The organism is Chryseobacterium metallicongregator (assembly GCF_031324065.1).
Classification (GTDB): Bacteria; Bacteroidota; Bacteroidia; order Flavobacteriales; family Weeksellaceae; genus Chryseobacterium; species Chryseobacterium metallicongregator.
In genome coordinates, this window is record NZ_JAVIXS010000001.1 from 1 (window position 1) to 57,671 (window position 57,671).

A 57,671-nucleotide genomic window follows, 5' to 3' on the forward strand; every position below is an offset into this window, starting at 1 on the left:
ACACTTACCATAAATGGTGCGGCAACCAGTCACCCTAAAAGCCAGGTTCTCAATTCATCAATTACCTTCCTTAATCCAGCTATAACAGGAGGTACAACTTCACTAGGATCCACAACAGCTTTAGCATTAACTTTTTCTTATAAAGATCCTTATAAAATAGTTACAGGGACTCCTCTGGAAAGCTATGCCAACCCAACAGCAACAACCGTAACAACCAACTCCGGAGCACCTTGGAAATATTTTATCATTAACCCGGAACTTAGTGATGATGCAGGATATGGCGCCTGGTATTATGCTGCAAATCAATTAAAACTGGAAACCTATTGGAAAGGATTAGTATGTGAAACAGGAACAAGAAATATCAGTTTAATTCCAGCCTGCACCACCATAACTAATGCAAATAATATAGGTTATCCTACTTATACTCCCGGACAACTGGATGTCTACACTCCTACATACACTACCTGGTCAGGCAAAACAGCTTATGTTGGTTTTAGAAACCAATTCGATGGCTACAACATTAACGGTTATTTCAAACTGATTGCTGGGGCCAATGGTTCAGGTTATTCTGTAACTGAATTTGGATATAATACACAACCATATGGCAGTATTACAACGCCTTGTGCATTACCATTATCCATTGCAGACATTGATACAACAAACTCAGAAACATCCATCTATCCAAATCCGGCTTCTGATGTATTGAATATTAAAACAAAAGGAAAAATTAAATCAATTTCTGTTTACGATATGTTTGGAAGAAAAATGAATGCTAAAATTATTGGTGATAAGGTGGATGTTAAACACTTCCTAAGCGGAACTTATTTAATTGATATTGAAACCACTTTAGGAAAATCTTCCCAAAAATTCATTAAAAAATAGAATCAAACTCAAAGCAGTTACAGACTGGTTTAAAACATTTTAAATAACAAAACACTTTTCTCAGAAATATGAATAATAGTTTAGTATTCATATGCAGTTAATTGGGCTTCATGGTAAGCCCAATTTTTTATCCTATTTATGAGCAGTTCTCCATTTATTTATGTAATTTTATTCTTTGATAAAAATATTCAGTGCATTATAAAAACGACACCATCACCATCCGCGAATTTACTCCCGAAGAATTCCCTTTATTTTCTGGTCTTTTTGAAAATGAAAATGTTACCCGGTATCTGCCTTACAAAACTCCGGAAGAGTATAAAGAAATGTTTGATAAGGCATTATCTGATTACACAGAAGGAAGCTTCAGCAGATGGGGAATATTTAATACCCAAAATCAGGATTTTGTAGGAATGTGCCTCGCAAGAGTCTTCCTTGACAATCCGGAACAACTAGAAATCGGCTATACCTTAGGAGAAGAGTATTGGGGTAAAGGACTTGCAACTGAGGTTTGTAAAGCTCTTGTTGATTATTGTTCTTCACTGAATCATCAGAAAGATATTGTGGCTGTAACCGATCTTGATAATATAGGATCTCAAAAAGTACTTTTAAAAAGTGGCTTCAGCAGAATTGAAAATCTGGTACGAGAGGATAGAGAACTGGCTTACTTTATATTGAAGAAAGGGTAAACTTATTGAGTATCTTTTTTCCACAGATTTCACAGATTTACACAGATGCTTGTGCATATTTTTAGACTAAAATAATCTCAGGCAATAAAAAATATTTGATTTTTTTAAGCTTAATAGAACTTCCCGAAAGTTTATCTCTTACTTAAAATCAACTTAAGTGTTTTTAAAATCTTTTGTGACTAAGTACAAAGTCTTCAGCTATAAAAACATTTCATTTATCAGATATTTATCATAACTTGCAGAAATTATGATGTCGAAACGTTGCAAATATGCGCTTAAAGCAATGGTCAGATTAGCAAGGAATTATAACCAGGGCTTTCTGCCAACTTCCATTATTGCACAGGACGAAAACATTCCCAAAAAATTTCTGGAACAAATTCTTCTCGAACTCAAAAGAGCAAAACTTGTCAACAGTAAACAAGGTAAAGTAGGAGGGTATTACCTTCTGAAATCACCCGATGAGGTCTCATTAGCAGACATTTACCGTATTTTCGATGGTCCCATTGCGCTTACACCTTGTGTATCTTTAAACTTTTACGAAGCATGTGATGACTGTGTAGATGAAGCTGTCTGCTATCTGAGAAAAGAATTAATGATCGTTCGTGAAAAGACCAGAACAAGCATGATGGAAGCCACTCTTACTAAGTTTATTACCAAGGGATAAAATTTTTTTTATTTAAATTCTACTATTTTGATAGGAGTTATAGAATTTTATATATATTTGCAAGACTTAAATCTCAATTCAAAATGAATAACAGTCTGGAAAATGAATTCGAAAAACTTGTGAAAGAGGCTAATGAAGCATCTTTTCAAACCAATGTATTGCAAATACTGACTGAAAGATTCCCGGGTAAAGTGATCTTTTCAACCAGTTTCAGTTACGAGGATCAGGTCATCACTCATCTGATTAAAGATTTAAATATTGAAATATTTACCCTGGATACGGGAAGACTTTTTGAACAGACTTATGAAACCTGGACTTCCACCAAGGCTTTCTTTAAAAAGAAGATCAAAGCCTATTATCCGGATACGGGAGAACTCAGAGAATTTGTCACAGAAAATGGCCCTGATTCATTCTATCAATCTGTAGAGAAAAGGAAAGCATGCTGTAGCATCCGAAAAGTTCACCCACTAAGAAAAGCACTAGAAGGCTATGAAGTATGGATCACCGGTCTGAGAGCGGAACATTCTCCCAACAGGCAAAATATGCCCCAATTAGAATGGGATCCGGATAATAAGATCATAAAATTTCATCCTATCCTTCACTGGACGACAGAACAGGTGACATCCTATGTAAAAGATCATCACTTACCCTACAATCACCTTCATAAAAAAGGATTTGTAAGCATAGGATGTGAGCCTTGTACCAGAGCGGTCAAAGAAGGAGAAGATTTCAGAGCAGGCCGTTGGTGGTGGGAAGATGCCAACAAAAAAGAATGCGGTCTGCATATTCATCAATAAAAAAAGAAAAAAATGTCAATACATCAGTTAAACTATTTAGATCAGTTAGAAGCCGAATCTATCTATATATTAAGAGAAGTAGCAGGTCAGTTTGAGCGTCCGGCTTTATTATTCAGTGGAGGAAAAGACAGTATTGTGCTGGCTCATCTGGCGAGAAAAGCTTTCTTCCATGGGAAAATCCCGTTTACATTTGTTCATGTAGACACCGGACACAACTTTCAGGAGGTATTGGATTTCCGTGATCAGCTGGTAAAAGAATTAGATGTTAATCTGGTCGTGAGGAAAGTGGAAGATACCATAAAAAGTAAAAAATTAACTGAGGCTAAAGGTAAATTCCCAAGCAGAAACTGGCTTCAAACCTATACGCTACTTGATACCATTGAAGAATTTGAATTTGATGCCTGCATCGGAGGAGCCAGAAGAGATGAAGAAAAAGCAAGAGCAAAAGAAAGAATCTTCTCCGTTCGTGATGAATTCGGACAGTGGGATCCTAAACTGCAACGTCCTGAACTTTGGAATATTTTTAACGGAAAAATCCACAAAGGAGAAAATGTAAGGGTTTTCCCTATAAGCAACTGGACAGAACTTGACATCTGGAATTATATCCGAAGAGAAAAAATTGCACTCCCTTCCATCTATTTCTCGCATGAAAGAGAAGTAATCGATTTCAATGGTCAATGGCTTGCCAATTCTTCACATGTTGTATTAGAACCGGAAGATATCATCACCACAAAAAAAATCCGTTACCGCACCGTAGGAGACATGACATGCACAGCAGCTGTAGAGTCTAATGCTGTAACAATAGATGCTGTCATAGAAGAAATTGTAGCCACCAGAATTTCAGAACGTGGCGAAACCAGAATTGACGACAGAGTAACAGAAGCCGCCATGGAAGACAGAAAAAAAGGAGGCTATTTCTAGATAAGCAATCAGCAATGAGTAATAAGTAATAGAATAGACAGCTTTTACTTCTTAACCACAGAATATTACTCATTACCAATTACTCATTATTTATAACAAAAATCGGATGGATATATTAAGATTTATAACAGCAGGAAGCGTAGATGACGGTAAAAGTACCCTTATCGGCAGACTGCTTTACGATAGCAAAAGTATTTTACAGGATCAATTGGAAGTCCTTGAAAAACATTCTAAAAATAAAAATGAAGACGGGGTAGACCTTGCTCTTCTAACCGACGGATTGCGTGCAGAAAGAGAACAGGGAATCACTATTGATGTTGCCTACCGTTATTTTTCAACGGCAAAAAGAAAATTTATCATTGCTGATGCTCCCGGGCATGTACAATATACCCGTAATATGATCACCGGAGCATCCAATTCTGATCTGATGGTCATCCTGATTGATGCACGAAAAGGTGTGATAGAACAGACCAGAAGACATTCCATCATCGCTTCTTTATTACAATTAAAAAAAGTAGCTGTAGCCATTAATAAAATGGATATGGTAGATTATTCCGAAGAAGTTTTTGAAAATATAAAATCAGAATATGCAAAAATTGCAGAAAATCTGGGATTAAATGACGTAAGCTATTTTCCGATCTCTGCATTAAAAGGAGATAATATTGTTTCAAAATCTTCCAGAACAGATTGGTATGAAGGAAATTCTCTTCTTGAGTATCTTGAAGAAGTAACGCTGCATGAACAAACAAATAATGGAAGCCGTTTCCAGGTTCAGTATGTGATTCGACCTCAAACGGAAGAATTACACGATTACAGAGGATATGCCGGACAAATATTAAGCGGAAAGTTCACAAAAGGTGACAAAATCAAAATTCTTCCTGCAGATCTGACCACTGAGATCACCAAAATTGAGATCAATGGCATTGAAAAAGAAGACGCTTTTGAAGGTCAGCCAGCCGTTATCCATTTGGCTCACGATGTAGATATCAGCAGAGGAGATATTTTTGCTACGGAAGAACATGTTCCTGCGGTTGAAAAAGACCTTGAAATTCTGTTATGCTGGCTTGATCAGAAACCTTTGCAGCCCGGGAATAAATACCTTCTGCAGCAGAACAGCAGACTTATTAAAGCCATTGTAAAAGAGATTGATTACAAAATCAATGTTAATACTCTTATCAGAGAACAGGCAGATGGTGAAATTAAACTCAATGAAATTGTGAAAGTTACCCTGCGAACGGCACAGCCTTTGGTCTATGACAGCTTTACCAATAATAAAACAACGGGCTCTGCCATTTTGGTAGATGAAACGTCTAATTCAACGGTAGCAGCCTGTATAATTCAATAGAAAAAATGGCAATTTCCGATCAATTAATTGAAAGAATTCATCAGACAAAGCAAAACAGCATTCATGGATTCTTTGATAAAATAAAGACCAAAAAATGGGTGAAGGATTTGTATGAAACACTTTTCCTGCCTCAGAATGACAATACTGAAGAACAGCTGAAAAGAAATTTTGAAGCCTTGCAGGAGACACTTTCTGACTTAATTAATACCGTTGCAGGAGATAAAGATCTTACTGAAAAACAAGTCAATCAATTTTTTGAAGCCTTGCCGACACTGTATGACCAGTTGGTTCTGGATGCAAAATCTATTCTGGAATTTGATCCGGCAGCAGATTCTCTGGAAGAGGTATATCTGGCATATCCAGGCTTTTTTGCCACCTATGTCTACCGTATTTCGCACCAGCTTTGGAGTCAGGAAGTGAAGATTCTACCACGTGTCATTTCAGAATATGCCCACAGTAAAACGGGAATTGATATTCATCCGGGAGCGACCATTGGAAAATCTTTCTTTATTGACCATGGAACAGGAATCGTGATTGGAGAAACAACCATTATAGGAAACAATGTCAAAATCTATCAGGGAGTAACCCTCGGAGCCTTGAATGTTTCCAAAGAAAAAGCCCATCAGAAAAGGCACCCCAATATTGAAGATGATGTGATCATCTATTCGGGAGCCACCATTCTGGGAGGTGAAACAACCATAGGCAGAGAAAGTATCATAGGAGGAAATGTCTGGGTAACCCAAGATGTTCCTGCCAACTCTCTGGTCTATCACAAAAGTGAAATAAAAATAAAGGATAATACTTCATTACCGGAATCATTAACCTTTGTGATTTAAAAAAACAAAAATAAAAAGTATATTGATATGAAGTTTCAGAACGCATTAGAAACGATTGGAAACACACCCGTCGTAAAAATTAATAAACTCTTCAGTTCAGATCATGAAATCTGGATCAAACTTGAAAAAAGCAACCCTGGCGGAAGCATTAAAGACAGAATTGGATTAGCAATGATTGAAGATGCAGAAACCAAAGGATTATTAAATAAAGACAGTGTCATTATAGAACCTACGAGCGGAAATACAGGAATAGGACTCGCTTTGGTAGCTGCTGTAAAAGGATACAAACTGATCCTTGTCATGCCGGAAAGCATGAGTATAGAACGCCGTAAAATTATGGAAGCGTATGGAGCAGAATTCGTACTTACCCCAAGAGAAAAAGGAATGAAAGGGGCTATTGAAAAAGCCAACGAGCTTGCTGAAGAAACCCCAAGTTCATGGATTCCAAGACAGTTTGACAATCCTGCCAATGTAAAAGTACACGTAGAAACCACCGCACAGGAAATTTTAAAAGATTTCCCGGATGGCCTGGATTACATCATTACAGGAGTAGGAACCGGAGGACACATCACCGGAATCGCAAAAACAGTAAAAGAAAAGTATCCTAACGTAAAAGTTATTGCTGTAGAGCCGGAATTATCCCCTGTATTAAGCGGAGGAAGCCCGGCGCCACACCCATTACAGGGATTAGGAGCAGGCTTTGTACCTTCCATCCTGGATATTACTCTTTTAGACGGAGTGATCACAGTAGGCAAGGAGGAAGCTTATGAATATGCCCTTAATGCCGCTAAACAAGAAGGCCTTTTTGTAGGAGTTTCCACAGGAGCTGCTTTAGCAGCCATCGCCAAACATTTACCGGAAATACAACCTAACGCTAAAATTCTTACCATTAATTACGATACCGGAGAAAGATATCTGTCCGTAGAAGGACTCTTCTAAATCCTTAAATAACACCTACTTCAATGAAAACAAATATAAAATCACCAAAGGTCTTCCTTATCGGTGCAGGGCCCGGCAACCCTGAACTGATCACTGTAAAAGCAGTAAAAGCAATCGCAGAAGCAGACGTCATCTTATGTGACCGCCTTGTAAGTCCGGAGATTCTGGAAACCTACGTCAATGAAAACACAGAAATCATCTATGTAGGGAAAGAATGCAGTAAAAATGCTTCCACACCACAGTCTCATATCAATACTTTGATGGTGGAATATGCCCTTCAGAACAAAACTATTGTCAGGCTTAAAGGAGGAGACGTTTCTATATTCTCTAATATTCTGGATGAATTGCAGGCTTTAAAGCAAAATCATATTCCTTACGAAATTATTCCGGGAATTACAGCCGCATTAGGAGCAGCCGCATTTGCAGGAATGCCTTTAACAGCAAGAGGATATTCTACATCAGTGCGTTTTCTGACGTATTATAAATCAGAAATTGTGAGTGAAGAATACTGGAAAGAGCTGGCTTTAACCAATGATACCCTTGTTTTCTATATGTCTAAAGGAAATCTTACCCCTCTTGTAGAAAAGCTGAAACAGCTTAAGATTTCTGGTGATAAAAAAATTGCAGTCATTGAACAGGCGACAACGCCTTTCCAAAAGGTGTACACTTCATCATTTGATGATTTTAATGAAAAATTCGGAGACAAAAACTTTGCTTCACCTTCATTGGTTGTTGTTGGTAAAATTGTTAACCTTCATGAAGAATTTTCATGGCTGGAAAATGCTGAGCAGGAAGGTCTTTATTTTAAATCAGTAGAAAACGGAAGTCTAATTCCTACCACTCAAAATTTCTTTGAATATGCTGTCTGAAACTAAATTAAACGTATTAAAACAAATCTCCGGAGACCTCTCCAGAGACGAAGCCATCTGGGCAAGCGGATATCTTGCAGGGATCGCCGGAGGATCATCACTGACCGCTGTACTGCCGCCTCAGGAAACCAATAATACTTCACAAAATGTTGTAAAGAAAATAACACTGGCTTACGGAACAGAAACCGGAAACAGTAAAAAATTAGCGACAGCTTTGGCTGGTATTGTGAAGAAAAAAGGACTTCAGGTAAAACTGGCTGACCTTTCTCAGTACAAACCCAAAGATCTGGCTAAAGAAGAGTTTTTCTTCGTAGTGATCAGCACTCAGGGAGAAGGCGAACCACCAGTGCTGGCCAAAAAGTTCTATGATTATATTTATGAAAATGAAATTAATCTTAGCGGACTTAAATTTGGAGTATTGGCTTTGGGAGACAGCAGTTATCCTCTGTTCTGCCAAACCGGGGAAGATGTAGATTCACGTTTTGAAATATTGGGTGCTCAGCGTATCATTCCATTAAAAAAATGTGATATTGATTACGAACAGGAAGCTTCCCATTGGATAGAACATGTATTTGAAACGGTTAATAAAAATGTTGGTCAAAGTGCAAAAAGCATTTCAGCTCCAAAGGTTTCCACCGGAAGAAAAAAATACCAGGGAAAAGTCTCAGCAATCATCAATCTGAATGATATTACTTCAGAAAAAGAAACGTATCACATCGAAATTGAAACAGAAGAATCACTGGCTTATCAACCTGGTGCAGCGTTAGGATTAATTCCTTTCAATCCAAAATCTGTAGTAGACGAAATTATTGCTCTGACAGGAATTGATCCTCAGAAACAGGTTGAAACAACAAAAATTACGGATTCTGTAGAAGAACTTTTGCACAAGCATCTTAACATCAGCTATCTGCTTAAATCCGTTGTTGCTCAATATGCGAAAATAACAGGATATTCCATTCCTGAAGTCAGATTAAGTCTTCTTGATTTGCTTAGAATTTATCCGGTAAAAAATGCAGATGAATTTGAGGAAATCATTCAGATATTAACCGCTCAGTCACCTCGTTTGTATTCAATCTCTTCCTCTGTGGAAGCGCATGGCGATACTGAAATTCATATTACTGTCGCTAAATCGGAGTTCTTTATTGACCATCAGAAACACAACGGATTATGCAGTGGTTTCCTGAGCGAATTCAAAGAAGGTGAAGACATTGAATTTTATATTCAGGATGCAGGACATTTCAAACTGCCGGAAGCTGATAAAGACATTATTATGATTGGTCCGGGAACAGGAATCGCTCCATTCAGATCTTTCCTTTGGGAGCGTGATGCCACAGGGGCAGAAGGAAGAAACTGGCTGTTTTTTGGGGACAGAAGCTTTGTATCAGACTTTCTTTATCAGGCTGAACTTCAGGATTTTCTTAAAACGGGCAGCCTGACGCATTTAGACCTTGCATTTTCGAGAGATACAGCTGAAAAAGTATATGTGCAGCACAGACTGGAACAAAAGGCTCAGGAAGTGTTTTATTGGTTGGAAGGAGGAGCATCGGTATATGTATGTGGAGCCAAGGAACCAATGGCTCGTGATGTAGAACAGACACTTCTCACAATCATTCAGAATGAAGGAAAAAGAAGCAAAGAAGATGCAGCCCTTTATCTGGAAGAAATGGAGCTTAGCGGCAGATATTCCAAAGATGTTTATTAAATGGGATAAAGAAGTACTCGTAAAAAATTAAAGGAAACAATTATGAATAATGATAAAGAAAACCTTTCACCGGTAGAAAGGATTAAAACCAGCAGTAACGGGCTCAGAGGATCTTTAAAAGAGAGCCTTGCTGATAATTTTACCGGAGCCATAAGGGAAGATGATCAAACTCTGATCAAATTTCATGGAATGTACCAACAGGACGACAGAGACCGAAGGGAAGAGCGTGTCTCTAAAAAACTGGAATGGCTATATTCTTATATGATCAGATTAAGACTTCCCGGTGGCTTTTTAACTCCGGAACAATGGATAGGACTGCATGAAACAGCAGAAGATCATTCTACGGGAACCATTAAAGTAACAACAAGACAAACCATTCAGCTGCATGGTATTTTAAAATCTCATTTAAGACCTACCATTCAGAGCTTCAATCTTCAGCATCTGGATTCTATTGCCGCTTGTGGAGACGTCAACAGAAATGTAACGTGTACAGCCAACCCCTCAGAATCACCTTTGCACAAGGAAGCTTATGAACTCGCTGGAAAAATCAGTGAGATGTGTCTTCCAAAAACCAAATCTTATTATGATATCTGGATTGATGATGAACTTCTGGTAGACCGAAAAGCAGAAGAAGATCCTCTGTATCAGGACAGATATCTTCCCAGAAAGCTGAAAATAGGGATAGCTGTTCCACCTAATAACGATGTGGATGTATTCATCAATGATATTGCCTTAATTGCTATTATCGAAAATGATAAAATTGTTGGCTACAACATTGCTGCCGGAGGAGGACTTGGTGCCACTCATGGAAACGAAGCAACCTATGCACGTCTTGCCTCCATTCTTGGGTTTGTAGATACGGAAGAAAAAGTTTTGAAGGCTGTCTACGAAATCATTACGGTACAAAGAGACTTCGGAAACAGAAGCGACCGGAAATTATCAAGGTTAAAATATACGATTGATAAATTGGGTATCGACCAGTACAGAGCGGAAGTAGAAAAAAGAACAGGTTTCAGTTTTGAACCCGCCAGAGAATTTAAGTTTGAACAGCGAAAAGACCGCTATGGCTGGATTCAAAATCATAAAGGAAAATGGTTTTATACTGTATTTGTAGAGCATGGAAGAATCCTTAATACAACAGAATATCCTTTAAAATCAGGATTATTAAAAATCGCACAAACTGGTAAAGCCAATTTCCGTTTTACCTGTAACCAGAACCTTATTCTGGCTGATATTGATGATAAAGATAAAGGTGACATTGAAAATATTTTAAAAGAACACGGAATTTCAGAGTATACAAACGGAGCCAGTGCATTACGTAAAAACTCTGTTGCCTGTGTTGCCCTGAATACCTGTTCACTGGCTTTGGCTGAAGCACAGCGTTATCTGCCTTCACTGGTAACTAAAATAGAACCTATCCTTGAAAAATATGGTCTGCGGGAAGAAGATATTACCATTCGTATGACCGGATGTCCTAATGGCTGCGGGAGATCTCCCAATGCTGAAATCGGATTTGTGGGTACAGCTTATGGAAAATATAACCTTCACATCGGAGGAGACCGTCTGGGAATGAGATTGAATACAAAATTTAAAGAAAATATTGGTGAAGAAGAAATTCTTACAACGCTGGATGAGCTTTTCGGAATTTATGTACAGAAAAGACTTGCAGAAGAAACATTTGGTGATTTTTCATACCGTTATTTACATACCTTAAATTAATTATATGGCTAATTTTCATTATGATCTGAAAAAAAACAAAAAAACTAAACCTCTTCATTTAGGCGGACGAATGTGTATGTGTTGTTGATTCTCAAAATAACAATACAATCAAAGCTGTTTCAACTTTTCAATCCAACCACAAAAGTCACAAAAGTTTTTAAACACTTAAGTTTTTTAAGAGCCTAACTTTGTGCATAATAGAACACCTAAGTTTTGTGAAAATCTTTGATTTTCATCTAATGTGAGCTTTCTACGGTATCATTTTAAACTTACTAAGTGAACTAAAGTGTTTTAACATGAAAACTTTTGTGCCTTTTGTGGTCAAAAACAATCAATGTAAAAGTTCAGACAGCTTCATTCTCAACCTAAAAATGAAGCAAAAATGAAAAACAAAAAACAGGGAAATTTTCTACCAAAAGCAGGTATTATTGCATTCACATTTCTATTCTTTAATTTTGCAGAAGCACAGCAGCAGCTTATAGAGCTTAGCGGAAGCATCAAAAATACAGATACACGAAAAGGTCTTGACTCCGTAAAAGTACAGATCGAAAATACACAGGATAACGCATTCACGGATCAGTTGGGTAATTTCAAAATCAGAACAAGAGTCACCATTCCATTCAGAGTGGTTATTCAGAAAGATGGCTTCACCAGCCAGACTGTTGAAATTCTTTCTCCCTCCAACAAAATAACGATAGGGCTGAACCCTCAGAATACCATCATTGATGATGTCGTAATCTCAGCTTCCAGAGTTCCTGAAAAAATATTAAGATCACCGATTGCCATTGAAAAAATTGATATTAAAACCATCAGGGAAAGTCCGGCAGCTTCGTTCTATGAAACATTGGAAAATGTAAAAGGACTGCAGCTTTTAACCTCAAGTCTTACCTTAAAAATCCCTAATTCAAGAGGTTTTAACTCACCCAATAATTTTCGTTTTATGCAGCTGGTAGACGGAGTAGATGTACAGTCGGCAACGTTGGGAGTACCACTGGGAAATGCCATAGGGCCAACAGAACTCGACATCCAGTCTATGGAAGTGACTCCGGGAGCAGCTTCAGCATTATATGGAATGAATGCCATTAACGGACTGGCAAGTTTACAAACCAAAGATCCGTTTACCTCTGAAGGAATAAGTGTTTATTTCCGTGGCGGAGTGAATCATGTGGATAATGCTAACCATACAATAAGTTCTCTGGGAGAAAGTGCTATCCGTTTTGCAAAGGTGATTAATAAAAACTTTGCTGTTAAAGTCAATGCCTCTTATTTCAGTGGAACCGACTGGATTTCGAACAACCTGACAGATCAGAACTCAGGAGCATTGGTCACAGCCAATCCTAATTTTGCTCTTGCTAATAATCCGGCAGAAGACCTTTGGAATAAATATGGCGATGAAAGAAACAACCGTGTTGCTGTAAAAGTAGATTACAACGGAAAGCCCACCACATTTAATGTTTCGAGGACGGGATATCTTGAAAAAGATCTTGTAAGCCCGGATGTAAAAAATATCAAGTTCGATGCAGGATTATACTACCGTTTCGGTGATCAGTGGAGAACATCTTATGTATACCGTTATGGCTTGCTGGACGGAACTTTCCAGAGAGGAAATAAAATCCGGTTACAAAATGCCACAGTTCAAAACCATAAAGTAGAACTGACAGGAAAAGAACTGACTTTCAGAGCTTATGTATCCATAGAAAACACAGGAGATTCTTATAATCTGAAACCTTTGGCAGATAATCTGGATTTAACCAATCTCTCCAACACCAACTGGAAAAATATATTTCAAACGGCTCTTCAGAATAACCTGAATGCAGGAGCTAATCTCAATGATGCCTTCATTATAGCCCGCCAGGAAGCAGATAAAAATAGAGTCGTACCAGGAGCTGCAGCGTTTGAACAGTTAAAAAATACCATTATTGGAATCAATAACTGGGATTCAGCCAATGCAGGAATTGCAGGTGCTCCGGCAACGGGTGGCGCTAAACTGGAACAGAAATCCCGCTTTTATCAAGGAGAACTGACCTACGATTTCAGCAGATTTGTAAAGATATTCAACCTTCTTGCGGGTGTAGATTACCGTTTGTACAGTATTACTCCGGATGGCAATAATTTTGTTGATTTTAACCGTCCTGTCAATGAAAGAAATATTCCTTTAGACAACGGTACTTTTGGAAAAGATGTTATTTATCAGAAATATGGAGCTTTTGCTCAGATTACCAGGCTTTTCTTTAATGATAAATTAAAAGTTAACGCTGCTTTACGAATTGACAGGAATCCCGAATTTGAAGCCAAACTTAACCCTAGAATAAGTGTCGTTTATTCTCCGGTGAAAGAACATAATTTCAGAGCATCTTTCCAGAATGGATATCGTTTTCCTTCGTTATTTGAAGCACTTTCATTCGTGAATAACGGAAATGTAAGAAGAGTGGGAGGCCTTTCGAAAGTGAATGACGGACTGGGATATCTGGAAAACTCCTATACCCTGGCTTCCATTGACAAATTTACCTCAGCAGTGAATGCAGATGTAGATGCCGGAAAAACTCAGGCTCAGGCCGCTCAGGATAATAAACAGCTTTTAACTGTAGCTAATCTGCAGAAATTACAGCCAGAAAAAATCAACTCGTTTGAAGTAGGGTATAAGTCTACTTTTTTCAATAATAAACTGGTGCTGGACTGGGATTTCTATTACAATATTTACGAAGGATTCCTTGGTCAGGTAGAAGTAGCCGTCCCAAAAAACAGTCAGGTAGGAAGCAATGCTGCTGTACTCGCTATGCTTGACCGAAGTAAACAGGACAGATACAGAGTTTATACCAACAGCAATAATACCTACAAAAGCTATGGAATCTCTTTAGGAATTCGTTATAATATTACCGGAAATTATAATGTGAATACCAATGTTTCTTATAATGATCTTGCCTCCAACAATACATCAGATCTGTTTATTACGGCTTTCAACACTCCGAAATGGATGGTGAATGTAAGTATCGGAAACCGAGAAATTGTCAAAAATATAGGATTTACCCTTGTTGCAAGATGGCAGAGTGGTTTTATGTGGGAAAGTCCTTTAGCCTCAGGCCAAATTCCTGCTTATTACACCATTGATGCTCAGGCTACATGGAAGATTCCTGAAATCCGTGCGAATGTAAAAATTGGGGCAACCAATTTGCTGAACAGACGCTATTTTCAGTATGCTGCCGGTCCTGAAATCGGAGGACTGTACTATCTCGCTTTTACTTATGATTTAAAACTGTAATCAGCATGAGCAATTCTTTATATCCCATATTTTTAAAACTTGAAACCCTTTCACTGCTGATCATCGGTGGTGGAAAGGTTGCTCTGGAAAAACTGGAATCCGTACTGGGCAATTCACCGGAAACTTCCATCAAACTGGTAGCAAAAGAGATTATTCCTGAAGTAAGAACCTTACAAAATAAATATTCCAATATAGTACTGCACGAAAGGTCATACCATGATCATGATTTTAATGATATGGATATTGCAATTATTGCGGTAAATGATATTGTACTGGCAGGGGAGATCAGGGAAACAGCGCAGAAAAAAAATGTACTGGTCAATATTGCCGACAAGCCTGATCTATGTGATTTTTATTTAGGTTCCATTGTCAAAAAAGGAAGCCTTAAAATTGCCATTTCAACCAATGGAAAATCTCCGACCATCGCTAAAAGATTAAGAGAAACCTTTACAGAGGTCATCCCTGATGAAATGAATCATGTATTAGACAATATGCAGGATATCCGTAACAAGCTGACGGGAGATTTTAATTACAAGGTGAAAGAACTCAATAAGATCACTACAGAATATCTATCGGACGGAAAAGTTTCTTCGAAACCGGATATGGAAATTGAAAAACTGATCAATATTACCAAAACGGCGCAGAGAAAAGCCAATATTTATCTTGCCATCATAGGTGTTTTATTGCTTTTCGGATTATTTGGACTTGTGGTGTATCAGTTCAACCTTTCGGGGAATATTCAGTATTTCTTGAATAAAGATGGTCATATTTTTTACTGGATGCTGTTTGCAGGATTTATGGCAGAGATTGTTGCCGGATCCATGGGAATGGGATATGGCGTAATATGTACTACAATCCTTTTACTCCTGAATGTTCCGCCACCCGTTGTAAGTGCAAGCATTCATTCTGCAGAGTCATTTACCACTGCAGCCGGAAGTTTCAGCCATTATAAACTGGGAAATGTTAATAAGAAAATGGTATGGGTTTTATTCCCGCTGGCAATTGTAGGTTCTGTTATCGGAGCATTAACGCTTTCTCATTATGGGGAACATTATGCTCATATTGTAAAGCCAATTATCGCCTGCTATACCTTGTATCTTGGAGTAAACATTTTAAGAAATGCATTCAAAGATAAAAAACCAGGGCAAGCAAAGCCTAAACGCAGAACCAATCTCAGAGTATTAGGATTGGTAGGTGGTTTTATTGATTCTTTTGCAGGTGGTGGCTGGGGACCATTGGTGACCGGAACATTGATCAAAGAGGGAAGAATTCCCCGTTATGTAGTAGGAAGTTCCACCGTTGCCAAGTTTTTACTGACCATTACGAGTGCCATTACCTTCATCTTTACCATTGGTATTCATCACTGGAATATTGTGTTGGGGCTTTTGCTGGGTGGTGTTTTTACCGCTCCTTTTTCTGCCATGCTTACCTCAAAACTGCCAACAAAGAAAATGTTTGTCGTGGTAGGAATGGTAGTTATTGCCATGAGCCTTATTACCATAACAAAATCAATCTTATCATAAAAGAAGTATGCTATTTAAACGCAAAGATTTTAATGTTTTACTTTATCTTGAGGAATCACAGGGGAAAAATCAATGATACAGTCTATATGGTATTATCATTACTCATTTTTAGTAAAAATCTGAAACCATTAAATCTTTGCGTTTTTTTATTTTTTTGAATGCTTTTATTTGGGAAACGCAAAGGTGCAAAATGATATTAAAAAAGCTTCTGTAAGGCGCAAGGATTTTATCTTCGATAAAATTAAACACTGTATATTTTAAAACTTTCACAGATGATTTAAAGTCAACAGATGTTGATGCAAAAATATGCTAATCACTTTACTCTATTATAAAAACACAATCATCACTTGCTGAAAATCTTCGATTTTATTGCATCTTAAAATCATACATAAAATTTAGAAAAGTCTTGCGATTTTTCAACAAAAAACAGCTCCCAAAAAGAGAGCTGTTTATAATTATTAGCTGTTTCCAGATTTTGTTTTTCTGAGACGATCAATTCCAAATCCTGTACACCCCTGAAATAAAAACAGAAGCAAAAACAGGAGATATAACACTTGAGGCAAGTATAGAAAATAACCCAGCCATGTAAAAGGATCCATTTTATACACTCCGGTTTCGGGTTTGATAGGAATAAGTTCCTTAGGAATTGTCCCCAGATCATGGGTAAATAAAGCGACAAGTATAATAATGATTAAAAATACAGAGCTTATTCTTGTCCAGAAACCCAGCATTAAAAACAAACCAAAGATACATTCACAAAATGCAGCGAAATTGGCCGTAAACTGAGGAAAAGGAAATCCTATAGCACTGATGGTGTTGAACATATATCCCTGGAAAACAGGATGGAAAAGTTTGTTAAAGCCTGCTACAAAAAAGAATAATCCAATTAATATTCTGCATATTATATAGATGGTATTCGTGTTTTTTTCGAGGTTTGATACTATTGTTTTCATTATTTTTTTAATTCATTTTTTGATTACATCACCGTGACAAAGCCATGAACAGCAGCTGGTCATGTAATTCAGATTTAGATAATAGGATAGGGTATGGAAAAAAAATATTCCATAGCTGAAAATGTTATTTTATCAATAACTGAAAATTACATTTTTATTTTGGGCGGAATCCAAATAGAATTAAAAAAAGAAGAATAGGGTGGATCATCGTATAAAAAGAAGCCTTTGCTTATTTCCGGATCCATAAATTTTTCAAATCCAAAGGAAGGAAAAGAGGTGGTCAAAAAGAGAGAAGAATTAGAGCAATAGTTATTATTGCATTTTATCGGAGTCTTGTTATTTTCTTCAAGAAAATTCTTATTACATTTTTTCTGAGGACTTTCTTCGGAATTGGAATTACTTGTGATTTCTATGGTAGAAAAGGTTGTGTTTTCTGTTTTTGGGATCAGAAAATGGACTAGTATTAAAAATATACTAACGATCTGTATACCATGTAATATTCCATTCTTTCCTGTCATAAATCCCATGCAATTCAGACAAATATAATAAAATATTTATACTTGCTTTTTAATTAGCGCACATTATAATGTCAAAAAGCTCTAATTAAAGCTCTTTCTGAATTCTAAAGGAGAAACAGCGGTCTGATTTTTAAACAAACGATGAAAAGACTGTGGATGCTCAAATCCCAGATTGTAAGCAATCTCAGAAACAGACATTGTAGTGGTAGACAACATCTCTTTTGCCTTTTCAATCACTCTGTTCTGAATATGCTGCTGCGTTGTCTGTCCTGTATGAACCCTCAGCATGTCACTTAGATAATTGGGACTTATATTCATTTGTCCTGCCATAAACTGTACGGTGGGAATCCCATTGATCAGCAGTTTTTCATTTTTAAAATAATCATCCAGCAAGTTTTCAAGCTGGGTCAAAAGATCATGATTCACTTTTTTCCGGGTTAAAAATTGACGGTTATAGAATCTGTCACAATATTTTAACAGCAAATTAATATTGGATACCAGTAAATCCTGAGTAAAACCATCCATATTGGCTTCTATCTCTCTGCTGATATTATCCATGATATCCGTTACAGATTTTTCTTCTTTTTCGGAAAGGTAGAGCGCTTCGTTGGCCGTATAAGAGAAGTAGCCATAATCTTTTATGACAGACGCTAACGGATATCCCTGCAGAAAATCAGGATGTATGACCAATACATTTCCTCTCACTTCGGAAAGCAGAATATCTTCAAACTGCAATACCTGATGGGGAGCAATAAAATACATGATTCCATCCTCAAAATCATAATAATGCTGTCCATATTTACATCTTCCTGCACAATCCTTTTTAATGGAAACCACATAAAAATCTGTAGTCACGGCACTTAGTATCGTTTCCGGATCTATATTCACTTCATTAAAATCAAACACGCTGATCAAAGGGTTGGAAGGCCTTTTCAATTTCAGATAGTTGTGTAATGCTGTGATAGAAGTTACTTTTTCAGGAGCTTTCATTTCCTTTTTTGTTTGAATTTATCCTTTAACCACCCTGTCAAAAATTCTGTGAATTTTCGCCACCTCTCCAAAGGAGGGGAATATTTTCCCCTTCGGTTGTGGTATTGGTGTTTCTAAGTTACTTATTTTAACCGTATTATTTTGCCGCTAGCTGTTCTTTTTTGATCTGTTCAATTCCCTTTTTGTAGGGAGTTACCTTAAATTCCGGGAACCTTTTCCTGAATTTTGAATCGTCAAAAAGATTATCATATTGATATCTTGGAAGCAGTTCCTTCAATTCTTTTGCATTTTTATTGAAGAAAGATCCTATGGTAAAAGCCAGATTGGGGATTACGGCATACCTGAATTCTTTCCCATAGATCTGAGAAGTCAATGCAATGAACTCTTTATAGGTTAACTTATTATCGTCTACCGGCAAATGCCAGGTTTGTCCATAAGCATCGGGAGTATTTCCAATTAAAGCGGTAGCACGGCTTGCATCAGGTGTCCAGATCAGACTTCGTAATTTATCATCTCTTAAAGGGACTTTCAGTTTTTTATCTTCTTTAATGGCATTGAAAATAAGACTATTGGTAATACTTTGAGTTTTTCCGGGGCCATAAAATTCTGGAGCTCTGCAGATGACGGCTTCTATTGTTCCGGCCTGCATTTCTTTTAAAAGCATTTCTGCCATCTGTTTTCTTATCATTCCTTTTCGCCCTACGGGAGCAAACGGAGTTTGTTCTGTTAAAACATCATTGTTTTGAGGATACATATAGGTGTTATCAAAAAACACGAGCTTGGTATCATTGATTTTACAAGCTTCAATAACGTTTTTCATAATGACCACGAATTGCTTTTCCCACAGATTAGTATCCATAGGAAGTCCAAGGGTAAAATAGGCAATTTCGCTTCCTTTCACAGCTTCAATTGCTCTTTCTCTGTCTGATAAATCTGCAGAAAAAATACTGTCAGTATCATTTACTTTTTTAGCATTTCTGCTGACAATACGGATATCTGAGGTATAATTTCTTTTTAGTTCTCTTGCCAGCTCTTCGCCAATCTGCCCATTGGCTCCTAATATCGTTTGCATCATTTTTTATTTTGAGGGTTGGATATCGCACTGAAAATAAACAGAATATTCAGTTGCTCTTATTTCTAATACAAAATTCGGGCATAATGATAAAAATAGAGTAGCTGAATTCATGAAAGTTGTAACATAATCTCTGAAGTCGCAAAAAAAGCCGGAAAAGTAAAGATCACAACGATGAATAATTTATTCTTTATTTCTCTTTGTTTCCTTTTCTTTCCCAGCCTTCTCTGCTCGTTAGCTTGATTTAATTTTTTCTATCCAGTGCCAGATAATTATCTTCAATTCTGCTGATCAATAGGTAAAATAAACCTGCATAGATCATCTGAATTCCCATGGCTTCCCAGTTTTCAACGGTACTGCTTCCAAAAAGCAGCAGGACGATCAGGGAAGCTCCGGCTATGGTGGCAATGCGGGTTTTAAAACCAATCATCAGCAATAATCCGATGAGAAATTCGAAAAAGGGTAGCGTTATCCCAAAGAGCTGTACCAATGGCTGTGGAAGCCAGCTTGTTTCAAAACCTTTCATCATTCCTGAGGCAAAGTCCTGTAATTTTACCAATCGGACCAATCCGTGTCCTAAAAGGTTTATTCCCATCGAAACACGAAGGAAAAAATAGGCTGTTTTTGTATTCATAGAGGTATGTTTTTGGGGTTGGGAGAGGGAAGGTATATTTGTCAAAAAAGTACTTTTAAGACTTCAACAAAATCATTCTTCCAGCTTCCATCCTCCTTACTTATTAAACTTTTCTTCACTATTATCAACCGGAGTATCGGGATCATTCATTACCATTTTGGCGATATCATCTTTTCTCATAAAGACTACACCTTGTTTTTCTTTGGTGTATTTAATGAATTCTTCCATGGCGTGCACCATTGCCGGAGTTCCACCGATTCTGTCATGAAAACTGATACTCATCATTCTTCTTTTTGATGCTCCTTCTTCATAAAGACGATCAAATTCAAATTTTAACTGATTCAAAAACTGATCAGGGCTCCAGTGTTTTCCTTCAATGTTAACAATATCATTATTACGTAATGTATAAGGGATTACCACAAAGTTTTTATCTTTTACTTTAGTAATGAAAGGTTCATCGTGGCTTAAATCATCTATATGATACAGAAAACCAAGATCTTGTAGTACTTTAAGCGTATTCGGGCTTCTTCTGAGCCAATTAGCGTTATAACCAACAGCTTTCTTCCCTGTAATCTTTTCAACGACATCTACGCCTTGCTTTACAAAATTCAGTTCATCGGCATAGCTCTTATTCCACTGGTTGTCCCAGGTAAAACCATGAGCTGCAATTTCATGACCACCGTTGGCAATAGCTTTGGCAACTTCAGGATATCTTTTAGCAGCGGTTCCCACTACATGAGAGGTTACTTTGATATTGTATTTTTTCCATAAATCCAACATTCGGTAAATTCCTTCATTTCCGCCGTAACGATACCAGCTTTCTGCCGGAAGATCGGGTTGTCCTTTAGGCAGAGGTGTCCCGCTGAATGGACTTTCTGCTCCTTCCGGCTGCCCTCCAGTTTCAAACTGCATGGAAACAGAAATAACCAATTGAGCTCCGTTGGGCCAGTATTTTTTAGTTGAAGCCTGTGTTTTATGCTGTTGTTTTTTATCAGTTTTATCTCCATCATGACGATCAGAAAAGGACATCAAAGCAATGGTTGAAGCAAGCAGCAATACGGATTGTTTTATATATTTCATTTTGAATGTATTGATAGTACAAATTTGATCAATAATCCAACAGTAGACATTGTAAAAATTAATGGTAAATTTGTAAAAATCCATTCTTAGATGAAACGAATCGTTAATTTCAATTCTTTCAATGTTTTCAGTATTGAAAAAGAAAATTGGGATGTTGAATATCATAATCATAACTTTTATGAGCTGATTATCATAGAAAGTGGAAAAGGATTTCATCATCTTAACAACATTACTTTTCCATACAAAAAAGGAGATGTTTTTCTTCTAAGGCCGAGTGATGGCCATGAATTTTCGATTAAAAACAAAACGAAATTCATTTATATCAAATTTACGGAACAGTATATCTGGGAAAATTTGCTATCTAATAAAAAGAATGAACTTCAGAAAGTTGTGCAGCTCCTGATGGAAGATCATTCTTTCGTTTATGAATCAGTGATTAAGAGTAAAACTGATAGGGTACATCTGTTACAGCTTGCCCGGATTCTTCTGTATGAATTCAGCCATAAAAACACTTATAACAAAGAGATAACGACTGATCTCTTTTCCAGTATTATTACGATTCTGATCCGAAATACGATGCAAAATGTTACTGCAAAAAACTGGATCACTCAAAATGTAAGCAGAATTGAGAGGATCTTATATTATATTAATGTCAATGCGTTGGATACCTATAAAATGAAAATTGAAAACCTTGCCAAAGAATTTATGCTGTCTCCGAACTATATCAGCATTCTCATCAAAAAGCAGACAGGTTTCTCCATACAACAGCATATTATACAGCATAAAATTAAAACTGCTGAAAAGCTTTTACTCCAGAGTCATTATAATATCAGTGAAATTGCTGATAAACTGGGCTTCAATGATGCCAGCCACTTCAATAAAATATTCAAGTCGTACAAAGAAATGTCTCCTTCTGAATTCAAGAAGAACCTGTAATAAGATAATAGCTTATGATATATTAGTACTACAATTTATCTCTTTATTCCGATTGCTTTTAATGCGCTGGAAGTTAAAAAGATATCGTCAAACACAGTCAGTGATTCTACATCATTGAATCCTGAAGGAATAAGATCATTTTTGTTAAAAGACAATTCAATAGAAGGGTCATAAGAAGCGATGATTCTCACTTTTGAGTATCCATTATAATCTACTTTAAATCCTTCAAACATACAATTCTGCTCAGCCTTTTGATATTCAGCATATTCTTCAAAACCGACAATATCCGTTCTTTTCCCATCATTATGGTCAAGAGATTTCCATGCTGTGTAATTTTTGGGCTCTTTTAAGATATTTCCTGTACGGTCTATGGGAACAAACATTCCAAGAGTCAGACGCTTCTTTAAGAAATTGGCATAATTATTCATCAGATTCAAAATCTGAAGATCAGCATATCCTTCGTGGGAATAATACTCCAGCACGAAAGTTGTCATAGGAATCAGCTTAAGAGAAGCATCAGTCGGCATATTTAGTCTTTACTTTTTTGGGCGATAAAAATAGTATTTTTATTTACGCTACCCAATGGAAACAGATGAATAGGATGGAATTTATACCCATTCTGAATAACAATAACTTTAGGACAAACTCTCATTTTTCATTATTTTTGAAGGAGTAACCATAAAAACCATTATGAACACCCCTGTGAAAGACATGAAAACTTTCGCAGATACCAATTACAATATGTTGAATAAGATACTATTGGCAGCCGGAATCATTCAATGCTGCTTCTACAATATCCAGGCTCAGAATGCCGGAGCACGCCCGATTTATACCTCCGAATGGGGTCACCTTTATCGTGAAAATGGAAACAATAAGAATGTTTTGGGAGTTTTTTCTACTGAAGCACCGGTTTACGTTCTGGATTCTACCCAAACACAATACAAAGTACAGGTAAGCAATGGTGATATTGGTTTTATAGACCGCCAGCTACTCCAAAAGTCTATGCATGGAAAAAAATCAGCGGGTGAGCCACTACAGTATTTCTATAGAGGAAAAGAAGGATACCAATGTCCACATTTTTATGTACAGGGATCAGAATTGCGTGTACGAAAAGGACCAACAACAGAAAGTACAGCGACCCGCAGAGCTGTTTTAAACGAGTTGATCTGTATTGATTATGTTCCTTTGTATCAGGATGGCTGGGTATATATTGGCGACCATTTCCACGAAAATCCGGAATATATCCAGATGAAATATCTGGGAACAGAACTTACCTACGATAAAATTCTGAAAGATTATCTGGCAGCAAAAGGAAAGAACAAGGAAAAAGAACTGGCTCAGGTTGGAAGATTACGCGAAATAGCATGGCTGGAAGATAAAAATCTTAAACAAGCATTACTCTATTGGAAAGAATCTTATTCAGGAATAAAAAATCCAAAAGTAGATATCGATTTTGAACTTCTTCTGGCAGATCAATCGGCGAAAAAGCCACAAACCGAAATCTATGAGAAAAAGCTGAAAAGTTTGAATATGCACTTTCTATGGAAAGAAACCCAACTTTTTGACGGAAAAATTACAGAGACACAAGTAAAACAGCTGGAAATGCAGAAGGTAAAAGACATTCCCAATACCCCTGAATGTGGCTGGAAACCTCAGTATTTTTACAGAACGTCCGATATTATTGTAGCTTTTGAAGAATATAAAGGAAAAGTTTCCGGAAGTATTTACAAAATGTCTTTTAACAACGGTGAAGCTGTAATTCTTGGCAATGAGCGTATGGATTCCAATTATAATGAAAAGGATTTTGTTACCCGTTTTGGAGATCTGCTCTCAACACGCTGGATTGCTTCTCCCCACGAATATTATATTCAGAATGGAGATGCAGGTGTCTTTATTTTTACATTTAAAGAAGGAAAACTTTTCAGCTATGAATGCATGTTTTATTGTTAGAAGTTTTAAATTATATTATCAATAGAGGTGGGCTTTAGCCCACCTAATTTATTATTCATCATGCCAAAGGCTTTAGCCAAAACTTAAAAAAATAAAGACCTATTTTCTAATAGAAGTGATTAAATTTTAAAGCTGTATCTTTACTTCACCAAACAAAATATTACAATATGTCATTTATAACACCGGAAGGAGCCAGGAAGGCTCAGCTATCCCTATCTGAAAGGGCACCCGTTGCTCATTCCATTCTCTCAGGGGAAGAGAATATTTCGAAATACAACAGTGGAGTATGTCATGATGTGGTTGCCTATGCATTGTATATGCGTGGTGCCAGGATAAGTCCTACTCAGCTTGCAGAATCTGCAGGACAAAAATGGTTAACCTTATTCAATTATCCGGCTGGAGAAAAATGGGATGGATATGCGCCCATTCCTGCAGGAAAAGCCATTGGTTTTTACAGGCTTATTGATAAAACATTTTTTCATTCAGCGGTTACGACAGGAAACGGAAATGAAATCAGATCTGTCAACGGATTTTCATTAGGATCAGCATGGACAGTACCTGTGGATATGAAATGGGTATTGGGTAAAAAGAATTCTGACGGAACCTTCAATTATGATGGCACCAAAATAGAAGTCTATATTTCTTCTTTATAACAGAATTTATATTTCAATACAACAAAAGGCAGATCAGTATATTCGCTTTTCTGCCTTTTTACTTTTTAAGCATCAGCACATTTCGGGCATATCCCGCTGATGATAAAATTATATTCCTGTGCGATAAAATGTTCCGGTAAACTGATTTCAGGAATAGCGTTTTCAATGCACGTCACGGAATGACATTTTTTACAGTTAAAATGAACATGATTGTGAAAATGCTGTTCATGTGTACATTTTCCACTACACTTTGCAAAATTCACCACACCGTCAATATTGACGATCTTGTGTATAGCACCTTCGTTTTCAAGCCTTTCCAATACCCTGTAAATGGTTACTCTATTGCACAGATCTCCCAGTTTCTTCTGAATATCAGAGTGGGTAAGGGCTATATCTGAACCATTGATAAGGTTTAAAATTTCCGTTTTGGCGTGTGTATTTCTGACCTGTTTCATATTTTAATGCAACAAAGTTGCGTTATTTAATTTTTTATTTCTACTTTTGCAACAAAGTTACGATAAGAAAATTAATCCATACTATTATGAAATCAAAAATTCTTGATGCTGTAGGAATCTCCGCTGCTGTTTTATGCCTGATTCATTGTATTGTCTTTCCGTTATTACTGATTGTTCCCTTGGGAATATCACACAATCCCTATATTGATCTGGCTTTTCTTTGTATTGGAGTAGTGGTCGTATTCAGAGTAACAAAGAAAATGGAAAAACGATGGTTAAAATTCCTTTTCTGGATATCTGTAGCCCTTATTTTCATTTCTATATTGACAGATTTCCTGTTTGAAGTCCATATTCCTCTGATTTATGCAGGAACTGCCGGATTAATTACCGGCCATATCATCAATTTTAAAAATCATAAACATTAAGAACATGACTAAAAAACTTCCTGTAACGGTACTCAGCGGCTTTCTGGGAGCTGGAAAAACGACACTACTGAATCATATTCTTCATAATAAACAAGGATTAAAAGTAGCAGTCATAGTGAATGATATGAGTGAAATTAATATTGATGCACGCCTTGTTGAAAATCAAAATACCCTTTCAAGAACTGAAGAAAAACTGGTAGAAATGAGTAACGGATGCATCTGCTGTACACTTCGTGAAGATCTTATGGTAGAAGTAGAACGTTTGGCGAATGAAAACCGTTTTGACTATCTCCTTATCGAAAGTACGGGAATCAGTGAACCTATTCCTGTTGCTCAAACCTTTACTTATATTGATGAAGAGAGTGGAATAGACTTGTCCCGTTTCAGTTATGTTGATACAATGGTAACGGTGATCGATTGTTTCAATTTCATGAATGATTTCGGCTCTAATGAAATGTTGCTGGATCGTGATCTTACCGATATGGAAGGCGATTACAGAACCATTGTCAATCTTCTGACCGACCAGATTGAATTTGCCAACGTGATTATTTTAAACAAAACAGATCTTATAGATGCAGAAACATTAGGCTTTTTAAAAGCAGCGATCAGAAAACTGAATCCAGATGCGACACTTTTACATGCAGAGTTCGGAAAAATTGATCCTCAAAAGATTTTAAATACACAGCTTTTTGATTTTGACAAAGCACAGTCATCCGCAGGCTGGCAAAAAGAATTACAGTCAGAACATCACATCCCGGAAACGGAAGAATACGGAATAAGTTCAATGGTTTTCAGAGATAAAAAACCCTTCCATCCTATAAGATTGTGGGAATATCTGAATCACCATTATCCGGAAGGAACCATCCGAGCTAAAGGATTATTCTGGTTAGCCTCAAGACCTAATGATGCATTGAATTTTTCTCAGGCAGGAGGTTCTTTCAGGCTTGAAAAAGCAGGCGTTTGGTGGAGTAGTATGCCTATGAATCACAGGGTTCAGTATTCTTCATTTGTAGAAAATCAAAAGTTCATAGAAAGCAGATGGGATAAAAACTGGGGTGACAGAATTAATGAATTGGTGTTTATCGGGCAGAATCTGGATAAAGAACAAATGTTATCAGACCTTCAGCATTGTCTTATTAACGAAAGTGAAAAGGAGCTGTTTGATAAAAATCAAAGTTTTGAAGATCCGTTTCCGAAGAATATTTAAAATTAACCTTTAATTAATGCAACAATGTTACGATAAAAAAAATAAATACGATAACTTTCAGCATTATTTCAAAAACAATATGGACAGAAGAAAATTTCTAAAAGGATCTGCACTGCTTTCAGGACTATTGACCTTATCACCATCCGATCTCTGGAGCTTCGGGAAGAACACTGAGCAACACGGAAAAGGGAAAGCTAAGAATATCATCTTCATGGTAAGTGACGGGATGAGCCTGGGAACACTTTCAATGGCAGACTTGTATTCACGGAACATGTTAGGAAAAGGAAGTAACTGGCTTAATCTGTATCATGATAAAAAAGTGACCCGTGCTTTGATGGACACCGCTTCTGCAAGTTCTATCGTTACAGATTCTGCTGCCGCAAGTTCAGCTTTTGGAGGAGGAATAAGAGTTAAAAACGGAACTCTGAATATAGGAGCCAATGGAGAAAAGCATCTTCCCATATGGCAGAAATATAAAAAAGCAGGAAAGAAAGCCGGTTGTGTGACTACGGTAACCATTACTCATGCGACTCCTGCAGGATTCTGTATAAATTCTTCCAAAAGAAATGCTGAACCTCAAATTGCAGAAATGTATGCAGAGCTGGAATTAGATGTGCTGTTTGGAGGCGGAGACGAATTTTTCAACCCTGCCAAAAGAGAAGATAAAAAAGACCTCTATTCTGTTTACAGCAAAAAAGGATACCGGATCCTGAAAACACAAAATGATCTGAAAGAAATCAAAAAAGGGGAAAAACTATTAGGAATCTTCAGTACAGGTGCATTACCCTATACTATTGACAGAACCCATCTTCAGGAGTACAAAAACACACCGACTCTTGCTGAAATGGCCACTACCGCCATCAATCAGATGAAAGATCATCCCGAAGGTTTTGTCCTTCAGGTAGAAGCCGGAAAAGTAGACTGGTCTGCTCATGCCAATGACGTAGCCGCACTTATCCATGATCAGCTGGCATTTGATGAAGCTGTAAAGGCAGTCATAGATTTTGCTGAAAAAGATGGAAATACTTTAGTCATCATCACTACAGATCATGGAAATGCGAATCCGGGAACTATTTACGGAGCTGAAGCCACCAAGCAGTTTAACAGTATTTCAGAATACAAATACACCAATGAATACATTCTGAACAAGATTCACAAAGATTATTCTGTAAAAGACATTAAAGACTGGATTTATGAAGGCAACAAAATTACACTGAACGATGATGAAGCCAAACATATTTTGAGTTTTTACAACGGACTTGAAAAAGAAGAAGGACTTTATAATTATAAGAAACTGCCTTTTAAATTATATTCAGAAATTCAGAAAAGCAGGAATTCTGTGGGGTGGATCAGCATGGATCATTCCGGAGATTATGTGGAAGTAGCTGCTTATGGCCCTGGAAACGAGTTTTTACAGCCGTTCATCAAAAATACAGACCTTCATGATCTGATGCTGAAGGCCTGTTCGGTATAGACATTCATATTTTTTCATATTTAATTATTTGGGAGATACGAGGCGGATTGATTGTGTCCGCCTTGTTTTTTTGTGCATAAAAACAAACTGCCATTAAAATTACACAGTAGGTGTTTTTACTTATTTCACATTAAGTAGAAATACTATTGTGATATTCTGTCAATTGAAGTAACTTTATAGTACCATCAATTTTAAAAAAACTTAAAAACCGTACTATGAACCATGTAAAATACAGAGTGGGGAAATGGCTGCCCTCAGACAGAAAGTTCCTTAACACCTGGCTGGAAAAAAAAGTAAAGCAGGCTCAAAACAGCAGACTTCCAATGAATCCGACCGTTGCTGATCTCAGGGACGCAATCTACAATAATCCTGTTTTATATATGAGTTTTACCAGCATGTATGATGAGATCCCACAAGGATATAATGAACCTGTAAAAAACTTCGAAACCATGCTCCTTATTATCAATCAGGTTTTACAGGAAGCGCCATGCTACAGTGTTATAGAAGATAATATAGGACTTGTAGGATTTCCGATTAATGCGATTGTAGACTGGGCAATGGGAACTCAGGCAGGATATTTAACGTTTCTTCATCCCGAAGTTAACGAAAAACTAAGCGTTATTTTAGCAGAATGGAAAACTTTTCTGGAATCTCCGGCATCACAATATGTTTTGGTGAATGGTCCGGTAAACCAGCCACAGCCGGATTACACCAATCCTTTAGGTTGGTTTTCTCCACAAGCTCTCGAAGCAATTGCTGCCATGGATCCTTTAAGAGGAAAAGGGAATAATCCTGAAGATCCTTTACAGAATTTCATTTACAATTATCAGTGCCAACCTAATGAACCTTATTTTGGATTTAAAAGCTGGGACGATTTTTTTACCCGTCAATTTAATCCAGGAGTAAGAGAAGTAAGTGAGGAGGACAAAGATCCGTCAGTTATTGTTAATGCCTGCGAATCGGCTCCTTACAATTGTGTTACTAATGCTCAGATGAAAGATAAATTCTGGATGAAAGGGCAACCTTATTCTTTACTGGATATCATGAACCATCATGAACTGGCTCAGAAATTTGGTGATAACAGCACAGTCTATCAGGCATTTCTTTGTGCTAAAACCTATCATCGATGGAACAGTCCGGTAGATGGTACTATTGTAGCCATTGAGAATGTTCCGGGAACTTATTATGCTGAAGCTCCTATTGAAGGATATGATCCTTCCGGTCCTAATGATTCTCAGGGATATATCACAGAACTGGCTGCACGTGCCTTGATTTTTATCCAGTCAGATAATGATAAAATAGGATTGATGTGCTTTGTTGCTATTGGAATGGCTGAAGTATCCAGCTGTGAAATTACTGTAAAAGAAGGGGATCACGTCAAAAAAGGAGATCCTATAGGCACCTTTCATTTTGGCGGATCTACCCATTGTTTGATTTTCAGGCCTGAAGTCAATATTGATTTTGATTTCCACGGGCAGACACCTTGCCTGAATACCTACAACATTCCTTTGAAAGCAAGAATCGGAGTAGTTACTAATTAAATCATACGTCAAAATCATATTTTATCAATCATAGAAACAGAAAATAATCTTCAGTTTCTATGATTTTTTTTATAGGTTATGAAACAGTAAACTTTTCCAAAATTCTGTCCTCAAAATATATGAATACTTTACATTTAAACACGCAAAACTTTGTTTATCAAATAATTAAATATCACTATGTTAAATTTAATCAAATGATTAAAATATTTGATTAAATAATAAATTTTGTTTATATCTTTGTAAGAGAAAATAGTAGGAATGAAAAAAATAGATAGCAGTACGGAAGAAAAAATAAAAGAAGCAGCCCGTACTGTGTTTTATAAAAAAGGATTTGCTGCCACAAGAACGCGGGACATCGCAGAAGAAGCGGGAATCAATCTGGCATTACTCAACTATTATTTCAGAAGTAAAGCAAAGCTTTTTGAGATGATTATGATAGAAACAATGGCAGGATTTTTTCAGAATTTAATGATGGTACTCAATGATAAAAATACCAGTATTGATGAGAAAGTGGTGGAAGTAGTAGGAAAATATATTGATCTCATCATCAAAGAACCGGAAATTCCAACGTTCATTATCAGTGAACTTCGCAATAATCCTAATCTGCTTTTACAAAAAATTCCTCTGAAAGAAGTAATAGAAACCTCCGAGTTTTTAAAACAACATCAGGAAGCCATAAAGAACGGAAGCATTAAAGAGCCCAATCCTCTCCATTTTCTGATCAATATACTCGGACTTACCGTATTTCCTTTTATTGCCAAGCCCATGTTACTGGGAAGCAGTAAACTGAATGACAAAGAATTTGAAAAGCTGATGCTGGAACGCAAGAAGCTCATTCCTATGTGGATAAAAGCCACCATGTCAATAGGATAATTTTTTTGTCCTTAATTTAATCAAATGATTAAATCTGATGAATAATAAATGTAAAATTGGTTTTAACTTCAAATAATCAATTCTTATGTATAGAAAATTTCATATACCTCTTCTTACGCTTTTTTTAAGTGTGACAGCTGTTACTTCTCTGAATGCTCAGTCTGCACCATTAACGCTTGAAGAATGTTATCACCTTGCAAAAGAAAATTATCCTACAATCAAAAAATTAGGAATTGTAGCAAAAACGGCAGAATACACAATAGATAACGCAAATAAAGGCTACCTGCCCAAAATTTCATTTACCAGTCAGGCAACTTACCAATCCCAAACTATCAGCTTTTCTGATGCTTTAGGGGCTCTACCTATCAATGCATCACTTCCGTCATTAAGTAGAGACCAATATAAAATTCAGGGAGAGGTAGATCAGTTATTATATGATGGTGGTATAATACACAACCAGAAAGAGCTTACAAAAGTTAATACAGAACTACAAACCCAAAATATAGAAGTTTCCTTATATACATTAAAACAGAGAATTAATGCTTTATTTTTCTCTATTCTTTTAACCAATGCTCAGCTCAGACAAAATGAAATAAAAAAAGCAAGCCTGCAGACTCAGGTACAGAAAGCAGAAGCATCTTTGCAATATGGAACAGCCTACCGCAGTAATGTAGATGAACTGAAGGCAGAAGTATTGAATACAGAGATGGCCGGTACAGAATATATATCCAGTCGCAACGCTTATCTGAAAATGCTTGGGATCTTTATTGGAAAAGAACTTTCCGATTCTTCAGTATTGGAATCCCCGGAGCCGGAACTTCTATCTGCGGAAATCAACAGACCGGAACTGAAAGGTTTTGATCTTCAGAAATCAGTCTACACATTACAGGAAGAACAGCTTAAATCTGATCTTATGCCTAAGGTAAGTGCTTTCTTTCAGGGAGCATATGGAAGACCTACTCTTAATATTATTGAAAATAAATTCGGACCATGGTTTATTACCGGAGTAAGATTCAGCTGGTCTCTGGAAAGTTTGTATACATCTTCCAATAAAAAACAAATTCTGGAGCTGAACAGAAAAGCTACCGATACGGACAAAGAAACATTTCTACTCAATACCAAAATGGACATGGCTCAGCAGGAAGAAAACATTAAAAAATACAGCAAGTTACTAGAGCAGGATAAAACCGTAATCGGTCTTCGACAATCTGTCACCAGATCAGCGGAAGCCCAACTGGCAAATGGTGTGATTACAACCCATGAATATATTCAGAAGCTTAATACAGAACACCTGGCTAATCAGACAATGATTCTTCATCAGATTCAGTTGTTACAGGCCAGATACAATCAGAAATTTATTTCCGGAAATTAATAATCCTCGAATCTTATGAAAAAAATGATCATCATATTAAGTGCTTTTGTCCTGTTAAGTGCATGTAAATCCAAAGACGATTTCGATGCTTCAGGAAACTTTGAAGCAGATGAAGTTATCGTTTCTGCCCAGCAAAACGGAGAATTAATTTCTTATTCCATACAGGAAGGAGCTACGCTTAAAGCAGGAGCTCAGGTGGGCCGTATTGACGTTACCATGGCCGAACTGCAGAAAGAGCAGGCAGAGGCCAGCATTCAAGCCTTACAGCAAAAAACAAGCAATACCAATGAACAGGATCTGCTGGTGAAAAAACAGCTGGCAGTACAGGAAGCACAGCTGGATCATCAGATTCATGAACGTACCCGTACCGCCAATCTGGTAAAGGCAGACGCTGCAACCCGAAAACAGTTAGACGACATTGATGCTGCCATTGTACAGCTGAGAAAACAGATCGCTGCTACCCGCCAGCAACTTTCTGTCAATAATTCCAACAACAGTACTCAAAACAGAAGTATTTTAAGTGAAAAAGCTCCCCTGGAAAAAACAGCAGCACAATTTCAGGAACAGATTAATAAAGGAACTATTATCAATCCTATCAACGGGACAGTTTTGGTTAATTATGCGCTAAAGGGTGAAATGCAGGTGATTGGAAAACCTCTGTATAAAATAGCAGATATCAGTACTCTGGATCTCAGAGCTTATATTACCGGAACGCAATTGCCACAGGTCAAACTTGGTCAGAAGGTAAAAGTAAGAATCGATCAGGGAGAAAAAGGATTTAAAGAATATCCGGGAATCATTACATGGATTTCAGACAAATCGGAATTTTCTCCCAAAACCATCCAAACCAAAGACGAAAGAGCTAATCTTGTCTATGCAATCAAAATCCGGGTGAAAAATGATGGCTATCTGAAGATAGGAATGTACGGAGAAACACTATTTTAAAAAATTAAATACAATCACCAGAAAATGTTTTCCATTACCGTAAAAAATATAATCAAAACCTACAATGGCGTAATAGCAGTAGATGATATTTCTTTTGGTGTAAAGAAAGGAGAGCTTTTTGGTCTTATCGGGCCTGATGGAGCCGGAAAAACCTCTCTATTCCGGATTCTGACCACTCTTTTACTGGCAGACAGCGGAACGGCAGAAGTGGAAGGTCATGATGTGGTAAAGGAATATCAGACCATCCGAAATAAAGTAGGGTACATGCCCGGAAAATTCTCGCTTTATCAGGATCTTACCGTGAATGAAAACCTGAATTTCTTTGCTGCCATTTTTGAAACAAGTATTGAAGAGAATTACGATCTGATTAAAGATATTTATGAACAGATTAAACCATTCGGTAAGCGGCGGGCGGGCAAACTCTCTGGAGGAATGAAACAAAAACTGGCCTTATGCTGCGCTCTGATCCATAAACCGGACGTCTTATTTCTTGATGAGCCCACTACCGGAGTAGATGTTGTTTCCAGAAAAGAATTCTGGGATATGCTGACTAAACTGAAAGAGCAGAATATCACCATTCTGGTATCAACACCTTATATGGATGAAGCAAAACTTTGTGATCGGATTGCTTTGATGCAGAATGGAAAAATAATGTCTGTGGACCAGCCTTCGAACATTGTCAACAGTTTTCCCAAACCACTTTTTGCTGCTAAAAGTAACCATATTTACCTGCTGCTGGAGGCTCTCCGTACGGACAAAGATATTGAAAGCTGTTATGCTTTTGGAGAATATCTGCACCTTACATTAAACGAAGATGGAGATATGCAATCTGTAATAGATATAGCAGAAAGATATCATCCGGAAAGTTTGGAAGTGATGAAAATAACTCCAACCATTGAAGACAGTTTTATCCGGCTGATGCGTGAACAAAAAGAAGTAAATCATGGAGAATAAAGCAATTATCTGTAGAGACCTCACCAAACAGTTTGGAGACTTTAAAGCTGTGGATGCCATTTCTTTTGACGTGGATCAAGGCGAGATATTCGGTTTCCTTGGAGCTAACGGAGCCGGAAAAACTACCGCCATGCGGATTCTGTGCGGATTATCTTATCCTACTTCAGGAACAGCATCAGTAGCCGGATTCAATGTATATAAACAACAGGAACAGATCAAAAAAAAAATTGGCTATATGAGCCAGAAATTTTCACTCTATGATAACCTTACTATTCTGGAGAATATTGAGTTTTATGGAGGGGTATATGGCGTTTCCCGCAAGGATATAAAGACAAGAAGTGCAGAACTGATAACTACATTAGGTTTAGAAAGTGAGGCGAAAAAACTGGTAGGAGCCCTGCCATTAGGCTGGAAACAAAAACTGGCATTCTCGGTGGCGGTTTTTCACAAACCTAAAATTGTATTTCTTGATGAGCCGACCGGAGGTGTAGATCCTATTACCAGAAGACAGTTCTGGGATATGATTTATCAGGCAGCAGCAGATGGCATTACGGTGTTTGTAACCACACACTATATGGATGAAGCAGAATACTGCAACCGGATCTCTGTGATGGTAGATGGAAGGGTAGAAGCCATGGATACTCCTTCCAATCTTAAAAAGAAGTTCAATACCCATTCCATGGATGATGTATTTTATGAACTGGCAAGAGGAGCCAAAAGATCAGCCGACTAGACGTCAACGGATAAAAAGTTGTCCAAAAAAGACTAAACAATGAAACAATTATTCGTATTTATCAGAAAAGAATTCTATCATGTATTCAGAGACCGGAGAACGCTGCTGATTCTTTTCGGTATGCCCGTTGTTCAGATCATCCTTTTTGGGTATGCTTTGAGCAGTGAGGTTAAAAATATCGGGATTACGGTTTTGGATAATGCCCATGATATTCAATCTGAGCAGATCATTTCAAAGATAAAATCAAGTTCCTATTTCCAGATGCAGGAGTCTTCCATAAATTATCCGGATATCGAGAAAAAATTCAGGGAAGGGAAGATAAAATGCGCCGTAATATTTCCTGTGAATTTCGGTTCGGACCTTTATACCACTACCGGAGCGCAAATCCGGATTATTGCTGATGCATCAGATCCGAACACAGCAACTATTCTTACCAATTATCTCAATGCAATGATTGCAGACTACCAGCAGCAGCTCAATCCCAATATAAAACCTTCCTATAAAATTATCCCCGAAATGAGGCAGCTTTATAATGAAGAGCAGAACGGATCTCTTAATTTTATTCCTGGTGTTATTGCCCTTATCTTTATGATTGTAAGCACTGCTTTAACCTCAGTGGCCGTTGTTCGCGAAAAAGAAATGGGAACTATGGAAATATTATTGGTGTCTCCCTTCAAACCCGTTATGGTATTGGTAGCAAAGGCAATTCCTTATCTCGTCCTGTCTCTTGTTAACTTTATCATTATTCTCCTTCTCTCTGTTTATTTATTAGACGTAGAGATTCGCGGAAGTCTTGTTTTACTCTTTGCAGAAAGTATCTTGTTCATTATCACATGTCTATCATTAGGTTTGCTGATATCAAATGTAACCAACTCTCAGCAGACCGCTATGTTGATTTCCATGATGGGAATGATGCTTCCTACCTTATTATTAACGGGATTTATGTTCCCGGTAGAAAATATGCCTGTCGTTTTTCAGGTGATATCCAGAATTCTTCCCTCAAGATATTATTATGATATTGTAAAAGCAGTCATGCTTAAAGGTCTTGATTTCAGATATGTATGGAAAGAGACGTTGGTTTTACTGATCATGTCGGTAGGATTGCTGGCACTTGCCCTGAAGAAATTTAAAATCCGCCTGTCATGAGAATAATGGTATTCATATTGAGAAAAGAATTTCGTCAGATATTCACGGATAAAACGATCCTTGCGATGATGTTTGTAATGCCTGTAGTACAGCTGATCATTATGCCTCTGGCCGCCAATTTTGAAGTGAAAAACGTCAATATTGCCTATGTAGATCATGACCACAGCAGCTATTCCCAAAAATTACTTCACAAAATCATGTCTTCCGGTTACTTTAAACTGGCAGGAAATCCTGAATCCTATAAAAATGGATTAAAAATGATTGAAGAAGCAAATGCCGACCTTGTTTTGGAAATTCCTCCCGGATTTGAACGTAATCTTGTACGGGAAGGAAGCCAGAAGGTAAATCTCTCTATTGATGCAATTAATGGAACAAAATCTGCATTGGGGGGAAGTTATTTGCTCTCCGTGATCAATGATTTCAACAATAGTCTGGATGTAAATGTTAAATTATCAGCCCGGAAATCAGACAACTCTTCTGCGAAAATTGTTATTAAAGAAACCAACTGGTATAATCCAAGAGCAGAATATAAATACTATATGGTTCCGGGTATATTAGTGCTTCTTCTTACTTTGATAGGAGGTTTTATCACTGCCTTAAACATCGTAAAAGAGAAGGAAATAGGGACGATTGAACAAATCAACGTAACTCCTATAAAAAAATGGCAGTTTATCTTAGGTAAGCTGATTCCTTTCTGGATTGTAGGAATGATCGTTTTTACCATAGGGCTCGTCGTAATGTATGTTATTTATGGCATTTTTCCGGAAGGAAGCCTTCTCACCCTGTATGTTTTTGCCGCCATTTATCTTATTGCTTTACTGGGATTGGGACTGCTCATATCTACTTTTGCTGATACGCAGCTGCAAGCCATGTTTATTGCCTATTTCTTTATGATGGTATTTATGCTGATGAGTGGTTTTTTCACCAATACAGAGAGTATGCCGGACTGGGCTCGGAAAATGTCTAATCTTACTCCTGTAACTCATTTTATTAAAGTAGTAAGACTCATTGTATTGAAAGGAAGTAGATTTTATGAAGTACAAACCGAATTCTATTATCTGATAGGTTTTGCAGTGGTACTTAATGGTCTTGCCATCTATAATTACCGAAAAACCAATTAAACAAAATGAAATGGGTGGAATTTAAATTCCACCCATTACAAACATATTTTCCATTGTAGGGACTTTGCTTCCGCCCTCTTTTTCAAGCGTAATCGCAAAAGCCTGGGCTTCTGGTATATTGGCCAAAGCAATCCTACTGTCTTTATCTTCAGTGTACATTCCTGCATCTACAGGTTTCCCGTCATCAATTGCCCAAAGCTGATACTGCATTCCTGCGGGCGCTTTAGGAAGCTTTTCAGCATTCAGATAAACTTCTTTTGTTTTCTTATCCCAGAAAACCATCGCTTTTGCATCTGTGTGCTTTTCTACACCTTTAAGCATAACCATCTGCATATCGGGATTAGAGAACATATCAATCTTCTGATTCATCTTCTCCATCACCTGATCCTGATGTTTTTTATCTGCTATCAGTAATGACATTTCATTCTTATTGGCAGATTGGCTGTTCATCCAGAAGAAATTTCCGGCAACACTTACTAGAAACAATACTGAAGCTGCTATTGCATAGGTTTTCCAAGGAGTGTTTCTCTGAATCTCCTTTCTGTCTGTATTATTTTCTGTCTGTCTTCCTACTTCAGGAATATCTGCTGAAAGAACAGGAGCAACTTCTTCAACTACCTGTTCCTGCTGAATTTTATTCCAGATTTTAGATTTCAAATCACTTGGAGGTGTTACAGCCTGGGCTGTAGCAAGATGTTCCAAAGTTGTCTGTGCCTCTTCAAAAGCCGCTTTTACTTCAGCATTATTCTTCATCACACACTCCAAAATCCCCGCTTCCTCGGGAGAAGCATGGCCAAGAATATAAGATTCTATAATTCCGGATGATATGTATTCTTTAGTGTTCAATTTATTGATAATCTTTTAGCAAATCTTTTAATTTCATCAATGCATTCCGCATTTTCGTTTTTACCGTTCCCAGCGGTATCTTCAGCTTTTCGGATATTTCATGTTGGGTATATCCCTGATAATAAGCAAGATTTATCAGTTCCTGCTTGTCCACTTCAAGGCCTTCAAGTACATTATTAAATCCAATATAATCAGATGAATTATTGACTGTTGAAAGCTCTGCAGTATTATATACGAAATCTGGAAGTGATTGGTTTTTAAGTTCATTCTGGAACCCTTTAGACTTTAAATAATCAATAGCAGTATTCCTGGCAATATTGATCATCCATGTATAAAATCTTCCTTTGGAAGCGTCATATTGATGGATAGAATTCCATATTTTGACAAAGACATCCTGAATAACTTCTTCTGTGTATTCTTTAGATTGAACAATCCGGAGAATGATTCCATACAACGCACCGGAATAGTGGTCATACAGATAATGAAAACCGTTTTCGTTTTTTTCTTTTAATAAAACGATAAGTTCCTCTTCCGAATAGGTTGTTTTAATAGCGTTTATTTTTCTAGTCAAATGTAATAAAATAAAACATATTCCCAACAAAATCTACAACAACTTTTATTTCGTACATGATAATAAGAAAATAATTAAAAAATAGTCAATATGAAAACACCATTTTCAAAAACAATACTTGCTTTTTGCGTTGTCTTATCTTTCGGGACTTATCACGCACAAAGTACTCTTTTTAAAAGCAAAAATCCATATTACTCACACACTGCACAAAATACACTGAAAGTAAGCAATAATGAATGGAAAAAGATTTTAAAACCAGAACTCTATCAGGTGGCCAGAGAAGGAGCTACAGAAACGGCTTTTACCGGAAAATATTATGAATTTGATGAAAAAGGGACTTATTATTGTGCCGTATGCGGGAATCCTCTTTTTATTTCAACCTCCAAATTCGCTACCACCTGCGGCTGGCCTTCTTTTTATCAGCCCATTGGTAAAAAAAGTGTCAAATACAGAAAAGATACTTCTTATCACATGGAACGTACGGAAGTACTATGCGGAAGATGTGATTCTCATTTGGGACACGTCTTTGATGATGGTCCGAAACCTACAGGAAAACGTTTCTGCATGAACTCTATATGTCTTGAATTTATTCCAAATAAAAAATAATAAACTGATTTACAGTGAATTAAAAATAATTTTCATTTTTTTCAATCTAAAATAAAACCAACCTCGTAAATGATTTTAAAACACACCAGTATAATTAACTAAAAATCAACGCAATGAACACACATTCAAAAATCACAGTTTTAGCAATGGTAGCTTTATCATTTGCTTTCAGCGGAAAGGTAACTGCACAAACGATGAAAGAAAAAACAGTAATGGTAGGAGGAGCCCCTATGTATCCATCCAAAAATATTATTGAAAACGCGGTCAACTCCAAAGATCACAAAACTCTTGTTGCAGCAGTGAAAGCAGCAGGTTTGGTAGAAACTCTACAGGGCGCAGGACCTTTTACTGTACTGGCACCTACAGATGCTGCCTTTGCAAAACTTCCGAAAGGAACAGTAGAAAACCTTGTAAAACCTGAAAACAAAGCAATGCTTACTTCCATCTTAACTTATCACGTTCTTCCCGGAAGATACAGTGCTAAAGAAATATGGACAGCCGTAAAAGCAGGGAACGGAAAAAGCATGATGAAAACAGTACAGGGTGAAAATCTTACATTCTGGACAAAAGGTAAAGATCTTTACATAAAAGATGCAAAAGGAAACAGTGCCAAAGTAACGATTGCTGATGTGAACCAATCTAATGGAGTGATTCATGTAATAGATACGGTATTGATGCCATAATAAATTCTAAGATTTCAAACAGCATATTCAGTATGCTGTTTTTCTTTCTTTTATATCTAACACTAAAAAATTAATAGTATGAAAAAACCAATTCAGGTTTCTAATCAGGGTGCCACCCTTGATACCAGCAGAAGAAACTTTTTAAAATTAGGTGGAGTAGGATTAGCCATTGCAGGCCTTACCATCATCGGATGTAATGATGATGATGACTTCCAGATTATAGAAGAATCCAAGTATGATCTTGGCACAGGAGATGTAGGTGTACTCAATTATGCTTATGCTTTAGAACAGCTTGAAGCCGATTTTTACACGAAAGTGGTGAACAATTTTTATACGGGAATTTCCAGTATTGAAAAAGAGGTTTTTACAGATCTCTATCATCATGAGGTGATTCATAGAGATTTCTTCAAAGTTGCCATTAGTGGCGCTACAGATCATGTGCTTCCTAAGCTTGAATTCCAGTATCCGAATGTGAATTTTAATGACAGGAATTCAGTATTGGCTACCGCAAAAGCATTGGAAGATACCGGTGTTGCAGCTTATAATGGAGCAGGAAAATATATTTCCAATCCTGCCTATCTTGTGATTGCCGGTAAAATAGTTTCTGTGGAAGCCAGACATGCCTCTGCCATCAGAAATCTAATCAATCCCGGATCTGCCGATTTTTCGGGAGATGATGTGATAGATGCTAATGGACTTGATCTCGCCAAAGAGCCAAAAGATATTGTAATGGCTGCCGGAGCATTTATCAAAACACCTTTTACCTGGAAAGAAAGAGGAATCAACTAATCATTCACCTTAAAAACTCACATTATGAATATTCTTAGATTACTGGACAAGCTTTCTGATGATAAATTTTTCACTTCAGAAGCTTCAAGACTGGAAACCATTACGAATATTTCTTTATTCGGAAAAAAAGCAGCTACAGCAGCTGTACCTCTTGGATTAGGAGCGATGATGGCTACTCCAGCCAAAGCAGAAGCTCCAAAAGCAAAATTAACAGGTATGGCTCTAAAAAGTACACTCACAGATGCTTTACAGCTGGCATTGGTACTGGAATATCTGGAAAATGAGTACTACAGCATCGGATTGTCAACACCAGGATTAATTCCTAATGGAGACAGAACCGTTTTCATGCAGATTTCAAAACATGAATCTGCCCATGTAAGCTTCCTGAAAAGCACACTGACTTCTTTAGGAACAACTCCCGGAAATAAGCCTACGTTTGATTTTACGGCAGGCGGAAATTTCATGCCTTTTATAGATTATAACCAATTTCTTATCCTTGCTCAGGCCTTTGAAGATACCGGAGTAAGAGCTTATAAAGGACAGGCAGGAAATGTGATGTCCAACAAAGTGGTGCTTCAGGCAGCATTACAGATTCATTCCGTTGAAGCAAGACATGCTTCACAAGTAAGAAGAATGAGAGCCAACAAAGGGTGGATTGAGCTTGCTAACGGAGGAAGTATGCCTTCAGCCACCAATCCTGTGTATGCAGGAGAAGACAATACCAATCAGGCAGGCTACAACACAGCAACTCTATTTGGTGCTGCGGCAGGTTCTGCAGCTTATGATGAAATTTTAAGCGGCAGCGATGCACAGGCTATTGCTTCATTGTTCATAGTTTAGTTGTGATTTGGATGATGATAAGTGGTGAGTCCATTTCCGAATTTTCCGGGAATGGACTTTTTGAAATAATAAATGATCTGCCTTCAAAAATATTCATATTTAAGATGTATTATACAACAGATTTCATTCATTAAGCATCTTATTATCAGACCAGGTACTTTTATCTTTATAATAGATATTACTTCTTTATTTATTTAAAAACTTTTCCTGGTTAATTTTAAATAAATACACATATAGCTTTATTATCAAATTTACTGTAACGGAATACGAAATAATTTCGTAATTTGGTTTACTTATTAAAATAATAATTTAAAGCACTTAAAAATATTTAAAATATAAACTTTAATGCCTTGATTATCATTTTTTAATAATCAAAAAAGAAAAGTCTCTAATTGTTGATATAGTATATGAAGAAGTATCCAATTCCTGCGAATGAAGAAGGGAGAATGAAGAAACTGGAGTATTTTGATCTTTTAAACCTTGAAAAAGATCCCCAGTTAGACATTTTTGCAGAAACCGCATGTCTGGTGACAGACTGTCCTGCAGCGCTTATTGCCATGATGGAAAGCGAAACCCAGACCATTCAGAGTTGCGTGGGAATGGCTCTTGATTTTGTAGACAGAAAAAATACGGTATGCCAATATTCAATTGCAAGTGGAGAAATTCTGATCATCAATGATACATTATTGGATGAAAGATCATCAGAAAATCCACTCATTCTGGCGGGCGGAATCCGGTTTTATGCAGGAGTTCCTTTGATTGATGATGAAGGTTTTGTATTGGGAACCATCTGCGTTATCGACTATAAACCTAAAACCATCACAGAAGACCAGATATCTGCTCTAAAAAAGATAGGAGACGCGATCACAAAAATTCTGACGGGCAAAAGGAAAAATATCCAGGCTGAGTATTTTCAACAAACTTTTACCATTTCCAATAACCTGATCTGTGTTCTGGGTAAAGATTTCTCACTGAAAGAGATTAATCCGGCTTTTGAAAATACATTTCAAATGGATAAAGGTCAGATTCTCGGCCAGAATTTCCTGGACCTGATAGGGAATCATAATTCTCAACTCCAATTACTTTCCAAAAACCTTCCCAATACGGATGAAGAAGTAACATTTACTACTTCAACAAAAATAGATGATATCCAAACGATCATTATTGAATGGTATTTAAAGCTCAATCAAAATCATTCAGAGATTTTTTGTTTTGGAATTAATATCACCCAACGTATTGAAGAAAAGCTTAAACTAGAAAGCTCTGAACGCCGCTTCAGAAGCTTCTTTGAAAATGCTATAGGCTTAATGAGTATGCATGATATGGAAGGAAATATCATTGCTGTCAACGAGAAAGGAAGAGAAACCCTTCAATATTCTGTCGAAGAGGTAGAAAGGTTGAATTTAAAAGACCTTGTTCCCCAGAAAAACTGGCCTCTTCTTGAACAATACCTCGAAAGAATCAACAAAAATCAGGAAGATTTCGGAACCATGATCCTGAGAACTAAAGGAGGTGAAGACATGATCTGGATGTACCATAATCTTGTGGAAATCAACAAAGAAGGAAATCCTTACGTAGTGAGTACCGCACTGAATGTTACCGAAAGAATAACTTTGGAAAAAGATCTTGTTCATACCAAAAAGATGTTGGAACAAACCAGTGCCGTTGCACAGGTGGGAGGATGGGAAGTCAACTTGAAAAACAATACTGTTCTCTGGTCACAATCTACCAGAGAAATCCATAAAATAGATAAAAATTTCCAGCCTGATTTTGAAAATGCACTGGGGTTCTATAGTGAAAAAAGCCGTGAGAAACTGGAATTCTTATTCGAAAAAGCTATAAAAGAAGGGATTCCCTATGATGAAGAATTACAGCTTGTACAAAATGACGGCATGATGATCTGGGTAAGGGTAAAAGGTATCCCGGAATTTGAAGATGGAGTATGCACCAGAGTCTACGGAATTATTCAGAATATTGATACCTTCAAAAATATCTACCTGGAACTGGCTAAAAAAGAAGCTATGCTGCAGTCTTTTGTAAAATATGTACCTTCTACAGTAGCCATGTTTGACAAAGATCTCAATTATGTTTCTGTAAGCAGAAGCTGGAAAGATGAGTTTCAGATGAATGACATCAGACTTATTGGTGAGAACATGTTTAAAATCTCACCCAATGTACCGGATGAGAGATTAAAAATATATCAGGATGCACTGGCAGGAAAGGCCTATAAAAATGAAGATATGGCCATAGAAGTTCCGGGTAAAGGAATCATTCAGCATTACAGTGTAGAAGTGACGCCTTGGTACCTTTCCAATAATGTTATCGGAGGAATTATTGTTTCTGCACAGAATATTACACCCTCCGTAAGAATCAATAGAGAACTGAAAAATGCCAAGAAAATGGCAGATATTGCCAGCAAAGCAAAGTCTGAATTCTTAGCCAACATGAGCCATGAAATCCGGACTCCGCTGAACGGTGTTATTGGCTTTTCCGATCTTCTTTTAAAAACTCCGTTGAATGATATACAGACTCAATACCTCAATTATATCAATGAATCAGGAGAGAATTTATTGAATATCATCAATGATATTCTTGATTTTTCCAAGGTAGAATCCGGAAAAATGGATCTTATCATTGAAAAATCCAATATTTATGACATGGTAAGTCAGGTGATCAATGTAATCCTTTACCAGTCACAGAAAAAAAATATAGAATTACTCCTCAATATAGAACAGGGTCTTCCTGAAATCATGTGGCTGGATGAATCAAGACTGAAACAAATTTTAGTCAACCTTCTTGGAAATGCCGTGAAATTTACACAACAGGGAGAAATAGAGCTTAAAGTAGAAAAGCTCAATATTGATAACAAGAATATCAAACTTAGATTTTCTGTAAGAGATACCGGAATTGGTATTCCTAAGGAAAAGCAACACCATATTTTCAATGCCTTTACGCAAGAAAACAGCTCTATCAGTAAAACGTATGGAGGAACGGGTCTCGGATTGACCATTTCCAATAATATTCTGAAATATATGGGAAGCAGCCTGTCATTGGTAAGTGAACTTCAAAAAGGTTCTGTTTTCTATTTTGACTTAGAGGTTCCTTATGAACTATCTGATCGTCATGAAGACGAAGATCTGAAAATAAGCAAAGTACTTATTGTAGATGATAATGAAGCAAACAGAATTATCATTCAACACATGCTTGCTTATAAAAATATAGATTCAAAGCTTGCGGCCAATGGAATGGAGGCTCTTCAGATATTGCTTGCAGGAGAGCGTTTTGATGTCATTCTGATGGATTATCATATGCCTATCATTTCCGGTCTGGAAACAATAGAAAAAATCAAGGAACTATTCAGCAAACAAAATGAATCTTCTCCTTTGATTATTCTCCACACGTCTTCCGAGGAACATGATGTGATCAATTCTTTCCGTCAGGAAAACAATTCATTCTTCCTGCTGAAGCCTATCAAGTCTGAAGAACTCTATAAAACATTGAGACGAGCTGTAAAAAACACTGAAAAGGAGGTAACCAGCATTGCACAACCGGAAACAGAAGACTCTATACTGATGCAGGCACCGCAGGTTTTATTGGTGGATGACAATCCTGTTAATATGGTTCTTAACCACAAAATGATGCGTTCATTGGTACCGGATGCACATCTTACAGAAGCTACGGATGGACTTCAGGCAGTTTTGCAGTGTAAAGAAAAGGCATTCAATATCATTTTAATGGATGTTCAGATGCCGGTAATGGATGGTATTGAAGCGACCAAACAAATCCGTTTACTCCCGGAATATTCTAATGTTCCCATTATTGGGGTAACGGCAGGTAATGTACTGGGAGAGAAAGAAAAATGTCTGGATTCCGGGATGAATGACTTCCTTCCTAAACCTTTAAGGCAGGCAGATCTGCTGGAAATGCTTAAAAAGTACATCATTAACGAAAGTAATAACCCTGCTGAAGATTCTTCCCATCAGGAAAATTACCTTGATATAAATCTTCTGAACGAACAAATAGGTGACGATGATGAAGATTTCAGGAAAATCTTCTTAAATCTTGTCATAGAACAACTTAATCAGGCTGAAGAAAATATCAAAAAAAGTACTGCTGAAAAAGACAGTGACCACCTGAAACTGATTCTTCACAAACTCAAAGGAACAGCAGGAACAGCAGGATTGGTAAAACTTACAGAACGTACTGCCAGCTGGGAGAAAAAAGCAGAAACGAACATGGATTTTATGTCTATGGAAGAAGAAATTATCCGCGAAATAACAACAGGATTACAATTAATTAAAAATCTAATACAATAAAATACTAAAATTATGCTGATTCTAATCGCCGAAGACGACGAACTGATTCTAAAAACGATTGAACACAAATTATTAAAAGAAGGGCATGAAGTGATCCTGACCCGAAACGGGAAAGACGCTATCGAAACCCTTAAAACCAGAGATGTAGATCTGGCTATCACAGATATTATGATGCCGTTTGCCTCAGGAATTGAAATACTTTCAGCCATTAAAACCATGGGCAAGCAGGTACCAGTAATCATGCTTTCCAGCATGGGGCAGGAAGAAGTAGTACTGAATGCTTTTGACCTCGGAGCTGCCGATTTTATTGTGAAACCATTCAGTCCCAATGAATTGATATTAAGAATAAAAAGATTCTCTTTAAAATAAACTAAAGCCATGTTTCTCACCACTTCTGTGCATTTTCTTTTTCTTGTTTTTCTGGGAATGCTATCTTTAGTACTCTTACTGATTATTGTTGTACTGATTTACAGCTTTTATCAGTACAGAGAATCTGTTCAGGCCTTCAGATGGTCTGAAGTGATCAATAAAAAAATCTCAGAAGTGATTGTATATGGCGAAGAGGAAATGTATGCAGACACTAACTTTTCAGTGGCTTCTGGCAGTCCTTCATTCAGAAATCTATTCCTTCAGAAACTGGCAGAATCCGAGAAAAAATTTTCCGGAGCAGCTCAAAATAAGCTCAAAGACTTATTCCGGGAATATGGCCTTCAGGAAGAAGCATTGAAAAAACTGAATCAAAAGAAAGAACATATTATTGCAGGAGGAATACAGGAGCTTACAGCAATGCACGTGGAAGAAGCATTGCCAAAAATTTCTACATTTTTAACCCATCCTTCAGCTCAGGTGTATCAGGAGGCTCAATATGCGATGGTTAACTTTAAAGGATTTGAAGGTCTTCATTTTCTGAACAGCATTTCCTCCAGAATATCAGAATGGCAGCAGCTTCGTTTGCTTATTTCAATCACCCACATTCCTGAAAAATCAGGGGATAGTATTAAAAAATGGATGGAAAGTTCTAATGAATCCGTAGTCATTTTTACCCTTAAGCTATTAAGAAAATTTCAGATATTATCACTCTATTCTACAGTAATTGATCTGTTGAATCATCCTTCCGTTGAAGTAAGGGTACAAGCAGTACAGACTTTATTGTCACTGGAAAATTCTTCCACCATTGCTCATCTTATGGAAATGTATCCAAATCAACCCATTGAAGTGCAGAAAGAGGTTCTGAAAGTCATGAAAAAGTCAAAAGAACAATGCAGTACGGATTTTCTGAAAAATCAATTATTAAACAATGCTGATTCAGGGATAAAGGTGTATGCTGCAGAAGCTTTATGTGCTTTGGAGCAACAGGAATACCTGGCAGAAATATCTCAAAAAGAAACCTCTTCAGAAGAACTCATTCAAATTATTAAATACGCATTACAGGAAAAAGTATGTTAGAATTCTCACACATCATCTATGAAGTTGTTATTTGGCTGTTTTTGGTTTATGGAACAGCAGTAACCCTTATCTATGGCTGGATAGGAATTTATGCGTTGGGTGCTGTATTGCGTTATAAAAAAGAAAATACATTCACAGACTACAGCATCATTGCGGCTAATCCCAATGCTCCTGTATTCAGCGTTATTGCTCCGGCCTATAATGAAGGAATGACCATTGTGGAAAATGTACGTTCTCTCTTATCTCTTTACTATCATAATCTTGAAATTATCATTGTAAATGACGGAAGTAAGGATGATTCTATCCAAAAGCTGATCGAAGCTTACGAACTTGAATCTGTAGCTTATTTTATTCAGGGAAAAATAGAAACCAATGCGGTAAGAGGAGTTTATAAAAGTAAAAACCCGGCCTTTAAAAAACTGATTGTTGTTGATAAAGAAAACGGAGGAAAGGCAGATGCTTTAAATGTTGGCGTCAATATTTCTTCCGGTGAATATCTGGTCTGCATTGATGTTGACTGTATTCTGGAGCAGGACTCCATTTTAAAGCTTGCAAAGCCCATGCTGGAGCAGACTGATAAAAAGTTCATTGCATGCGGTGGAGTGATTCGTCTGGCTAACAATTGCGTCATTGAAAACGGAAAAGTAGTAAGTGTCAATATGCCGAAAACCCTACTGGGAAGAACACAGGCATTGGAATATATCCGAGCTTTTGTATTGGGGCGTATGGCGTGGTCCAGAGCTTCAGGATTGATTCTGATCTCCGGTGCTTTTGGAGTCTTTGACCGAAAAATCGTACTGGCTTGCGGTGGTTATGATAAAAGTACAGTGGGAGAGGACATGGAGCTGGTGGTAAGAATGAGGAAGTACATGGAAGAAAAAAATGAGCCTTACGAAGTACTTACTATTCCGGATCCTCTATGCTGGACAGAAGTTCCCGAATCCAAAGATATTCTTAGAAAACAGCGAAACAGATGGATGCGCGGTACCATGGAAACCCTGTGGAAACACCGAAAAATGATGTTCAATCCAAAGTATAAAAAACTGGGAATGATCAGCCTTCCTTATTGGTTCTTCTTTGAATTTCTCGGTCCGCTCATCGAATTTTCAGGTTATATTATCTTTATCATCTTTTTATTACTGGGAATTATCAACTGGCCATTCTTTATCGTTCTGTTCGCCCTCGTGATCTCAATGGGATTCTTATATTCCATCTATGCGATACTGGTGGATCTCGTAAGCCATCAGGTCTACACCAAAAGAAAAGACTTCTTTAGATTAATTTTCACAGCTTTTTCCGAACCTTTTTATTTTCATCCAATTGTGGTAAAAGCAGGGGTTAACGGATTTATAGATTATTTCAAAAAATCTCATGGCTGGGGCGAAATGACAAGACAAGGTTTCAACCAAAGTACACAACATTTACCGCTGAAAGAAAGAATATCTGCTATTCTTCAGGTAGGACTCAAAAAATGGGGAATGCTGGCGTTGGTTTTCTTTGCATTATTTTTAATAGGAGTAACCGCAGAATCTCTATGGTACAAATATACCTTTCCAAAATTTGAAACATCAGCCATTATTGGGCGTCTTTTCTTTGAAAACATTTTATTTGCCCTGCAACTGACATTCTGTGTCGGAGTTATATATCTGATTATTAATTTTATCAAAGAAGGCTGGGCAAGAATTCTGGGAATTTTAACCCTGGTTGTTGTAGCAGTTACACAGTATATCTTATTCCTATATTTTTCTGAAAGCCGTAACGTATTGGGTGCAGATCTTTTATACTACAGTAAAGAAGAGATGAAGCAGATTTTGCAGGCAAGCGGAATGCTCAACTTCAAAAACTTTGCATTACTGGGAATTTTGATAACAGCTTCTCTTGTTCCTTTATGGATTGCAGGTAAAACAGCTTTAAAATCAATATATCCGGGAATGATATTATTGATTTTCGGATTATCAGCATTCTTTATTCCTTCCAATTTAGTAGGAGCAAAGGTTTTGAATTCTGAGAGTGAGTTTAACCAAAATGCAGCAAAAAGTAAATGGGCTTATTTCTTTAAATCCAATGAAGACAATTTCATCAGCGACCATCTGGAACTCACCGAATTGCTAAGCGATAATGAAGATTTTACCGCCAACGCAGAAATGATCGATAAAAACTTTCCGTTCTGGAGAAAAGAAAACACCCCGGATTTCTTAGGATCTTATATGAACAAATCTGAGAAAGTTCCTAATCTTGTTTTTCTTGTTATGGAAGGCTTCGGACATGCGTATACATCTCCGAAAGGATATATCGGCAACTTCACCCCTTATCTTGATTCTTTATCCAATAAAGGGTTGTATTGGGAAAACAGTTTAAGCTCAGCAGGAAGAACATTTGGAGCATTACCATCATTAACGGGATCTCTTCCTTTCGGAAAAAACGGCTTCCTTGAAATAGAAAAAACACCGGAGAATTTCAATCTTTATAATATCCTTAAAGCGAACGGATTTGAAACAGGATTTTATTATGGAGGTCATGTATCATTTGACCGCTACCGTGAATTCCTGGAATACAGTGGAGTAGATCATATTGTGGACGAAGCCTCATTCACCATTCCATACCGTAAACTTCCTGCTAACAACGGGGAGAGTTGGGGATATGAAGATCAGGCAGTTTTAAATAAAATGCAACAGCAACAGAAACCGCAGAATCAGCCGTATTTCAATATGATACTTACACTTTCAACACATAATCCTTTTTTAATCAACAATAAGGATTATTATGAAAAGTTGTACAACCAAAGGCTAAATTCAGGAATTTTGACCAAAGAACAGAAAAAATGGGCAGCCGCTCACAAAAATCAGCTTATTTCCGTCTTGAATGCTGATGATGCTATGAAAGGGTTCTTTGAAAATTACAGCAAACGTCCGGATTTCAAAAACACAATTTTTGTCATTACAGGAGATCACAGTATGCCTGAAATTACCTTAGAATCTAAAATTGACAGATTCCATGTGCCTTTATTAATCTATTCACCATTATTAAAAGAATCAAAACGTTTTCATAAAACAGTAAGTCATTTTGATATTGCACCTTCTATTTTAGCGTACTACAGAAATAATTATAAAATCACTACACCTTCTACAGTAACATGGGTTGGAAGAGGATTCTCCGCAGATGCTGAAATCAACAAAGCCGGAATTCCTATGATGCAAAGTAAAAACCAGCTTATAGATTTTGTTTCTGAAAAATATTATATCCATGATGGGCAGCTTTTCACGCTTAAAGACATGGAAGAAGATGCTTCCAATGACGCTGCAGCCATGAGTAAGATCAATGGAAGGTTCAATCAGTATAAAAGCATGAATGCTCAGTTTTATTCCACGAAAAAACTGATGCCGGATTCAGTAATCGTCAATTTTAAGAAAAAAACAAAATCAAAGTTTTAAAACTTTCGGGTATAGCCTAAAGTAATGTCAAACTGATTTCCTTTCTCACCCGGACGGAATTCCTGGTTATAATACATTGTTCCTATAGAAAAAAGATTGACGGAGCGGTAAGAAAAGTTATACTCAGCGCCTACTTTAAAGGTTTTAAGCTTAAAGGTCTCGTTTTCCAGAAGATTATTTCGGTATTCTTCCGGGCTTATTCCTGTTCCGATCTGAAAAGCAAAATAATCCTGAGCTCCTTTAGTATAATAACGCACCGTTCCTGTATAAGAATGTGAAATGTTTTTGCTGTCAGGAGTAATATAAGTACGCAGGTTGAACCAGAAGTTTTTATAATATTTTCCTACAGCAGCAGTATACATCCAGATGCTGTTGCTGAAATGAAGCTGGCGGTATCCCAATTCTGCTTCAAAACTGTGAGGAAGATTGGCATTCAGGGAAACACCGGTACGGTATTTCGGAAACAGACCTACATCATCAGAATATCCTCCGCCTACATAAAGGTAGAACATTTTGGAAAGTCTTGGATACGCTTCCAATTCAATCTGTGTACCGCCTTGTGCAAATTTGTTTGCATAGTTTCCGCGAAGGATCACAGAACCAATAGGTGTAATTCTTTTGTAACTTACTCCTACGATATGCCAGTCATCATCAAATTGTTTGTCAAAATGGGAATAGTTGTAAATAATTCCAACAGCATTTTTAGAAGACAGATCCTTGATTCTTATTGCAAGAGCCCTTGCCTCTGTATTTTTTGGATTAATAGATAATAGAGTGGTTACCGCTTTGTCAGCTTCTTCATAATTATCCATTCCAAAATATACTTTTGCTTTCAACAATAGTAATGCCTCAGATTTAGAATGATAAGAAAGTCCTTTATCTATAATTTCGATAGCTTTTGTATTCTGATCATTCCAGTATTCCAATGAAGCATACGCCAGGAAATAATCTTCATCCTGAACCTCTCTTTTTCCGAGATCTTCAAACACAGCTCTTGCTGCCGCTACGTCTTTATTCCAGGTATATAATCTTCCTAGAAAAACGGAAATATCAGTATAATTAGGTGCTTTTTCCAATGCCTCTTTTGCCAGGGCAATAGATGTAGCATAGTCTTTCTGCTCAAAAGCAGTGGTACGGGCTTTAACAAACAATTCATCAGCAGTAAGATTCTGCTGGCTATATAGAGTAATTGGGAAAAGTAATGCTAATAAAAAAGTCGGATATCTTTTCATCGAAGTTTATTATTAATGAGCTACATCTGGTATCACAAATATATTGAACTTTTATCTCTCAAACCAGAGATTATTCATTAAAACTTATTTTTTTGAGATTATTATTCCATAAAACATCAAATAATAGATATTTATGATGAAATAACTATTGCCGTAATTAAAAAGAATTGATTTTTGTAATACTCACATCATATACTGCTACAAAAAGATGCCATATAAACAAAAATATCCCGGCTGTATGACCGGGAGTATATTATATAATAAATATTTTACATATCACTATTGTTTACGACGACGGCCGGAAACCTTTTTGTCAAGATCCCTGATGTCCTGTCTCAGTTCACGGAACATTTCTTTAAAATTGTAGCTTTCATAATCGCCCGGTTCAAAATCTTCAGGGAAAATTCCTGAAGCGTACTGCCAGATTTCCACTACTTCTTCAAAAGGAATATCATAAGGTTCATAAAAAGAATTGTCAGCACTTACTGAGATTGCATTTTCTTTTCTTTCTTTAAAACGCTTATAGGTAATTCCATCATTTAAGGTAACGAAAACATAGGTTTTACCTGGTTTCAATTCATTGATTCCCTCTACATATTTTCCTACAATATAAGATCCGTTTCTGAACGGAGGCATAGAATCCCCATCTGCAGGGAAAGCTCTGTATTTTCCATTGGTAAGAAATGGAAGAGCAATACGCTGAAGACTTTCAATATAATCTATATCGCTATAACCTTCCAGATAACCCATTGAAGCTTTCTGAGGAATAATTTCTATCGTATCATTTCCATGAGTATCTACCGCAACCGGAAGAACAATTCTGTTGTCCGGAAGCTTCAGCATTTCATCTATCGGATGCTTCTCAATATCTACAGACAGCATAAGATCAATACTTACATGGAAATATTTTGAGATTTTTACCAGCAGCTCAATAGGAGGTTCAGAAATTCCGTTTTCATATTTTGAATACCGGACTCTTGAAATCAATAATTCATCGGCTACATTTTGTTGGGAGAGCTTTCTCCTGGCTCTTAAAAAGCGTATATTATTTGAAAAAACTGACATTGATATAAGTATGTCAGCAAAAATACAAAATTTGATTCCGTTATCAATGAACAGAATGGTTTTTACTACAAGAAGAACACAAATTTTATCTTCCTTTTCTCTTTTTTTCAAAAATTAATCCTTCCGAGGACTTCAAATGGTCAATTTACACCTTACCAAAAGTCTGTTTATAGGCAAATTACAGAGATTTCATAGGTGTTGAAAAATAAACACCAATAAAGAGCATTTAATGCAAAAATAATAACTCTAAAATCCACAAATTGAGTTATCATTTTTAACTTTTAGAAAATCAATCACATATAAGTGAAAATCATATTTTTATTAAAATACACTTATATTAATGAAATATTAAATAATAAAAACATATAATTAATTTATTGAAAATAATTTGCAATTGTAAAGTTATTATTCATATATTCGTGATGTAATAATCATATAAAATTATAGTTATGAAAAACTTAAAAAAATTGGACAGAAACGAATTAAAAGCTATTTCAGGTAACGGATTACTAGATCCAATCGGCGGTCTTCTAGGTGGACTAGGAGGTGTAGTTGGTGGAGTAGTAGGCGGTGTAGGTACTATCGTTGGAGGTGTTGTTTCTGGCGTAGGATCTACAGTAGGTGGAGTAGTAGGCGGTGTAAGCACTGTTGTAACTAACGCTTTATGCCAAACACAATGTGTTGTTAACGGTGTAATCCACATCAAATTACTTGAGTGCGGTTCTACTTGCTAATCAGCAAGCAAATTCACAGTAAAAAATCAGACCGCTCTTTTTAGAGCGGTTTTTTTATGTCTTTGCAGACCATAGAAACCTCATATAGAGCATTTATTTTCAGTTACTTATATTCTCAGGAGTCTTTTCAATAAAAAACCAATAAAGCAACAATGTTGCATTAATAAATTTAATTTTCTAGCTTTGCTGGATCATTAAAGTATATGCACATGAAAAGGACCGTTTATTTTTTGGTGGGTGGCACACTTATGTATTCACCATCCCTACTGAAAGCCCAGAAAATTACCCCTGAAAAAAAAATTGTAAAAGACATAGAGTCTGTACAAGTACAGGGAAAATCTAATTATAACACTGTAAATATTTCAAGAAAAAAGCTGGATTTTATTCAATCCAATACATTGGGTGAAACATTGAGTAAAATTCCCGGAATTCAAAATTCAGGATATGGACCCAATTCCGGAGCTCCCGTGATCAGAAGTCTAAGCGGAAACCGGGTAAAAATATTGGAAAACGGAACAGCAGTGAATGATCTTTCCGGAATAAGTCCAGATTTTAATACGGATATAGAGATGAACAATGTTCAGAATATTACCGTTTATAAAAACTCAGCATCGGTTTTATATGGAGGAAAAGCTATTGGAGGAGCCATAGATATTGAAACAGATTATATTGCCAGACAATTGCCGGATAAAAAATTTAATGTAAAAGGACTTCTTGAAGGGGGAAGCAACAGTGGACAAAAACAGGCTTTTTCAGCGAAAGGAGTTATTGCTAAAAACTGGGTCTGGACGGTAGGAGCATCCAATCAGAAACAGGAAATGGTCAGAATTCCGGGAAAATCAAAAGACAGCAGATGCTATGATCCGAACCTTGTCGGTTTCAACAGTATCTTACAGTCGTTGTGCCAGATTGATGTAAATTCAAGACGGGTACTCAACAAGAGTCTTTTTCCCTACATCAGCCAGTTTGCCAAGGATCATATGATTGAATATGAGCTGTCTGAAGATGATCTTTACACCTTCAGTTCTACGTACTACAATCCTGCTGATGGTAAATATTATCCTAATCCAAAGAATGATCTGTATGTTCCTGGTCAGGATGCCGTGAAAGACCGTTATAAAAGTGAAGTAAACGGAATCAAGGATTATGTGGAAACAAAAGATGGAGTGATACCCAACAGTCATTCGGAAAGCAATTCATTTTATGTTGGCACCAGTTATATTGGAAAATCATTGTATGTGGGAGGTGCTTATCAGAATTCTTATTCCTATTTTGGAGTTCCCGGGTATGCAATCCCTAAAATACCTAAACATAGCCATGGAAAACCACAGCCCAAAATAGAATATAGTCCCATTAATATCAGAAGCTTATCCCATAAAGCCATGTTTGAATCCGGTTACAAGTTTACCCATTCTCCGATTTCAAGCATCAAACTGAATTATATGGGCGTATTTTCGAAAAACGCAGAACTTCTGGATCGTTACCGCGCCAATCAGTTTGCCGTAAACCAACACAATAGCCGTCTGGAAATCACACAGCAGAAATTGAGGTTTCTTACTGGAACTACAGGTCTTGAAGTACAATACAGAGATATGGAAGGAACTGGAGGCCAAAGATATCTGCCTAATACTATAAGCCGTGAAATTGGAGTCTTTACGATGCAGCATCTTGATTTTAATATCATTCAGTTTGATCTTGGGTATAGAAATGATCATGTACAACGTAGAGCGGAAGCAGATAACAAGTATGTCAGAAGCCGTGGACTTTCCGGCGGAAAACTCAGCGACAGAGATTTTACCCTTCACCAATTTCATAGTTCCGCTCAATGGACTCTCTTTAAAAAAGGATATCTGAAAGTACAGTACAACCATTCAGAAAGAGCACCGGAAGTGAATGAGCTTTATTCAGGAAACAATCATTTTGCCATCCTGACGGAGGAAAATGGTGATGACAGACTGGATAAGGAAACTGCAAATACGGTTGAAATAGGGGGAGGGCTCAACCTGAAGAACTTCCGCGTATCGGCCAGCTGGTACAATACTTCTTATAAAAATTATATTTACCTTGCCCATACCGGGATTTCCAGAGAAATTTTTCTGGTAAAAGAATGGCGTTCTGATGATACAGAAATCAATGGAATTGAAGCTGAAGCCGCTTATAAAGCAGATCTGGGAAAAATAGGAAAGTGGGAGATAGGCGGATATTATGATCTGGTAAGAAACATAAGCGTTGCCGACAGCTCCATAAGAAAGTGGAGTGATGGTGATTATATGCCTAATATGCCTACAAGCCGTTTCGGATTCTCTCTGGAAGGAAATGTACAGAACTTCAGTATGAATGTAAGTTTAGACCATTATTTAAAACAAAAATATTTAGGAAAGAATATCAATCCTGAGCTTCCTATGCCGGCATTCTCATTACTAAATGTACGGTTAGCCTATAAAGACAACAGTTTAGGCATAGGTGATCTGGAGTATTATATTATAGGAAATAACCTGTTGAACACCGAAGCAAGACTTCAGAACTCTCAGTTAAAGTTTCTCAGCCCGCTTCCCGGAATTAATATTTCAGCCGGTGTGAAAATAACAATATAAATCAATCTTACTTCTGCAGTTCTTAGTCATTAATAGCTGCAGATTTTTTTAGGTTATCTATTCAAAATCCTTCTTAGAATGCAGACTATTTCTGACGGCTTTTACCCTGTCTATTTATACAAAAAATAATCAACAAAAAAACTAAAAAAAAGAGGTCATAACTTTTAATACGACGAGTTCTGTCGCTATGCGTAAGTACCTTTGTATTAGAGATAAGATAAAGAATCCCGGGAAATTAATTGTCTTACTAAACCCAATTTTAACCTAACAAAACCTCTTTTAATTTATGTGTAAAAAACAACTAATAATCATTTTTCTTCTTTTATTTTGCATTTCCTATGCGCAGAATGAATTTACTACCATCTGGAAACCCAATGCAAACGGCATTATCGATCATTCCATAAGGTTCGGTGGCACAGGAACCGATTACACCATTCACTGGGAAGAAGTAGGATATCCTGAGCATAACGGGATGTTTGATTATGTAACCTCTAGCAGCAATGAACCTCTACTCATCTATTTTGGGCCATCATTCCATCCAGATCCTCTGCAGGCCACTTACCAATTAAAAGTATTCAGTGGTAACGGATTATTTTACGGGTTCAGGGCCAATACCGACATGGTGCCTCCAGGTGGAAATCAGGAACTCATAGAACTCAGCCAGTGGGGAAATACGACATGGCTTCAGCAATTCGACAGAGCATTCGCCAACTGTCCCAATCTTAACGTAACGGCTGCAGACGGTCCAGATCTTACACAGATTACCAGTTTATCACAAATGTTCCTTAATTGTTCATCTTTGACAGGACACACTTCATTTTCTTACTGGAATCCATACAATGTTACAGACATGAGTGGTATGTTCAGCGGAGCAACTCTGTTTAACCAGAATATTGCAAACTGGTATACAGCCAAAGTAACCAATTTCAGCAGCATGTTTTCTTCTGCATCTTCTTTCAATCAGGATATTTCTGCCTGGAATACAATATCCGGAACTGATTTCTCCTCCATGTTTGCAGATGCCACAGCTTTCAACCAGCCATTAAATTCATGGAATACAGAAAATGCGACTAATTTCCGCTATACATTCTATAATGCAGCAGCATTTAATCAGCCACTTGATAACTGGAACACAGGTAAAGTGACAGATTTTGAGCATATGTTTGAAAATGCAGTATCATTCAATCAGCCCATCGGAAACTGGGATGTAAGTAAGATTGATTATTTCGCCGGATTTAATATGTTTGCAGGTGCTTCAAATTTTGACCAGGATATTTCTTCATGGAATATCAAGCTTCAGAACTTCAGCTGGAATTCAATCTATTTGGGATTTAAAAATGTCGG

General features: G+C 37.0%; 49 protein-coding genes (1 of these 49 running past the window's edge). 38 read left to right on the forward strand and 11 right to left on the reverse strand.

Annotated features, from left to right (window positions below; all coding sequences use genetic code 11):
- The 13 genes from REB14_RS00005 to REB14_RS00065 all read left to right on the forward strand — a co-directional run.
- Positions 1 to 882, forward strand: an 882-nt coding sequence (locus tag REB14_RS00005) for a T9SS type A sorting domain-containing protein (protein ID WP_309521150.1), incomplete at its 5' end; no start/stop codon positions are given.
- Between the two features lie 191 nt (positions 883 to 1,073).
- Positions 1,074 to 1,568 carry a GNAT family N-acetyltransferase gene (locus REB14_RS00010; RefSeq protein ID WP_309521151.1) on the forward strand — a complete coding sequence of 165 codons (495 nt, stop codon included), beginning with the start codon at positions 1,074 to 1,076 and terminating at the stop codon, positions 1,566 to 1,568.
- 247 nt (positions 1,569 to 1,815) lie between these two features.
- On the forward strand, positions 1,816 to 2,232 hold the full coding sequence (locus REB14_RS00015; protein WP_309521152.1) for an RrF2 family transcriptional regulator: 417 nt from the start codon (positions 1,816 to 1,818) through the stop codon (positions 2,230 to 2,232).
- Between the two features lie 83 nt (positions 2,233 to 2,315).
- Positions 2,316 to 3,029, forward strand: a complete 714-nt coding sequence (locus REB14_RS00020; RefSeq protein ID WP_309521153.1) for a phosphoadenylyl-sulfate reductase — start codon at positions 2,316 to 2,318, stop codon at positions 3,027 to 3,029.
- Positions 3,030 to 3,041: 12 nt separating this feature from the next.
- Positions 3,042 to 3,950, forward strand: coding sequence for a sulfate adenylyltransferase subunit CysD (cysD, locus tag REB14_RS00025; RefSeq protein WP_309521154.1), 909 nt, complete (start codon positions 3,042 to 3,044; stop codon positions 3,948 to 3,950).
- 106 nt (positions 3,951 to 4,056) lie between these two features.
- The gene (locus REB14_RS00030; RefSeq protein ID WP_309521155.1) at positions 4,057 to 5,295 is read left to right on the forward strand and encodes a sulfate adenylyltransferase subunit 1; all 1,239 of its coding nucleotides are present in this window, start codon (positions 4,057 to 4,059) and stop codon (positions 5,293 to 5,295) included.
- A gap of 5 nt (positions 5,296 to 5,300) precedes the next feature.
- Positions 5,301 to 6,131 carry a serine O-acetyltransferase EpsC gene (epsC, locus tag REB14_RS00035; RefSeq protein ID WP_309521156.1) on the forward strand — a complete coding sequence of 277 codons (831 nt, stop codon included), beginning with the start codon at positions 5,301 to 5,303 and terminating at the stop codon, positions 6,129 to 6,131.
- 27 nt (positions 6,132 to 6,158) lie between these two features.
- Positions 6,159 to 7,070 (forward strand): cysteine synthase A, encoded by a 912-nt coding sequence (gene cysK / locus REB14_RS00040; RefSeq protein WP_309521157.1) that lies wholly within the window; start codon positions 6,159 to 6,161, stop codon positions 7,068 to 7,070.
- Positions 7,071 to 7,093: 23 nt separating this feature from the next.
- Positions 7,094 to 7,939, forward strand: a complete 846-nt coding sequence (cobA, locus tag REB14_RS00045; protein WP_309521158.1) for a uroporphyrinogen-III C-methyltransferase — start codon at positions 7,094 to 7,096, stop codon at positions 7,937 to 7,939.
- Positions 7,929 to 9,641, forward strand: coding sequence for a diflavin oxidoreductase (locus REB14_RS00050; protein ID WP_309521159.1), 1,713 nt, complete (start codon positions 7,929 to 7,931; stop codon positions 9,639 to 9,641). The genes cobA and REB14_RS00050 overlap by 11 nt, the downstream gene beginning before the upstream one ends.
- Before the next feature lie 42 nt (positions 9,642 to 9,683).
- Complete coding sequence (locus REB14_RS00055; RefSeq protein ID WP_309521160.1) at positions 9,684 to 11,360, forward strand: NADPH-dependent assimilatory sulfite reductase hemoprotein subunit; 1,677 nt, start codon at positions 9,684 to 9,686, stop codon at positions 11,358 to 11,360.
- A 382-nt stretch (positions 11,361 to 11,742) separates the two neighbouring features.
- Positions 11,743 to 14,619: a TonB-dependent receptor gene (locus REB14_RS00060; RefSeq protein ID WP_309521161.1), complete on the forward strand. Its 2,877-nt coding sequence runs from the start codon at positions 11,743 to 11,745 to the stop codon at positions 14,617 to 14,619.
- Positions 14,620 to 14,624: 5 nt separating this feature from the next.
- Entirely contained in the window at positions 14,625 to 16,142 is a 1,518-nt protein-coding gene (locus REB14_RS00065) for a TSUP family transporter (protein WP_079241741.1), read from the forward strand.
- A 458-nt stretch (positions 16,143 to 16,600) separates the two neighbouring features.
- On the opposite strand, the gene REB14_RS00070 is transcribed toward REB14_RS00065, so the two are convergent.
- From REB14_RS00070 to REB14_RS00090, 5 genes are all read right to left on the reverse strand, one after another.
- Entirely contained in the window at positions 16,601 to 17,095 is a 495-nt protein-coding gene (locus REB14_RS00070) for a DoxX family protein (RefSeq protein WP_309521162.1), read from the reverse strand.
- A gap of 599 nt (positions 17,096 to 17,694) precedes the next feature.
- Entirely contained in the window at positions 17,695 to 18,603 is a 909-nt protein-coding gene (locus REB14_RS00075; RefSeq protein ID WP_309521163.1) for a helix-turn-helix domain-containing protein, read from the reverse strand.
- Positions 18,604 to 18,739: 136 nt separating this feature from the next.
- Positions 18,740 to 19,675: an NAD-dependent epimerase/dehydratase family protein gene (locus tag REB14_RS00080; RefSeq protein ID WP_309521573.1), complete on the reverse strand. Its 936-nt coding sequence runs from the start codon at positions 19,673 to 19,675 to the stop codon at positions 18,740 to 18,742.
- Positions 19,676 to 19,919: 244 nt separating this feature from the next.
- Complete coding sequence (locus tag REB14_RS00085) at positions 19,920 to 20,309, reverse strand: DoxX family membrane protein (RefSeq protein ID WP_309521164.1); 390 nt, start codon at positions 20,307 to 20,309, stop codon at positions 19,920 to 19,922.
- 96 nt (positions 20,310 to 20,405) lie between these two features.
- Complete coding sequence (locus REB14_RS00090; RefSeq protein WP_309521165.1) at positions 20,406 to 21,389, reverse strand: polysaccharide deacetylase family protein; 984 nt, start codon at positions 21,387 to 21,389, stop codon at positions 20,406 to 20,408.
- A gap of 90 nt (positions 21,390 to 21,479) precedes the next feature.
- Between REB14_RS00090 and REB14_RS00095 the strand changes: the two genes are divergently transcribed.
- The gene (locus REB14_RS00095; RefSeq protein WP_309521166.1) at positions 21,480 to 22,325 is read left to right on the forward strand and encodes an AraC family transcriptional regulator; all 846 of its coding nucleotides are present in this window, start codon (positions 21,480 to 21,482) and stop codon (positions 22,323 to 22,325) included.
- A gap of 35 nt (positions 22,326 to 22,360) precedes the next feature.
- Here REB14_RS00095 and REB14_RS00100 read toward each other — a convergent pair whose 3' ends face one another.
- Positions 22,361 to 22,852 (reverse strand): hypothetical protein, encoded by a 492-nt coding sequence (locus REB14_RS00100; RefSeq protein WP_079241749.1) that lies wholly within the window; start codon positions 22,850 to 22,852, stop codon positions 22,361 to 22,363.
- Positions 22,853 to 23,015: 163 nt separating this feature from the next.
- On the opposite strand from REB14_RS00100, the gene REB14_RS00105 reads away from it, so the two are divergent.
- Together REB14_RS00105 and REB14_RS00110 are read left to right on the forward strand one after the other, a co-directional pair.
- Entirely contained in the window at positions 23,016 to 24,275 is a 1,260-nt protein-coding gene (locus REB14_RS00105) for an SH3 domain-containing protein (protein WP_309521167.1), read from the forward strand.
- A gap of 167 nt (positions 24,276 to 24,442) precedes the next feature.
- Positions 24,443 to 24,928: a hypothetical protein gene (locus tag REB14_RS00110; RefSeq protein ID WP_309521168.1), complete on the forward strand. Its 486-nt coding sequence runs from the start codon at positions 24,443 to 24,445 to the stop codon at positions 24,926 to 24,928.
- A 65-nt stretch (positions 24,929 to 24,993) separates the two neighbouring features.
- Here the strand turns inward: REB14_RS00110 and REB14_RS00115 are convergent, their stop codons facing one another.
- On the reverse strand, positions 24,994 to 25,383 hold the full coding sequence (locus REB14_RS00115; protein ID WP_309521169.1) for a Fur family transcriptional regulator: 390 nt from the start codon (positions 25,381 to 25,383) through the stop codon (positions 24,994 to 24,996).
- Positions 25,384 to 25,469: 86 nt separating this feature from the next.
- Between REB14_RS00115 and REB14_RS00120 the strand changes: the two genes are divergently transcribed.
- The 11 genes from REB14_RS00120 (at position 25,470) to REB14_RS00170 (ending at position 37,174) form a co-directional block, all read left to right on the forward strand.
- Positions 25,470 to 25,808 (forward strand): MerC domain-containing protein, encoded by a 339-nt coding sequence (locus REB14_RS00120; protein ID WP_309521170.1) that lies wholly within the window; start codon positions 25,470 to 25,472, stop codon positions 25,806 to 25,808.
- A gap of 4 nt (positions 25,809 to 25,812) precedes the next feature.
- Positions 25,813 to 27,015, forward strand: coding sequence for a GTP-binding protein (locus REB14_RS00125; RefSeq protein ID WP_309521171.1), 1,203 nt, complete (start codon positions 25,813 to 25,815; stop codon positions 27,013 to 27,015).
- Between the two features lie 79 nt (positions 27,016 to 27,094).
- Positions 27,095 to 28,489, forward strand: coding sequence for an alkaline phosphatase (locus tag REB14_RS00130; protein ID WP_309521172.1), 1,395 nt, complete (start codon positions 27,095 to 27,097; stop codon positions 28,487 to 28,489).
- Positions 28,490 to 28,704: 215 nt separating this feature from the next.
- The gene (locus REB14_RS00135; RefSeq protein ID WP_079241755.1) at positions 28,705 to 30,030 is read left to right on the forward strand and encodes a phosphatidylserine decarboxylase family protein; all 1,326 of its coding nucleotides are present in this window, start codon (positions 28,705 to 28,707) and stop codon (positions 30,028 to 30,030) included.
- Positions 30,031 to 30,288: 258 nt separating this feature from the next.
- On the forward strand, positions 30,289 to 30,903 hold the full coding sequence (locus tag REB14_RS00140) for a TetR/AcrR family transcriptional regulator (RefSeq protein ID WP_309521173.1): 615 nt from the start codon (positions 30,289 to 30,291) through the stop codon (positions 30,901 to 30,903).
- An 85-nt stretch (positions 30,904 to 30,988) separates the two neighbouring features.
- The gene (locus REB14_RS00145) at positions 30,989 to 32,275 is read left to right on the forward strand and encodes a TolC family protein (RefSeq protein WP_309521174.1); all 1,287 of its coding nucleotides are present in this window, start codon (positions 30,989 to 30,991) and stop codon (positions 32,273 to 32,275) included.
- A 15-nt stretch (positions 32,276 to 32,290) separates the two neighbouring features.
- The gene (locus REB14_RS00150) at positions 32,291 to 33,220 is read left to right on the forward strand and encodes an HlyD family secretion protein (RefSeq protein WP_309521175.1); all 930 of its coding nucleotides are present in this window, start codon (positions 32,291 to 32,293) and stop codon (positions 33,218 to 33,220) included.
- Positions 33,221 to 33,244: 24 nt separating this feature from the next.
- Positions 33,245 to 34,174 carry an ABC transporter ATP-binding protein gene (locus REB14_RS00155; RefSeq protein WP_309521176.1) on the forward strand — a complete coding sequence of 310 codons (930 nt, stop codon included), beginning with the start codon at positions 33,245 to 33,247 and terminating at the stop codon, positions 34,172 to 34,174.
- Positions 34,164 to 34,907 carry an ABC transporter ATP-binding protein gene (locus REB14_RS00160; RefSeq protein ID WP_309521177.1) on the forward strand — a complete coding sequence of 248 codons (744 nt, stop codon included), beginning with the start codon at positions 34,164 to 34,166 and terminating at the stop codon, positions 34,905 to 34,907. Before REB14_RS00155 ends, REB14_RS00160 begins: the two co-directional genes overlap by 11 nt.
- Positions 34,908 to 34,946: 39 nt before the next feature.
- Entirely contained in the window at positions 34,947 to 36,053 is a 1,107-nt protein-coding gene (locus REB14_RS00165; protein WP_309521178.1) for an ABC transporter permease, read from the forward strand.
- Positions 36,050 to 37,174, forward strand: a complete 1,125-nt coding sequence (locus tag REB14_RS00170) for an ABC transporter permease (RefSeq protein WP_309521179.1) — start codon at positions 36,050 to 36,052, stop codon at positions 37,172 to 37,174. The genes REB14_RS00165 and REB14_RS00170 overlap by 4 nt, the downstream gene beginning before the upstream one ends.
- Before the next feature lie 21 nt (positions 37,175 to 37,195).
- Here REB14_RS00170 and REB14_RS00175 read toward each other — a convergent pair whose 3' ends face one another.
- Together REB14_RS00175 and REB14_RS00180 are read right to left on the reverse strand one after the other, a co-directional pair.
- Positions 37,196 to 38,020 (reverse strand): anti-sigma factor, encoded by an 825-nt coding sequence (locus tag REB14_RS00175; protein WP_309521180.1) that lies wholly within the window; start codon positions 38,018 to 38,020, stop codon positions 37,196 to 37,198.
- Between the two features lies 1 nt (position 38,021).
- Positions 38,022 to 38,591 carry an RNA polymerase sigma factor gene (locus tag REB14_RS00180; protein WP_309521181.1) on the reverse strand — a complete coding sequence of 190 codons (570 nt, stop codon included), beginning with the start codon at positions 38,589 to 38,591 and terminating at the stop codon, positions 38,022 to 38,024.
- Positions 38,592 to 38,681: 90 nt separating this feature from the next.
- Between REB14_RS00180 and msrB the strand changes: the two genes are divergently transcribed.
- The 8 genes from msrB (at position 38,682) to REB14_RS00220 (ending at position 50,702) form a co-directional block, all read left to right on the forward strand.
- Positions 38,682 to 39,197, forward strand: a complete 516-nt coding sequence (gene msrB / locus REB14_RS00185; protein WP_079241764.1) for a peptide-methionine (R)-S-oxide reductase MsrB — start codon at positions 38,682 to 38,684, stop codon at positions 39,195 to 39,197.
- Positions 39,198 to 39,310: 113 nt separating this feature from the next.
- On the forward strand, positions 39,311 to 39,880 hold the full coding sequence (locus REB14_RS00190) for a fasciclin domain-containing protein (protein ID WP_079241765.1): 570 nt from the start codon (positions 39,311 to 39,313) through the stop codon (positions 39,878 to 39,880).
- A gap of 78 nt (positions 39,881 to 39,958) precedes the next feature.
- Positions 39,959 to 40,669 carry a ferritin-like domain-containing protein gene (locus REB14_RS00195; RefSeq protein WP_034697923.1) on the forward strand — a complete coding sequence of 237 codons (711 nt, stop codon included), beginning with the start codon at positions 39,959 to 39,961 and terminating at the stop codon, positions 40,667 to 40,669.
- 24 nt (positions 40,670 to 40,693) lie between these two features.
- The gene (locus REB14_RS00200) at positions 40,694 to 41,509 is read left to right on the forward strand and encodes a ferritin-like domain-containing protein (RefSeq protein WP_079241766.1); all 816 of its coding nucleotides are present in this window, start codon (positions 40,694 to 40,696) and stop codon (positions 41,507 to 41,509) included.
- A gap of 407 nt (positions 41,510 to 41,916) precedes the next feature.
- Complete coding sequence (locus REB14_RS00205) at positions 41,917 to 45,825, forward strand: response regulator (protein ID WP_079241767.1); 3,909 nt, start codon at positions 41,917 to 41,919, stop codon at positions 45,823 to 45,825.
- A 12-nt stretch (positions 45,826 to 45,837) separates the two neighbouring features.
- Entirely contained in the window at positions 45,838 to 46,194 is a 357-nt protein-coding gene (locus REB14_RS00210) for a response regulator transcription factor (RefSeq protein ID WP_034697917.1), read from the forward strand.
- Positions 46,195 to 46,203: 9 nt separating this feature from the next.
- On the forward strand, positions 46,204 to 47,271 hold the full coding sequence (locus REB14_RS00215; protein WP_079241768.1) for a HEAT repeat domain-containing protein: 1,068 nt from the start codon (positions 46,204 to 46,206) through the stop codon (positions 47,269 to 47,271).
- Positions 47,265 to 50,702, forward strand: a complete 3,438-nt coding sequence (locus REB14_RS00220; RefSeq protein ID WP_309521182.1) for a sulfatase-like hydrolase/transferase — start codon at positions 47,265 to 47,267, stop codon at positions 50,700 to 50,702. Before REB14_RS00215 ends, REB14_RS00220 begins: the two co-directional genes overlap by 7 nt.
- Here REB14_RS00220 and REB14_RS00225 read toward each other — a convergent pair.
- Together REB14_RS00225 and REB14_RS00230 are read right to left on the reverse strand one after the other, a co-directional pair.
- Positions 50,699 to 51,934, reverse strand: a complete 1,236-nt coding sequence (locus REB14_RS00225; protein WP_309521183.1) for a YaiO family outer membrane beta-barrel protein — start codon at positions 51,932 to 51,934, stop codon at positions 50,699 to 50,701. The genes REB14_RS00220 and REB14_RS00225 overlap by 4 nt on opposite strands.
- Before the next feature lie 279 nt (positions 51,935 to 52,213).
- On the reverse strand, positions 52,214 to 52,999 hold the full coding sequence (locus REB14_RS00230) for an XRE family transcriptional regulator (protein ID WP_079243925.1): 786 nt from the start codon (positions 52,997 to 52,999) through the stop codon (positions 52,214 to 52,216).
- 449 nt (positions 53,000 to 53,448) lie between these two features.
- On the opposite strand from REB14_RS00230, the gene REB14_RS00235 reads away from it, so the two are divergent.
- The 3 genes from REB14_RS00235 to REB14_RS00245 all read left to right on the forward strand — a co-directional run.
- Positions 53,449 to 53,733: a bacteriocin-like protein gene (locus tag REB14_RS00235; RefSeq protein WP_413930155.1), complete on the forward strand. Its 285-nt coding sequence runs from the start codon at positions 53,449 to 53,451 to the stop codon at positions 53,731 to 53,733.
- Between the two features lie 209 nt (positions 53,734 to 53,942).
- Positions 53,943 to 56,327, forward strand: a complete 2,385-nt coding sequence (locus REB14_RS00240) for a TonB-dependent receptor (protein WP_309521184.1) — start codon at positions 53,943 to 53,945, stop codon at positions 56,325 to 56,327.
- A 286-nt stretch (positions 56,328 to 56,613) separates the two neighbouring features.
- Positions 56,614 to 57,671, forward strand: partial view of a BspA family leucine-rich repeat surface protein gene (locus tag REB14_RS00245; protein WP_309521185.1) — the 5' portion only. It continues 436 nt past the right edge of the window; 1,058 of the gene's 1,494 nt are visible here — the first part of the coding sequence; its start codon is at positions 56,614 to 56,616; the stop codon falls past the right edge of the window.

Excerpts from the sequence above, each read along its gene's own strand:
- REB14_RS00065 (WP_079241741.1), top strand. The coding sequence starts at position 14,625 with ATGAGCAATTCTTTATATCCCATATTTTTAAAACTTGAAACCCTTTCA.
- REB14_RS00100 (WP_079241749.1), bottom strand. The coding sequence starts at position 22,852 with ATGCCGACTGATGCTTCTCTTAAGCTGATTCCTATGACAACTTTCGTG.
- REB14_RS00050 (WP_309521159.1), top strand. The coding sequence starts at position 7,929 with ATGCTGTCTGAAACTAAATTAAACGTATTAAAACAAATCTCCGGAGAC.
- REB14_RS00090 (WP_309521165.1), bottom strand. The coding sequence starts at position 21,389 with ATGAAATATATAAAACAATCCGTATTGCTGCTTGCTTCAACCATTGCT.
- REB14_RS00160 (WP_309521177.1), top strand. The coding sequence starts at position 34,164 with ATGGAGAATAAAGCAATTATCTGTAGAGACCTCACCAAACAGTTTGGA.
- REB14_RS00225 (WP_309521183.1), bottom strand. The coding sequence starts at position 51,934 with ATGAAAAGATATCCGACTTTTTTATTAGCATTACTTTTCCCAATTACT.
- REB14_RS00015 (WP_309521152.1), top strand. The coding sequence starts at position 1,816 with ATGATGTCGAAACGTTGCAAATATGCGCTTAAAGCAATGGTCAGATTA.
- msrB (WP_079241764.1), top strand. The coding sequence starts at position 38,682 with ATGAAAACACCATTTTCAAAAACAATACTTGCTTTTTGCGTTGTCTTA.
- REB14_RS00200 (WP_079241766.1), top strand. The coding sequence starts at position 40,694 with ATGAATATTCTTAGATTACTGGACAAGCTTTCTGATGATAAATTTTTC.
- REB14_RS00095 (WP_309521166.1), top strand. The coding sequence starts at position 21,480 with ATGAAACGAATCGTTAATTTCAATTCTTTCAATGTTTTCAGTATTGAA.
- epsC (WP_309521156.1), top strand. The coding sequence starts at position 5,301 with ATGGCAATTTCCGATCAATTAATTGAAAGAATTCATCAGACAAAGCAA.
- REB14_RS00085 (WP_309521164.1), bottom strand. The coding sequence starts at position 20,309 with ATGAATACAAAAACAGCCTATTTTTTCCTTCGTGTTTCGATGGGAATA.
- REB14_RS00150 (WP_309521175.1), top strand. The coding sequence starts at position 32,291 with ATGAAAAAAATGATCATCATATTAAGTGCTTTTGTCCTGTTAAGTGCA.
- cysK (WP_309521157.1), top strand. The coding sequence starts at position 6,159 with ATGAAGTTTCAGAACGCATTAGAAACGATTGGAAACACACCCGTCGTA.
- cobA (WP_309521158.1), top strand. The coding sequence starts at position 7,094 with ATGAAAACAAATATAAAATCACCAAAGGTCTTCCTTATCGGTGCAGGG.
- REB14_RS00215 (WP_079241768.1), top strand. The coding sequence starts at position 46,204 with ATGTTTCTCACCACTTCTGTGCATTTTCTTTTTCTTGTTTTTCTGGGA.
- REB14_RS00125 (WP_309521171.1), top strand. The coding sequence starts at position 25,813 with ATGACTAAAAAACTTCCTGTAACGGTACTCAGCGGCTTTCTGGGAGCT.
- REB14_RS00205 (WP_079241767.1), top strand. The coding sequence starts at position 41,917 with ATGAAGAAGTATCCAATTCCTGCGAATGAAGAAGGGAGAATGAAGAAA.
- REB14_RS00240 (WP_309521184.1), top strand. The coding sequence starts at position 53,943 with ATGAAAAGGACCGTTTATTTTTTGGTGGGTGGCACACTTATGTATTCA.
- REB14_RS00110 (WP_309521168.1), top strand. The coding sequence starts at position 24,443 with ATGTCATTTATAACACCGGAAGGAGCCAGGAAGGCTCAGCTATCCCTA.
- REB14_RS00030 (WP_309521155.1), top strand. The coding sequence starts at position 4,057 with ATGGATATATTAAGATTTATAACAGCAGGAAGCGTAGATGACGGTAAA.
- REB14_RS00020 (WP_309521153.1), top strand. The coding sequence starts at position 2,316 with ATGAATAACAGTCTGGAAAATGAATTCGAAAAACTTGTGAAAGAGGCT.
- REB14_RS00075 (WP_309521163.1), bottom strand. The coding sequence starts at position 18,603 with ATGAAAGCTCCTGAAAAAGTAACTTCTATCACAGCATTACACAACTAT.
- REB14_RS00120 (WP_309521170.1), top strand. The coding sequence starts at position 25,470 with ATGAAATCAAAAATTCTTGATGCTGTAGGAATCTCCGCTGCTGTTTTA.
- REB14_RS00115 (WP_309521169.1), bottom strand. The coding sequence starts at position 25,383 with ATGAAACAGGTCAGAAATACACACGCCAAAACGGAAATTTTAAACCTT.
- REB14_RS00140 (WP_309521173.1), top strand. The coding sequence starts at position 30,289 with ATGAAAAAAATAGATAGCAGTACGGAAGAAAAAATAAAAGAAGCAGCC.
- REB14_RS00130 (WP_309521172.1), top strand. The coding sequence starts at position 27,095 with ATGGACAGAAGAAAATTTCTAAAAGGATCTGCACTGCTTTCAGGACTA.
- REB14_RS00145 (WP_309521174.1), top strand. The coding sequence starts at position 30,989 with ATGTATAGAAAATTTCATATACCTCTTCTTACGCTTTTTTTAAGTGTG.
- REB14_RS00170 (WP_309521179.1), top strand. The coding sequence starts at position 36,050 with ATGAGAATAATGGTATTCATATTGAGAAAAGAATTTCGTCAGATATTC.
- cysD (WP_309521154.1), top strand. The coding sequence starts at position 3,042 with ATGTCAATACATCAGTTAAACTATTTAGATCAGTTAGAAGCCGAATCT.
- REB14_RS00135 (WP_079241755.1), top strand. The coding sequence starts at position 28,705 with ATGAACCATGTAAAATACAGAGTGGGGAAATGGCTGCCCTCAGACAGA.
- REB14_RS00190 (WP_079241765.1), top strand. The coding sequence starts at position 39,311 with ATGAACACACATTCAAAAATCACAGTTTTAGCAATGGTAGCTTTATCA.
- REB14_RS00210 (WP_034697917.1), top strand. The coding sequence starts at position 45,838 with ATGCTGATTCTAATCGCCGAAGACGACGAACTGATTCTAAAAACGATT.
- REB14_RS00080 (WP_309521573.1), bottom strand. The coding sequence starts at position 19,675 with ATGCAAACGATATTAGGAGCCAATGGGCAGATTGGCGAAGAGCTGGCA.
- REB14_RS00195 (WP_034697923.1), top strand. The coding sequence starts at position 39,959 with ATGAAAAAACCAATTCAGGTTTCTAATCAGGGTGCCACCCTTGATACC.
- REB14_RS00070 (WP_309521162.1), bottom strand. The coding sequence starts at position 17,095 with ATGAAAACAATAGTATCAAACCTCGAAAAAAACACGAATACCATCTAT.
- REB14_RS00165 (WP_309521178.1), top strand. The coding sequence starts at position 34,947 with ATGAAACAATTATTCGTATTTATCAGAAAAGAATTCTATCATGTATTC.
- REB14_RS00060 (WP_309521161.1), top strand. The coding sequence starts at position 11,743 with ATGAAAAACAAAAAACAGGGAAATTTTCTACCAAAAGCAGGTATTATT.
- REB14_RS00230 (WP_079243925.1), bottom strand. The coding sequence starts at position 52,999 with ATGTCAGTTTTTTCAAATAATATACGCTTTTTAAGAGCCAGGAGAAAG.
- REB14_RS00105 (WP_309521167.1), top strand. The coding sequence starts at position 23,016 with ATGAACACCCCTGTGAAAGACATGAAAACTTTCGCAGATACCAATTAC.
- REB14_RS00220 (WP_309521182.1), top strand. The coding sequence starts at position 47,265 with ATGTTAGAATTCTCACACATCATCTATGAAGTTGTTATTTGGCTGTTT.
- REB14_RS00155 (WP_309521176.1), top strand. The coding sequence starts at position 33,245 with ATGTTTTCCATTACCGTAAAAAATATAATCAAAACCTACAATGGCGTA.
- REB14_RS00055 (WP_309521160.1), top strand. The coding sequence starts at position 9,684 with ATGAATAATGATAAAGAAAACCTTTCACCGGTAGAAAGGATTAAAACC.
- REB14_RS00235 (WP_413930155.1), top strand. The coding sequence starts at position 53,449 with ATGAAAAACTTAAAAAAATTGGACAGAAACGAATTAAAAGCTATTTCA.